At 64.6% G+C, this 54,857-nt stretch carries 56 protein-coding genes (1 of these 56 running past the window's edge); 35 read left to right on the top strand and 21 right to left on the bottom strand.

Translation table 11 applies throughout. The annotated features are described in order from the left end of the window. From ACUY1T_RS17675 to pepN, 4 genes are all read left to right on the top strand, one after another. Positions 1–105, top strand: the 3' end of a protein-coding gene (locus tag ACUY1T_RS17675) for a YajQ family cyclic di-GMP-binding protein (RefSeq protein ID WP_446024894.1). The gene continues 381 nt to the left of window position 1, outside the view; 105 of the gene's 486 nt are visible here — the last part of the coding sequence; its start codon lies off the left edge, out of view; it ends in the stop codon at positions 103–105. Between the two features lie 177 nt (positions 106–282). Further along, entirely contained in the window at positions 283–813 is a 531-nt protein-coding gene (locus ACUY1T_RS17670; protein ID WP_446024893.1) for an Hsp20/alpha crystallin family protein, read from the top strand. A gap of 138 nt (positions 814–951) precedes the next feature. Then, positions 952–1,359 carry a YbaN family protein gene (locus ACUY1T_RS17665; RefSeq protein ID WP_446024892.1) on the top strand — a complete coding sequence of 136 codons (408 nt, stop codon included), beginning with the start codon at positions 952–954 and terminating at the stop codon, positions 1,357–1,359. Positions 1,360–1,431: 72 nt separating this feature from the next. Beyond that, positions 1,432–4,065 (top strand): aminopeptidase N, encoded by a 2,634-nt coding sequence (gene pepN / locus ACUY1T_RS17660; protein ID WP_446024891.1) that lies wholly within the window; start codon positions 1,432–1,434, stop codon positions 4,063–4,065. Positions 4,066–4,117: 52 nt separating this feature from the next. On the opposite strand, the gene ACUY1T_RS17655 is transcribed toward pepN, so the two are convergent. The 4 genes from ACUY1T_RS17655 to ACUY1T_RS17640 are packed head-to-tail and all read right to left on the bottom strand — an operon-like array spanning position 4,118 to position 6,679. After that, positions 4,118–4,405 carry a hypothetical protein gene (locus tag ACUY1T_RS17655; protein WP_446024890.1) on the bottom strand — a complete coding sequence of 96 codons (288 nt, stop codon included), beginning with the start codon at positions 4,403–4,405 and terminating at the stop codon, positions 4,118–4,120. A gap of 17 nt (positions 4,406–4,422) precedes the next feature. Next, the gene (locus ACUY1T_RS17650) at positions 4,423–4,809 is read right to left on the bottom strand and encodes a CBS domain-containing protein (RefSeq protein ID WP_010627336.1); all 387 of its coding nucleotides are present in this window, start codon (positions 4,807–4,809) and stop codon (positions 4,423–4,425) included. A 26-nt stretch (positions 4,810–4,835) separates the two neighbouring features. Continuing rightward, a complete protein-coding gene (locus ACUY1T_RS17645) occupies positions 4,836–5,186 on the bottom strand; it encodes a P-II family nitrogen regulator (protein WP_411794618.1) in 351 nt (116 codons plus the stop codon). Continuing rightward, entirely contained in the window at positions 5,183–6,679 is a 1,497-nt protein-coding gene (locus ACUY1T_RS17640) for a DUF1538 domain-containing protein (protein WP_446024889.1), read from the bottom strand. The genes ACUY1T_RS17645 and ACUY1T_RS17640 overlap by 4 nt, the downstream gene beginning before the upstream one ends. Before the next feature lie 185 nt (positions 6,680–6,864). Between ACUY1T_RS17640 and ACUY1T_RS17635 the strand changes: the two genes are divergently transcribed. The 3 genes from ACUY1T_RS17635 (at position 6,865) to ACUY1T_RS17625 (ending at position 10,196) form a co-directional block, all read left to right on the top strand. Beyond that, complete coding sequence (locus ACUY1T_RS17635) at positions 6,865–7,461, top strand: LemA family protein (RefSeq protein WP_446024888.1); 597 nt, start codon at positions 6,865–6,867, stop codon at positions 7,459–7,461. A 12-nt stretch (positions 7,462–7,473) separates the two neighbouring features. Beyond that, positions 7,474–9,363: a M48 family metallopeptidase gene (locus tag ACUY1T_RS17630; RefSeq protein ID WP_446024887.1), complete on the top strand. Its 1,890-nt coding sequence runs from the start codon at positions 7,474–7,476 to the stop codon at positions 9,361–9,363. Between the two features lie 134 nt (positions 9,364–9,497). After that, on the top strand, positions 9,498–10,196 hold the full coding sequence (locus tag ACUY1T_RS17625; RefSeq protein WP_446024886.1) for a hypothetical protein: 699 nt from the start codon (positions 9,498–9,500) through the stop codon (positions 10,194–10,196). Positions 10,197–10,298: 102 nt separating this feature from the next. Here the strand turns inward: ACUY1T_RS17625 and ACUY1T_RS17620 are convergent, their stop codons facing one another. Then, on the bottom strand, positions 10,299–10,505 hold the full coding sequence (locus tag ACUY1T_RS17620; RefSeq protein ID WP_411794613.1) for a cold-shock protein: 207 nt from the start codon (positions 10,503–10,505) through the stop codon (positions 10,299–10,301). 370 nt (positions 10,506–10,875) lie between these two features. Between ACUY1T_RS17620 and ACUY1T_RS17615 the strand changes: the two genes are divergently transcribed. Then, entirely contained in the window at positions 10,876–11,517 is a 642-nt protein-coding gene (locus tag ACUY1T_RS17615) for a LysE family translocator (protein ID WP_446024885.1), read from the top strand. Positions 11,518–11,530: 13 nt separating this feature from the next. On the opposite strand, the gene ACUY1T_RS17610 is transcribed toward ACUY1T_RS17615, so the two are convergent. Further along, the gene (locus ACUY1T_RS17610) at positions 11,531–13,483 is read right to left on the bottom strand and encodes a transglycosylase SLT domain-containing protein (RefSeq protein WP_446024884.1); all 1,953 of its coding nucleotides are present in this window, start codon (positions 13,481–13,483) and stop codon (positions 11,531–11,533) included. A gap of 198 nt (positions 13,484–13,681) precedes the next feature. Here ACUY1T_RS17610 and ACUY1T_RS17605 point away from each other — a divergent pair, with 198 nt between their 5' ends. The 7 genes from ACUY1T_RS17605 to sixA all read left to right on the top strand — a co-directional run bounded on the left by ACUY1T_RS17605 (position 13,682) and on the right by sixA (position 21,627). Further along, positions 13,682–14,203, top strand: a complete 522-nt coding sequence (locus ACUY1T_RS17605) for a PaaI family thioesterase (RefSeq protein ID WP_446024883.1) — start codon at positions 13,682–13,684, stop codon at positions 14,201–14,203. Then, positions 14,196–14,666, top strand: coding sequence for a PaaI family thioesterase (locus ACUY1T_RS17600; protein ID WP_446024882.1), 471 nt, complete (start codon positions 14,196–14,198; stop codon positions 14,664–14,666). Before ACUY1T_RS17605 ends, ACUY1T_RS17600 begins: the two co-directional genes overlap by 8 nt. A 92-nt stretch (positions 14,667–14,758) precedes the next feature. Next, positions 14,759–16,663: a molecular chaperone HtpG gene (gene htpG / locus ACUY1T_RS17595; protein ID WP_446024881.1), complete on the top strand. Its 1,905-nt coding sequence runs from the start codon at positions 14,759–14,761 to the stop codon at positions 16,661–16,663. A 255-nt stretch (positions 16,664–16,918) separates the two neighbouring features. After that, positions 16,919–18,490: a Re/Si-specific NAD(P)(+) transhydrogenase subunit alpha gene (locus ACUY1T_RS17590; RefSeq protein ID WP_446024880.1), complete on the top strand. Its 1,572-nt coding sequence runs from the start codon at positions 16,919–16,921 to the stop codon at positions 18,488–18,490. A gap of 16 nt (positions 18,491–18,506) precedes the next feature. Then, positions 18,507–19,949 (top strand): NAD(P)(+) transhydrogenase (Re/Si-specific) subunit beta, encoded by a 1,443-nt coding sequence (locus ACUY1T_RS17585; protein ID WP_446024879.1) that lies wholly within the window; start codon positions 18,507–18,509, stop codon positions 19,947–19,949. Between the two features lie 128 nt (positions 19,950–20,077). Further along, positions 20,078–21,157, top strand: coding sequence for an NAD(P)H-dependent glycerol-3-phosphate dehydrogenase (locus ACUY1T_RS17580; RefSeq protein WP_446024878.1), 1,080 nt, complete (start codon positions 20,078–20,080; stop codon positions 21,155–21,157). Then, positions 21,154–21,627 (top strand): phosphohistidine phosphatase SixA, encoded by a 474-nt coding sequence (gene sixA, locus ACUY1T_RS17575; protein WP_446024877.1) that lies wholly within the window; start codon positions 21,154–21,156, stop codon positions 21,625–21,627. Before ACUY1T_RS17580 ends, sixA begins: the two co-directional genes overlap by 4 nt. 21 nt (positions 21,628–21,648) lie before the next feature. Here the strand turns inward: sixA and ACUY1T_RS17570 are convergent, their stop codons facing one another. Beyond that, complete coding sequence (locus tag ACUY1T_RS17570; protein WP_446024876.1) at positions 21,649–22,596, bottom strand: AEC family transporter; 948 nt, start codon at positions 22,594–22,596, stop codon at positions 21,649–21,651. Between the two features lie 218 nt (positions 22,597–22,814). Between ACUY1T_RS17570 and ACUY1T_RS17565 the strand changes: the two genes are divergently transcribed. Genes ACUY1T_RS17565 through ACUY1T_RS17555 form a run of 3 tightly spaced genes read left to right on the top strand, consistent with a single transcriptional unit; the run spans position 22,815 to position 25,571 of the window. Next, a complete protein-coding gene (locus tag ACUY1T_RS17565; protein ID WP_446024875.1) occupies positions 22,815–23,630 on the top strand; it encodes an alpha/beta fold hydrolase in 816 nt (271 codons plus the stop codon). Next, complete coding sequence (locus tag ACUY1T_RS17560) at positions 23,627–24,496, top strand: alpha/beta fold hydrolase (protein ID WP_446024874.1); 870 nt, start codon at positions 23,627–23,629, stop codon at positions 24,494–24,496. The genes ACUY1T_RS17565 and ACUY1T_RS17560 overlap by 4 nt, the downstream gene beginning before the upstream one ends. Positions 24,497–24,509: 13 nt before the next feature. Next, positions 24,510–25,571 carry a patatin-like phospholipase family protein gene (locus ACUY1T_RS17555; RefSeq protein WP_446024873.1) on the top strand — a complete coding sequence of 354 codons (1,062 nt, stop codon included), beginning with the start codon at positions 24,510–24,512 and terminating at the stop codon, positions 25,569–25,571. On the opposite strand, the gene ACUY1T_RS17550 is transcribed toward ACUY1T_RS17555, so the two are convergent. Next, a complete protein-coding gene (locus ACUY1T_RS17550) occupies positions 25,568–26,146 on the bottom strand; it encodes a Smr/MutS family protein (RefSeq protein ID WP_446024872.1) in 579 nt (192 codons plus the stop codon). The two genes, ACUY1T_RS17555 and ACUY1T_RS17550, sit on opposite strands and share 4 nt — an antisense overlap. A gap of 117 nt (positions 26,147–26,263) precedes the next feature. Here ACUY1T_RS17550 and prmB point away from each other — a divergent pair, with 117 nt between their 5' ends. The 5 genes from prmB to phaC all read left to right on the top strand — a co-directional run bounded on the left by prmB (position 26,264) and on the right by phaC (position 31,451). Further along, positions 26,264–27,214 carry a 50S ribosomal protein L3 N(5)-glutamine methyltransferase gene (prmB, locus tag ACUY1T_RS17545; protein ID WP_446024871.1) on the top strand — a complete coding sequence of 317 codons (951 nt, stop codon included), beginning with the start codon at positions 26,264–26,266 and terminating at the stop codon, positions 27,212–27,214. Between the two features lie 31 nt (positions 27,215–27,245). Beyond that, on the top strand, positions 27,246–28,331 hold the full coding sequence (aroC, locus tag ACUY1T_RS17540) for a chorismate synthase (protein WP_446024870.1): 1,086 nt from the start codon (positions 27,246–27,248) through the stop codon (positions 28,329–28,331). 70 nt (positions 28,332–28,401) lie between these two features. Beyond that, entirely contained in the window at positions 28,402–28,821 is a 420-nt protein-coding gene (locus ACUY1T_RS17535) for a DUF6489 family protein (RefSeq protein ID WP_446024869.1), read from the top strand. Positions 28,822–29,036: 215 nt separating this feature from the next. Next, entirely contained in the window at positions 29,037–29,483 is a 447-nt protein-coding gene (locus tag ACUY1T_RS17530; RefSeq protein ID WP_446024868.1) for a phasin family protein, read from the top strand. Positions 29,484–29,612: 129 nt separating this feature from the next. Beyond that, complete coding sequence (gene phaC, locus ACUY1T_RS17525) at positions 29,613–31,451, top strand: class I poly(R)-hydroxyalkanoic acid synthase (RefSeq protein ID WP_446024867.1); 1,839 nt, start codon at positions 29,613–29,615, stop codon at positions 31,449–31,451. An 84-nt stretch (positions 31,452–31,535) separates the two neighbouring features. Here the strand turns inward: phaC and lnt are convergent, their stop codons facing one another. The 5 genes from lnt to miaB form a co-directional block, all read right to left on the bottom strand. Continuing rightward, a complete protein-coding gene (lnt, locus tag ACUY1T_RS17520; protein ID WP_446024866.1) occupies positions 31,536–33,011 on the bottom strand; it encodes an apolipoprotein N-acyltransferase in 1,476 nt (491 codons plus the stop codon). 27 nt (positions 33,012–33,038) lie between these two features. Continuing rightward, the gene (locus tag ACUY1T_RS17515; RefSeq protein WP_446024865.1) at positions 33,039–33,914 is read right to left on the bottom strand and encodes an HlyC/CorC family transporter; all 876 of its coding nucleotides are present in this window, start codon (positions 33,912–33,914) and stop codon (positions 33,039–33,041) included. Continuing rightward, complete coding sequence (ybeY, locus tag ACUY1T_RS17510; protein WP_446024864.1) at positions 33,911–34,429, bottom strand: rRNA maturation RNase YbeY; 519 nt, start codon at positions 34,427–34,429, stop codon at positions 33,911–33,913. The genes ACUY1T_RS17515 and ybeY overlap by 4 nt, the downstream gene beginning before the upstream one ends. Further along, positions 34,426–35,502 (bottom strand): PhoH family protein, encoded by a 1,077-nt coding sequence (locus tag ACUY1T_RS17505; RefSeq protein WP_446024863.1) that lies wholly within the window; start codon positions 35,500–35,502, stop codon positions 34,426–34,428. Before ACUY1T_RS17505 ends, ybeY begins: the two co-directional genes overlap by 4 nt. 128 nt (positions 35,503–35,630) lie before the next feature. Continuing rightward, positions 35,631–36,974 carry a tRNA (N6-isopentenyl adenosine(37)-C2)-methylthiotransferase MiaB gene (miaB, locus tag ACUY1T_RS17500; protein ID WP_446024862.1) on the bottom strand — a complete coding sequence of 448 codons (1,344 nt, stop codon included), beginning with the start codon at positions 36,972–36,974 and terminating at the stop codon, positions 35,631–35,633. Between the two features lie 223 nt (positions 36,975–37,197). On the opposite strand from miaB, the gene ACUY1T_RS17495 reads away from it, so the two are divergent. The 3 genes from ACUY1T_RS17495 to ACUY1T_RS17485 all read left to right on the top strand — a co-directional run bounded on the left by ACUY1T_RS17495 (position 37,198) and on the right by ACUY1T_RS17485 (position 38,985). Next, positions 37,198–37,527, top strand: a complete 330-nt coding sequence (locus ACUY1T_RS17495; RefSeq protein ID WP_446024861.1) for a DUF1820 family protein — start codon at positions 37,198–37,200, stop codon at positions 37,525–37,527. 167 nt (positions 37,528–37,694) lie between these two features. Continuing rightward, complete coding sequence (locus ACUY1T_RS17490; protein WP_446024860.1) at positions 37,695–38,321, top strand: TIGR04211 family SH3 domain-containing protein; 627 nt, start codon at positions 37,695–37,697, stop codon at positions 38,319–38,321. A gap of 22 nt (positions 38,322–38,343) precedes the next feature. After that, entirely contained in the window at positions 38,344–38,985 is a 642-nt protein-coding gene (locus ACUY1T_RS17485; RefSeq protein ID WP_446024859.1) for a thiopurine S-methyltransferase, read from the top strand. Positions 38,986–39,044: 59 nt separating this feature from the next. Here the strand turns inward: ACUY1T_RS17485 and ACUY1T_RS17480 are convergent, their stop codons facing one another. Further along, positions 39,045–39,635 (bottom strand): YajG family lipoprotein, encoded by a 591-nt coding sequence (locus tag ACUY1T_RS17480; RefSeq protein ID WP_446024858.1) that lies wholly within the window; start codon positions 39,633–39,635, stop codon positions 39,045–39,047. Positions 39,636–39,836: 201 nt separating this feature from the next. Between ACUY1T_RS17480 and ACUY1T_RS17475 the strand changes: the two genes are divergently transcribed. Next, positions 39,837–40,280 carry a GNAT family N-acetyltransferase gene (locus ACUY1T_RS17475; RefSeq protein WP_446024857.1) on the top strand — a complete coding sequence of 148 codons (444 nt, stop codon included), beginning with the start codon at positions 39,837–39,839 and terminating at the stop codon, positions 40,278–40,280. 18 nt (positions 40,281–40,298) lie between these two features. Here ACUY1T_RS17475 and ACUY1T_RS17470 read toward each other — a convergent pair whose 3' ends face one another. The 4 genes from ACUY1T_RS17470 to cysP are packed head-to-tail and all read right to left on the bottom strand — an operon-like array spanning position 40,299 to position 44,134. Further along, on the bottom strand, positions 40,299–41,396 hold the full coding sequence (locus ACUY1T_RS17470) for a sulfate/molybdate ABC transporter ATP-binding protein (protein WP_446024856.1): 1,098 nt from the start codon (positions 41,394–41,396) through the stop codon (positions 40,299–40,301). Beyond that, positions 41,393–42,220, bottom strand: coding sequence for a sulfate ABC transporter permease subunit CysW (cysW, locus tag ACUY1T_RS17465; RefSeq protein WP_446024855.1), 828 nt, complete (start codon positions 42,218–42,220; stop codon positions 41,393–41,395). The genes ACUY1T_RS17470 and cysW overlap by 4 nt, the downstream gene beginning before the upstream one ends. Beyond that, the gene (cysT, locus tag ACUY1T_RS17460; protein WP_446024854.1) at positions 42,220–43,083 is read right to left on the bottom strand and encodes a sulfate ABC transporter permease subunit CysT; all 864 of its coding nucleotides are present in this window, start codon (positions 43,081–43,083) and stop codon (positions 42,220–42,222) included. The genes cysW and cysT overlap by 1 nt, the downstream gene beginning before the upstream one ends. A gap of 40 nt (positions 43,084–43,123) precedes the next feature. Beyond that, positions 43,124–44,134 (bottom strand): thiosulfate ABC transporter substrate-binding protein CysP, encoded by a 1,011-nt coding sequence (gene cysP / locus ACUY1T_RS17455; RefSeq protein ID WP_446024853.1) that lies wholly within the window; start codon positions 44,132–44,134, stop codon positions 43,124–43,126. Between the two features lie 180 nt (positions 44,135–44,314). Between cysP and rpe the strand changes: the two genes are divergently transcribed. The 4 genes from rpe to trpE all read left to right on the top strand — a co-directional run bounded on the left by rpe (position 44,315) and on the right by trpE (position 47,697). Further along, positions 44,315–45,013: a ribulose-phosphate 3-epimerase gene (gene rpe, locus ACUY1T_RS17450; protein WP_446024852.1), complete on the top strand. Its 699-nt coding sequence runs from the start codon at positions 44,315–44,317 to the stop codon at positions 45,011–45,013. A gap of 39 nt (positions 45,014–45,052) precedes the next feature. Continuing rightward, a complete protein-coding gene (locus ACUY1T_RS17445; RefSeq protein WP_446024851.1) occupies positions 45,053–45,313 on the top strand; it encodes a GIY-YIG nuclease family protein in 261 nt (86 codons plus the stop codon). Continuing rightward, on the top strand, positions 45,298–45,963 hold the full coding sequence (locus ACUY1T_RS17440; protein WP_446024850.1) for a phosphoglycolate phosphatase: 666 nt from the start codon (positions 45,298–45,300) through the stop codon (positions 45,961–45,963). Before ACUY1T_RS17445 ends, ACUY1T_RS17440 begins: the two co-directional genes overlap by 16 nt. 249 nt (positions 45,964–46,212) lie before the next feature. Next, positions 46,213–47,697 (top strand): anthranilate synthase component I, encoded by a 1,485-nt coding sequence (gene trpE, locus ACUY1T_RS17435; protein ID WP_446024977.1) that lies wholly within the window; start codon positions 46,213–46,215, stop codon positions 47,695–47,697. 82 nt (positions 47,698–47,779) lie between these two features. Here the strand turns inward: trpE and ACUY1T_RS17430 are convergent, their stop codons facing one another. Further along, positions 47,780–48,757: a metal ABC transporter solute-binding protein, Zn/Mn family gene (locus ACUY1T_RS17430; protein WP_446024849.1), complete on the bottom strand. Its 978-nt coding sequence runs from the start codon at positions 48,755–48,757 to the stop codon at positions 47,780–47,782. A gap of 349 nt (positions 48,758–49,106) precedes the next feature. Between ACUY1T_RS17430 and ACUY1T_RS17425 the strand changes: the two genes are divergently transcribed. Genes ACUY1T_RS17425 through trpC form a run of 3 tightly spaced genes read left to right on the top strand, consistent with a single transcriptional unit; the run spans position 49,107 to position 51,587 of the window. Next, positions 49,107–49,691, top strand: coding sequence for an anthranilate synthase component II (locus tag ACUY1T_RS17425; protein WP_446024848.1), 585 nt, complete (start codon positions 49,107–49,109; stop codon positions 49,689–49,691). Positions 49,692–49,717: 26 nt separating this feature from the next. After that, the gene (gene trpD, locus ACUY1T_RS17420; RefSeq protein ID WP_446024847.1) at positions 49,718–50,737 is read left to right on the top strand and encodes an anthranilate phosphoribosyltransferase; all 1,020 of its coding nucleotides are present in this window, start codon (positions 49,718–49,720) and stop codon (positions 50,735–50,737) included. A gap of 43 nt (positions 50,738–50,780) precedes the next feature. Continuing rightward, positions 50,781–51,587, top strand: coding sequence for an indole-3-glycerol phosphate synthase TrpC (gene trpC, locus ACUY1T_RS17415; protein WP_446024846.1), 807 nt, complete (start codon positions 50,781–50,783; stop codon positions 51,585–51,587). A gap of 15 nt (positions 51,588–51,602) precedes the next feature. Here trpC and ACUY1T_RS17410 read toward each other — a convergent pair whose 3' ends face one another. Further along, positions 51,603–51,965 carry a c-type cytochrome gene (locus ACUY1T_RS17410; protein ID WP_446024845.1) on the bottom strand — a complete coding sequence of 121 codons (363 nt, stop codon included), beginning with the start codon at positions 51,963–51,965 and terminating at the stop codon, positions 51,603–51,605. A 148-nt stretch (positions 51,966–52,113) separates the two neighbouring features. Here ACUY1T_RS17410 and nosP point away from each other — a divergent pair, with 148 nt between their 5' ends. Then, on the top strand, positions 52,114–54,477 hold the full coding sequence (gene nosP, locus ACUY1T_RS17405) for a nitric oxide-sensing protein NosP (RefSeq protein WP_446024844.1): 2,364 nt from the start codon (positions 52,114–52,116) through the stop codon (positions 54,475–54,477). On the opposite strand, the gene ACUY1T_RS17400 is transcribed toward nosP, so the two are convergent. Then, a complete protein-coding gene (locus ACUY1T_RS17400) occupies positions 54,454–54,654 on the bottom strand; it encodes a DUF2905 domain-containing protein (RefSeq protein WP_446024843.1) in 201 nt (66 codons plus the stop codon). The genes nosP and ACUY1T_RS17400 overlap by 24 nt on opposite strands. Between the last annotated feature and the right edge of the window lie 203 nt (positions 54,655–54,857).

Below are 54,857 nucleotides of genomic sequence, written 5' to 3'. Positions count from 1 at the left end.
CGGGTTACCGGTAAGAAGCGCGACGACCTGCAGGACGTCATCGCCATGTTGCGCGGCGAGGGTGGCCCCGATCTGGCGCTGCAGTTCGATAACTTCCGCGACTGACATGCCTCGCCTGCCATCGACCCGTCAGCGGTCGATGGCCAATCTTGATCCAGCGCAAGGGCGCCTCGAGTTCCACTTGAAAACCGCTTCCCTGCCACCAATTCTATTCGTGCAAGCGCAGTGCCGAAAGGCCTGTCCGATGCGTCACGTGTGTTTGTCACGAACAGGAGGTGGCGTATGAATCTGCAAAAGTTCTCACCCTGGAACTGGTTCAAGAGCGAGCGAGGCGACGCTGGTGCGCCGGCACCCGTGGAACCTCGGCAGGGCGAGCTATCGCCGTTTATCGGCTTGCATCAGGAGCTCGACCGCTGGATGGACGGCGTCATGCGTCAGTTCGGCATGCCGGCGCTCGAGAGCCGCTTCGGCGAGGTATCGAGCCTGCTGAGGCCGCAGCTCGATATCGCCGAGCGCGATGAGGAGTATGTGATCAGCGTCGAGGTGCCTGGAGTAGAGGAGAAGGACATCAAGCTCACCTTGGAGGGCGATCGCCTGATCATCGAGGGCGAGAAGCGCCAGGAGAGCCGCACCGAAGAAGACAGGTACCAGCGTATCGAGCGTTCCTACGGCAGCTTTCGCCGGGTGCTGGATCTGCCCGCCGATGCACGGCCCGAGGAGGTCAGGGCCTCGTTCAGCCACGGCGTTCTCGAAGTGCACGTGCCGCGCAGCGGTGAAGCAAGGTCGAACCGACGCGAGATTCCCATCCAATAAGGGTAACGCAACTGTCAGCTCGCCTTCGGGCGGGCTTTTCTTTTCTCTAAGGGCGCCATAGGCATGGCCGATTGGCCTGAGCAGGCGAGATGGGCTTCAATGGAAGCAGCAGGGAAAGCCAGAATTGGAGCTTCATGCATGCACTCGCTTCGTCGTGCCCTTTACATAGCCTTGGCCTGGGGCAGCTTCGCCCTCGGTGTCATTGGCGTATTCGTGCCGCTGATGCCGACGACCTGCTTCATGCTCCTGGCCGTATGGGCGGCATCGAGGGGCTCGCCGCGTTTTGCCCTGTGGATACGTGAGCATCCCCGTTTCGGCCCGACCGTGGTGGCTTGGGAGGGCGAGCGCGCCATACCGCGCCATGCCAAGTGGATTGCCGGTCTCATGCTGGCTTTCTCTATCCTGGTTCTCATCCTGACCCTGAGTCTGGTGTGGCTGAAGCTCCTGCTGGTGGCGGGGCTCACGCTACTGGGACTATGGATCGCCACGCGGCCTGAGCCCGGCAGAGTGGAAGCGAGGGCGGCCGCACGCCTGGTGCGGCGTTAGCGTCAGACGCCTTTGAGGTTGGGGAGCCGGCAACCGTACAATGGGCATCGATCATGGACAGGAGTCTTCCCGATGTCTGAACCCAAGCCGACCCACCGTCACGATTACCGGCCGCCCGCCTACCGTGTGACCCACGTCGAGCTGACTTTCGAACTGGACCCCGCCGCGACCAAGGTCAAGGCGAGCCTGCAGATGGAGCGCCACCCGCAAAGCGGGGGCGAAGCGCCTCTCGAACTCGATGGTGAGCACTTGATCCTCAAGCGCATTGCCATCGATGGCCAGTCGCTGGCCGACGACGAGTACACGCTCAGCGGCACCGGGTTGACCGTGCACCGCCCGCCCAGGCAGTTTCGTCTGGATACGGAGGTGGAGATCGCCCCCAGCAATAACACGGCGCTGGAAGGCCTTTATCTCTCCAACGGCATGTACTGCACGCAATGCGAGGCCGAGGGCTTCCGCCGCATCACCTACTACCCGGACCGTCCGGACATAATGGCCACTTTCTCCACCACCGTGATTGGTGACGTGGCGAGCCTGCCGGTGCTGCTCTCCAACGGTAACCCGGTGGAGCGTGGCGAGTTGCCCGGTGGCCGTCACTTCGTCACCTGGAACGACCCGTTCCCCAAGCCCAGCTACCTGTTCGCCCTGGTGGCTGGCGACCTGCAGAAGGTGGAGGATCGCTTCACTACAATGAGCGGGCGTGAGGTCACGCTGCAGATCTGGGTCGAGGAGGAGAACCTCGGCAAGACCGACCACGCCATGGCCTCGCTCAAGCGCGCCATGAAATGGGACGAGGAGACCTACGGCCGCGAGTACGATCTCGACCTGTTCATGATCGTGGCGGTCAATGACTTCAATATGGGCGCCATGGAGAACAAGGGGCTCAACATCTTCAACTCGGCGGCGGTGCTGACCCACCCCCATACCGCCACCGATGCCGCCTTCCAGCGGGTCGAGGGCATCGTCGCTCACGAGTATTTCCATAACTGGTCGGGCAACCGCGTGACCTGCCGCGATTGGTTCCAGCTCTCGCTCAAGGAGGGCTTCACCGTCTTTCGCGACCAGTGCTTCTCGGCCGATGTCAATTCGGCGGCGGTCAAGCGCATCGAGGACGTGGCCTTCTTCCGTACCTCCCAGTTCGCCGAGGATGCCGGGCCCACCGCTCATCCGGTGCGTCCCGACCACTACATCGAGATCGGTAATTTCTACACCCTGACCATCTACGAGAAGGGTGCCGAAGTGGTACGCATGCTGTGCAACCTGGTGGGCTGGGAGGCCTTCCGCCGCGGCAGCGACCTCTACTTCGAGCGCTTCGACGGCCAGGCGGTGACCATCGAGGACTTCGTCGACTGCATGGCCGAGGCGTCAGGGCTGGATCTCTCCCAGTTCATGTTGTGGTACTCCCAGGCCGGCACCCCGGAGATCGATGCCCATGGCGAGTATGATTACGCCCACGCCGAGTACCGCCTGACCCTGCGTCAGCGTACGCCTGCGACGCCCGGGCAGCCCGAGAAGGAGCCGCTGCATATACCCATTCGCATGGGGCTGGTGGGTACCAAGACAGGCCGCGACCTGCCGCTGACGCTCGACGGCGAGTCGCTCGGTGGCGATGGTGTGATCCACCTACGGGAGGAAGAGCAGACCTTCGTCTTCACCGATGTCGGTGAGGCGCCGGTGCCTTCGCTGCTGCGTGGCTTTTCGGCACCGGTGCAGCTGCGCTTCCCCTACGGCCGCGAGGACCTGGCCTTCTTGTTGGCCAACGACTCCGATGGCTTCAATCGCTGGGACGCAGGGCAGAGGTTGGCGATGTTGGCATTGGACGACCTGATTGCCGCCCACCGCAATGGCGTGGAGAAGGTCATGGACACGCGCGTGGTCGAGGCCTTCCGCGCCCTGTTGGAACGCGGTAGCGACGACAAGGCGGTGCTGGCCGAAATGCTGACGCTGCCCAGCGAGGCCTACATCGCCGAGCAGCAGCCACTGGTGGACGTTGAGGCGATCCACGCTGCGCGAGACTTCGTCAAGCAATCGCTGGCCGCGACCCTGCGCGACGAATTGCTGCGCGTCTACGAGGAGAATCGTTGGGACGAAGCCTATGCGCCGGAGCCAGAGCAGATCGCGCGGCGTAGTCTGAAGAACGTGGCGCTCTCCTACCTGATGGCGATCGAGGACGAGCAGGCCATCGAACTGTCACGCCAGCAGTTCGAGGCCGAACACAACATGACCGACGTGCGCCATGCGCTGACGCTGCTGGTCCACAGCAGCCGCGACGACCTGGCGGGTCCGGCGCTGCGTGCCTTCGGCGAGAAGTGGGCCCACGACACGCTGGTGATGGACCAGTGGTTTGCCATCCAGGTCACCCGGCCGCAGGCGGACGCCCTGGATCGGGTCAAGCACTTGATGGCACACCCGGCGTTCTCGTTGAAGAACCCCAACAAGGTACGTGCGCTGATCGGTACCTTCGCCAATCAGAACCGTATCAACTTCCACCGCGTCGATGGCGAGGGCTACCGGCTGCTGGCCGATGTGGTGATCGAGCTCAACCGGCTCAATCCGGAGATCGCCGCGCGCCTGATCACGCCGCTGACCCGTTGGCGGCGCTTTGACGAATCGCGCCAGGAACTGATGAAGGGCGAGCTCGAACGCATCCGCGCCGAGAAGCTCTCGCCCAATGTCTTCGAGGTAATCGAGAAAGCCTTGGCCTAACCCATGACAGAGCACCGCCCATCGGGGCGGTGTTCTGTTCGGACGGCTGCGCTCAATAGATCAACCAGCTCAGTACCGTCACGCCCAGCACCGCCCAGATCAGGGTGGCGACGATTCGTCGGCGCAGCAGGGCGCGCAGGGCGAGATAGAGCAGCCACAGCCCGAGCAGTAGTACCGCCAGGCTGACCACGGTGGCGGGGATGCCCAGCGAATTCGCCAGGCCGTCGAAGAACCCGCGGGCGGAAGCCCCCAGATTGTAGAAAAAGAGTATCAGCAGGTCGACCACGAAGCGGATGATCTCGCCCAGGGTCTGCCCCAGCCAGGAGAAGAAATCTTGCATATCAGGGTCCGGTCGGTTTACTCGATCATGTCGAGCACGGTGCCTACGATATCATCCATGGTGACCAGGCCCAGCAACTTGTTGTCGTCCAGTACCAGTACACGCTTGACTACGCTGTCGGTCATCAGGCTGGCGACGTGGCGTACGTCCAGCGACTCGCCGACGCCGATGGCCGGCTTGGCGCAGACGTCGTAGACGTTGATCAGGTCGATGTCACCGTTCTCGGCAACGATGGTCTTGAGGATATTGGTGTAGGTGATCAGCCCCCAGGCATCGTGGGGATCCTGTTGTTCCACCACCAGGCTCTTCAGGTTGTGGCGCTTCATCAGGCTCAGCGCATCGCGCAGGGTGGCAAAGGGCGATACCGTCACCACGTCGCGGTTCATGATGTCCTTGACCAGCATGTCTTCCTCTCCGTCAAACCAATTGCTCAGACATCTTGCCTGAGTCGTTCTTCGAAGCGCTTGACCTGCGCCATGTCGATGCCGCCGAGGTGTTCCACCGGCAGTGTCATGACCAGACCGCGGGAGTCCTCGCCGGTCGGGTTCAGCACCTGGCGTATCGCCTTGAGCACTCTCAGCGAGAGGCTCTTTTCCAGGGTCAGCAGCATGATGCTCTGGCTGCCTTCGTAGGTCAGCCCAAAAAAGGTCTTCTTGCGCTCGCCGCCGATACCTCGGCCGGACATCAGCGTCATGCCGACCGCTCCGGCCTCGGTCGCGGCATCGATGCACTCCTGCTCGAGATCTTCCGGCACGATGGCGACCAACAGCGAAAACTTCATGTCGTCTTGCCTCCCGGCTGCGCCAGTTTTTCCATCAGAATGGCATAGCTCATTACGGTCACGATAGGAAAGATCGAGGCAAAGGCGATCAGCCCGAAGCCGTCGATCAAGACGTTGCGGCCATCGATCTGGCTGGCCAGGCCGATCCCCAGCGCGGTGACCAGCGGTACCGTCACTTCGGAAGTGGTCACGCCCCCCAGGTCGAAGGCCAGCGCCACGATGTAGCGAGGCGCCAGGGCGGTCAACAGGATTACCAGCAGATAGCCGCCGATGATGTAGTAGTGGATCGAGTCGCCGGTGATGATGCGATGCACGCCGATGGTAATGCCGATGGCCACGCCCAGCGCCACCAGCAGGCGGATGACGTTGCCCTGGATCTTGCCGGCAGCAGCCTCCTCGGCCTGCTGGCCCACGGCGATCAGCGCCGGTTCTGCCATGGTGGTGGCAAAGCCGATGCAGAAGGCGAACAGGTAGACCCACAGCCAACTGTCGAAGCCGATCAGCTGTGCGGCCATGCTCTGTCCGATCGGGAACAGGCCGAGCTTGAGTCCCACCACGAAGGCGTAGAGCCCTACGATCACCAGGACGAAACCCACGCCGACCTTGAGCGGGTTGGCCAGCGGGTGGCGCAGCACGGCGTACTGGAAGAATAGGATGACCAGGATGATCGGTAGCACGTCGCGCAGCATACCGAACAGGTCGAGAACCATCGTCATCCAGCCGGTCGGTGGGGCGACCTCACCCGCGGCGAGCAGCAGCTCAGCGCCGCCGGCCAGCGTACCCGGGTCGGCATAGACCAGGATGCCGTAGAGCTGCACGCTGATCATCGGCACCATCACCGCCAATGCCACCAGGCCGAAGCCGTCGATCAGCGGATTGCGTCCACGGATCGAAGAAGCCAGGCCGATGCCCAACGCGGCGATAAGCGGCACCGTCACGATATTGGTGGTTACGCCGCCGGAATCGTAGGCCAGCCCGACGATCTCCTCGGGCGCGAAGAAGGTCACCAGCACCACCACTACGTAGCCGGCGATCATGTACCAGTGCAGCGGGTGACCCAGGATCACGCGAAACACACCGAGTGCCATCACCAGCCCCACGGAGCTTGCCACGATCAGGCGCAGCGCCAGGGCATCGATGCGGCCTTCGCTGATCATCGCGGCCTGCTCGGCTACGGCGATCAGTGCCGGTTCCGCGACCACTGCCGAGAAGCCGATGGCGAAGCCGAACAGCATCAACAGCGGCATGGAGCCGCGCCGAGTGAACTGGTTGGCGAGCCGCTTGCCCACCGGGAAGATACTCAGCTCCAGCCCCTGCAGAAAGAGTGCCACGCCGATGGCCACGATCAGCAGACCCGCGGCCATGCTCAGCCCGCCCTCCGGCCACTCACGCAGCAGCAGCGCCTGGAATGCCACCACCACGATGATGATGGGCAGCAGGTTGCGCAGGGCATGGGCCAATGCGTGTAGAAAATCCTTGAACTGCTCTACCAAGACCGACTCCGTGGCAATGTCCGGTTGGGCAAGAGTGTCGTGCCGGCGCAGGTATTGCGTCGGGTGGCTGGCCCGCGCGGCTGCCACACTATACCATCGGCTAGAATATTGAGCAGGCGCTAATGCAGGCTTCATGCTTGATTGACGTCAAGCCTGCGGTACGGGCGCCCACGGGAGAGTGCGCAATGAACATGACAGTGATCGTCGCGCTGGTGGTGCTGGCGCTGCTGGTGATCTACGGAGCCAGCATCTACAACCGCCTGGTGGCGCTGAAGAACCGCTACCAGAACGCCTTTGCCCAGATCGAGGTGCAGCTCAAGCGGCGCTACGACCTGATCCCCAACCTGGTGGAGACCGCCAAGGCCTACATGGCCCATGAGCGCGACACCCTGACCGCCGTGACCGAAGCGCGCAATGCGGCTCTGGCTGGTTTGCAATCGGCCGCCGCAAGGCCGGGAGAGCCCGGTGCCATGGCCGAGCTGGCCGGTGCCGAGGGGGCGCTGGGAGCCGCCTTGGGTCGGCTCAATGTGGTAATGGAGGCCTACCCGGACCTGAAGGCCTCTGACAACATGCGCCAGCTCTCCGAGAACCTGACCAGTACCGAGAATCGCGTTGCCTTCGCGCGCCAGGCCTTCAACGACGCGGTCATGCAGTACAACACCTACAAGCAAAGCTTCCCGCCGGTACTGCTGGCGGGGCCGCTGGGTCATCGCGATGACGCGGCGCTGCTGGAGTTCGACGACAGCGCCGAAATCCAGGCGGCACCCAGCGTCCGTTTCTAACGGCATACGGAGATGGATTTCTTCGGTGCCCAGGAACGTGCACGACGCCTGACCGTGTGGCTGGTCGTGCTGCTGTTCATGGCCGTGGTCGGCATGATTGGCGCCGCCGTCGTGGTGGTGGCACTGGCCATGGCGCTGCTCGATGGCGGCCAGGCTGGGGCCGATCCGCTGGCCCGGGCGCTCGATCCGCTGCTGCTGGGCGGCGTGGCCCTCGGCGTGCTGCTGGTCGTGGCGGCCGGCAGCCTGGTGCGTCACCTGCAGCTGCGTGCCGGCGGCCCGGCGGTAGCTGAGGCGCTCGGTGGCCGGGCGCTCAATGGCGACACCCGCGACCCTGACGAGCGTCGCTTGCTCAACGTGGTAGAGGAGATGGCCATTGCCGCAGGATTGCCGGTGCCGGCGGTCTATCTCCTCGACGAACCGGGGATCAACGCCTTCGCCGCCGGCCATACGCCCCAGAACGCTGCGATTGGTGTGACACGAGGAGCCATTCGCTGCCTCACCCGGGATGAGCTGCAGGGCGTGATCGCCCACGAATTCAGCCATGTGCTGCATGGCGACATGCGGCTCAACATGCGCTTGATCGCGCTGCTGTACGGCATCCTGGTCATCGGCCTCGTCGGCCGCATGTTGCTGCGAGGCACGGCGGTCCGGCACGTGGCCCGAGGGGCGCGTCAGAACAACGGCCGGGCCGTACTGCTGGGGGCGGGGCTGGCCCTGATGCTGGTGGGCTTCATCGGCACCCTGTGCGGTAACCTGATCAAGGCGGCGGTCAGCCGTCAGCGCGAGTTCCTGGCCGATGCCAGCGCGGTGCAGTACACCCGCAACCCGGCCGGCCTGGCCGATGCCCTGAAGCGTGTGGCGGCGCACGCCCATGGCTCCGAACTGCGTGCCACCCGCGCCGAGGAGTTCAGCCACCTCTATTTCAGCCGTGGTTTGCCTGGCCTGCGCGGGTTGACCGCCACCCACCCGCCACTGACGACCCGCATCCGCCGCCTCGAGCCCGAGTGGGACGGGCGCTTGCCCGAACCGCGCGCCGCGAGCGAGGCCGTTGCCGAAACCGGCTCGCGCGAGAGGGCGGCACCAGTGCGGCCGGCCCAGGCGGCGGCACTGACGGGAGCCTTGGCGCTGCGGGTCGGTGAGCCGCGTGGCGAAGACCTGCAGCAGGCGCGCGGGGCACTGGCCGGTATCGACCCGGTGCTGCTCGAAGCCGCTCATGACCCCTATGCAGCCCGCGCCGTGATCTACGGCATCCTCATGGGGGCCGAGCCGTCCAGCCGTGCTCGCCAGCGCGAAGCCTTGGTCGAGGCGGCCCTGCCGGACGTGCTGGCCGAGCTGGACCGCCTGGAGAAACCGCTTGCCGAAGTGCGGCCAGGCCAGCGGCTGGCGCTGATCGAGCTGTGCCTGCCCCTGCTGCGGCAGCTTTCGGTGGCTCAATATGCGCGCTTTCGTGACTGCCTCGAGCGGATGATGGCGGCCGAGCATGATCCCGGCGCCCTGCAATGGGCTCTGCACCGCCTGGTCGTCGTCGGTAGCGAAGGAGCGGTGCATCATCGCGGACGTCGACAGACTCTGGCACAACTCGAGGCGCCGGTAGCGCGCCTGTTGTCGAGCCTGGCGCTGGCGGGAAGCGACGACGAGACACGGGCAGCGAAAGCGTTCCGTGAAGCGGCCGATACGCTGGGCCTTTCCATGACGTTCCACTCCCAGCCGGCAGCGCCCCATGAACTCGACTGGGCCCTGGAACGTTGCCGTCAACTGGGAGATGACGAACGGGCGAGACTGCTCGACGCCATGGCGCAATGCGTTGCCCATGACGGTCATGTCTCCGCTCGGGAAGCCGAGCTGCTGCGGGCCGTAGCTTGGTCGCTCGGCTGTCCGCTACCGATGACCGCCATGGATTGAGGCGGGAGCGGGATCGTTTTGCTCTTCCGCTGTCCAAGCTGTAGGGTGCCCCACTCCCCCGCGGCTTGCAGCGACCGCCGGGCTCTGCTGGAATGGGGCCCTTTTGCTGGTCTCATATGGATGGGAGAAAGCCGATGGCCAAGACACCCTGGATTCCTGCCGCCGTGGCGTTGACCCTTGCCCTGGGGCTGGCGGGTTGTGGCGACAACGACGAAGAGGCCGCTGCGCCAACCCAGGCCGACGAGCCTGTCGCCGAGACCGAGCCTGAAGGCGAGGCTACCGCTGAGGAGCCCTCGACGCCGCCCCCCACGGCAGAGGAGGAGGTGGGAGTCGAGGACGAATCGCTACCAGCCGTACCGGAAGAGGAAACCGCCCTCGAACCTGGCGAGGAGATCGAGGCCGATACCGAGACCCTGGGTGAATCTCCCGTCGATACCCTGGAAGAGGGAGGGGCACTCCCGGGCGAGCCGACCCGTGACGATATCGACGCCATTCTCGAGGATACCGAGCGCCGTTTCGAGGAGGCGCAGCGCCGGATCGACCAGCAGTTCGAGGAAGTGGAACGCGGTGAGCCTGTGCTCGAGCCGATGGAGGATGGCCTGGAGTCTGGCCGGCGCCTCGAGCCCATGGAGAACGACGAGAGTAGTGCTGCCTCAGCCATCGATCGAGAAGCGGAGCGAACCGGCGAGGTCACTCAATCGGACGTCGACGCTTGGCTCGAAGAGAGCGAGCGCCGCTTCGAGGAGGCGCAGCGTCAGCTCGACGAACAGTTCAGGGAAGCCGAGCGGCGTGAGCCGAGAAGCGAAGCACCGCAGTTCGAAATCGAGGATTGAGTACGGACGATTCACGAAAAAGGCCCATCACGAAGATGGGCCTTTCGTCTGACTGCCTGGCCGCCACCGGTGGCCAGGCGCCGGATCTACCGAGGCGTTACCTCAGTTGGCGAGCCGGATGTTGGAGGCCTGAAGGCCTTTCTTGCCCTGGGTCACGTCGAAGGTAACCTTCTGACCGTCCTGCAGGGTCTTGAAGCCTTCAGCCTGAATCTCGGAGAAATGCGCGAACAGGTCATCACCGCCGTCGTCCGGAGAGATGAAGCCGTAGCCCTTGGTATCGTTGAACCACTTGACAGTGCCAGTTGCCATTGTCGATTTTCCTTACTTACAGATTGATCGTGCTGGGCACTCGGCAATGCCGGGCCCGAAGTGCGTGGGCAAGAGACGAAAAGTGCGCTTCGGGTGCATCGAGAATTCGATAGACGTCGGGACGACTTTCCACTTGCAGACCAACGCAGCGGAAGCAGCCGATGAGGGAGGTTGCGCTCTGTGGCAGAAGCCTCGCTTCACCGATATTATCCGCTCAATCCACTGTAGATAGAAAAATTCCGAGCGTCCAGCGAATCCGTTGCCTTAAATTAGCCATACTTGGTACTACCCGCAGCCAACCTTGATCATCTTCGGCTATCTCTCTCGCCGGGACACTCAACCTCATTTCTCCCCGTATCGGAGCCCAACCATGCTGGATGCACAATTCTGGCCTTTTCTGATCGCCATTACGCTGCTGTCGATGAGCCCGGGGGTCGATACCCTGCTGGTCATTCGCAATACCGCTCGCGGGGGAGTGCGCGATGGCGTGCTCACCAGCCTGGCGATCTGCTGCGGCCTGTTCGTGCATGCCACGATTTCGGCGCTGGGCATTTCGCTGATACTGCTACAGTCGGCCTGGGCCTTCGGTGCGCTCAAGATGGCGGGGGCGGCGTACCTGATATGGCTGGGAATCAATGGCCTGATGGTCGCGCGACGCGGCGGCGGTCTGCCGTTGGGGGCAGTGGGGGGCGAACGGCAAGTCGTGCCGGTCTGGCGGCCGCTGCGTGAAGGGCTGCTCTCCAACGTGCTCAACCCCAAGACGGTGGTCTTCTACATGGCCTTCCTGCCCCAGTTCATCGCGCCGACCGACCCGGCGCTGCTCAAGTCGCTGTGGCTTGCCGGGGTGCACTTCGTCATCGCCAACCTGTGGCAGATCGCCATCGTCTTCATGGTCGGTAGTGCGGGACGCTGGCTCGGCAGTCAGCTATTCGCCCGTGCGTTGAACGGAGCAACCGGGGCGGTGCTGATCCTGTTCGGGGTCAGGCTGGCACTGGAGCGTCAGCCAGCCTGACCCCGAGCGGCCTTCAATTGCGGGCGAGCAGGGAGGCGTCGTAGCGCACCGTCTTCTCCGCCTGGCTGAGCATGGCTACGCCTTCGCTGCTGCCGCCGTTGGCCAGGCTCTCGAAGATTACCCGATAGGAGAGTACCGCCTGGACGTAGTCGCGGGTCTCGCGGAAGGGAATCGACTCGACGAACAGGTCGAACTCTTCCGGCGCGTCGCGCAGCCAGCGGTCCACCCGGCCGGGTCCGGCATTATAGGCCGCGGCGGCGGCCAGTCGGTTGCCCCGGTAGCGGTTGGTCATGTCGCGAATGTAGGTGCTGCCCAGGCGGATGTTGAGTTCGGGGTCGAGCACGCCGTAGGGGCCGGGGTCGCTGATGCCGAGCTGGCGGCTGAGCAGCGTGGCGGTGCCCGGCATGATCTGCATCAGGCCACGGGCACCGGCCGGCGAAAGCGCCTTCGGGTTGTAGGCACTCTCGCGGCGCGCGATACCCATCAACAGGTAAGGATCCACCCCGGTCTGCTGGCCCCAGTACAGGAAGTGTTCGCGGTAGGCTTCGGGGAAGCGCCAGTCCAGCGCGTCCCAGAGTTGGGCGGTGATGGTGGTCTGGACCAGGCGAGCATGCCAGCCGCGGCGTGCCGCATAATCGGCCAGCGCCCTGACTTCACGCGGCGAAGCGGTGGCTGCCGCGTGCAGCCATTCGCTGTTGGCCAGGCCCTCCTCGCCGATGCGCAGCAGCGCTTCGGTGCGCTGTACCGTCGGCCACTGGGCCACCTCATCGCGGAAGCTATCGTTGAGCGTGCTGCGCTCCAGGTTCAGGGAGTAGGGCCGGCCGATGCGGTCGGCGGCAGCAAAGCCGAAGAAGTTGCGGCCCCGGGCGGCTCGTGCGTAGGCCACCTCGGCACGCTCCTGGTCGCCCAACTGCTCGTGGGCGCGGGCCTTCCAGTATTGCCAGCGGCTGTCGTCGCGGGTGTCTTCGGGCAACAGCTCGACCCAGCGAAGCACATCGTTCCAGTCGCGGTTGGCCAGTGCGTGGCGAATGCGCAGTTCGAGCACACGAGTGGTGCCGATTCGCGGCAGGGCCTCATCGACCCAGTCCATGTTGTGCGTGATGTCACGCACTAGCGAATAGAAGGCGAGTTCTTCCTCGATGGCGTGGCGATGACGCTCCTCGATCGGCAGGTGCGCGGCGATCTTGCGCCATGCCTCCATGGCGGCTTCGGTATCGGCACGAATGAAGCCGTGCATGGCGGCAGCGAAGAGTGGCCCGCTGCCGCGGCACTCGGGGCCGATACAAGTGGGAACGCGGGTGATGTCGGCATAGCTGCGTTGCAGCCGCTCCACGGCGTCGCGCCCCTCCTGCCAGCGGCTGCCGAGCAGCCTGCCCAGGTAGCTGACCAAGCCGGTCTCGCCCTGCTCCCAGGCCAGCATCATGCGCTCCCAGATATCCAGCTCGCCGATCTCGCCGTTGGCGCGCAAATGGTCGAAGAGCGTGTCGCAGGCATCTGGCTGCGAGCGGCCCACGCGCCACAGGGCGCGACCGCCTTCCGCTGCCGCCTGGGGGGCGCTGCCGAGCAGTGCCGTGTAGTAGTGGCATTGACGCTCGGTGCCGCTGGGCTCGCCGTCGGCCACGGCCAGCAGGCTGCCATAGCGTCCGGCGGCGCCATAACGGGCGATCGCCTGGCCGCGCATCCAGTCGGCGACGGGCGCCCCCCGATGGCGCTCGATGAACTCCAGGATCTGGCCCGGCTCGGCCTGAGGCAGGCGGCTGCGCAGGCGGTGATACTCCACGTAGCCTTCCAGCACGTGGCCGTCGATGGCGGCCTGGTCGATTCGGTGCCACTCGTGATTGCGCGCGGCTTCCAGCGCCGTGCGCATGGCGCTGTCGCTGGGCTGGGCATGCGCGGTAACGGAAAGGCTGAAAGCGGCCGCGGCGAGCCAACCGGACGCGCGGCGGAACGATAAGGTATGGCGCATGTGGAACGGTCTCCGGAAGGCGGTGACGAACCACCCTATCCTCGCCTATCGAGGCCCCTTTGAGTAGACCGTCGCGCCGTTTTCTCTGCGCTTCAGTGGAAATTTTTTCTCGGGGCCGCGCACGGGTCATGGCACTTGTGCCAGTCACGCCCGCCCACTAGTCTAGCAAGATTGATCAAACGCTTGTTGGAGGGTGGGGTGAGCGAACGTGACGAACCGCAGAGCGGGCCTGCCGTGGCAGGTCGAAGTCCCGACGTCTGGCGAGCCGGCCTGAGCCGCTTCGTCAATGTCATTCCGCATACGCGTGAACTCGGCCTCGAAGTGGAAGAGGTCAATCCGCCCTGGGTGCGCATGCGCTTGCCGTGGCGCGACGAGCTGCTGGGCGATGCCGACCGCGGCCTGGTACACGGCGGCGTGTTGACCATGCTGCTGGATACCGTCTGTGGCTCGGCGGTGCTGTGCGGGTTACCGGCGCCGGAGGTTTGCCCGACGCTCGATCTGCGCGTCGACCACTACCGACCGGCGGTGGCGGGCCAGCCGATCATGGCCGAAGCCCATGTGCTGCGGGTGACCAACGCCATGGTCTTCACCGAGGGCACGCTATGGCAGGAGCCGGGACGACCCATCGCCCGCGGTATCGGCAACTTCGTGCGTCTCGGGCAGCGCAATACGCCACCGGGATTCGCCGAAGCGCTGTTCGGGGAGGCCGCTCATGCCTGAAGGTTTCCATGACGTGGCCTGGCTGGCCCGGACCCGTGCCGAGGGGGATGTCGCCGCCTGGCTCGAGCGGCTTCCCTATGCCCGCTTCATCGGCGTTTCGGCAACGCCGGATGTCACCGGCGACGGCCTGGTATTCCATCTCGACCCATGTGAGCACAACGTGGGCAACATCCTGCTGCCGGCGCTGCATGGGGGAGTGGTGGCGGCCTTCATGGAAACCGCAGGCACCCTCGACCTGATGCTCTCGGCGCGCGAGCCTCGACTACCTCGCATCGTCGACTTCTCCATCGACTACCTGCGTACGGCCCGGGTCGTGCCTACCCATGCGAAATGTCGTCTGCTGCGAGAGGGGAAGCGACTGGCCAACGTCCAGGTCACGGCCTGGCAGGAAGCGGAGGATCAGCCGGTGGCTACGGCCCGTCTGCACTTGGTGCTGGGCGCGCTGGAGCCGAGCGACGCTTGAAAACCTGAAGTCGGACCCCATATCGCTGAACAGTTCTGAAACGGCGGGGCGCCACGCGCCGCCGTGGGTTCAAGCCATGAGGTAACCGATCCATGTCCACGACCGCTCACGAGGAAACCCTCGGCTTCCAGACCGAGGTGAAGCAACTGCTGCACCTGATGATCCACTCCCTGTACTCCAATCGGGAGATATTCCTGCGCGAGTTAATTTCCAATGCCGCCGACGCCTGCGACAAGCTGCGCTACGCCGCGCTCGACAACGATGCGCTCTACGAAGGCGACAGCGAGCTGCGCATCGAGATCGAGCACGACGAGAATGCCCGCACCGTCACCGTGCGTGACAACGGCATCGGCATGAGTCGCGACGAGGTGATCCAGAACCTCGGCACCATCGCCCGCAGCGGCACCGCGGAATTCCTCAAGCAGCTCTCCGGCGAGCAGCAGAAGGATGCACGCCTGATCGGCCAGTTCGGCGTGGGCTTCTACTCCAGTTTCATCGTTGCCGACGAAGTCACGGTGCGTACGCGCAAGGCGGGTACCGACAAGGCCGAAGGCGTCGAGTGGCGTTCGAAAGGGGAGGGTGAATTCACCGTTGCCGACCTCGAACGTGAACTGCACGGCACCGAGATCGTCCTGCACCTGAAGAAGGACGCCAAGGAGTTCGCCGACGACTTCCGCCTGAGAAGCCTGGTGCGTAAGTACTCCGACCATATCGAGGTGCCGGTGCGCATGTCCAAGGTCGAGACCGCCAAGGACGACGACGGCAACGAGATCGAGGGCAGCGAGGTCACTACCTGGGAGACCGTCAACGAGGCCACGGCGCTGTGGGTGCGGCCCAAGGGCGAGATCTCGGATGACGAGTACAAGGCCTTCTACAAGCACGTGGCTCATGACTTTTCAGACCCGTTGACCTGGAGCCACAACAAGGTCGAGGGCAAGCTCGAATACACCAGCTTGCTCTACGTGCCCGGTCGTGCGCCCTTCGACCTCTTTGATCGTGACGGCTCCCGCGGCGTCAAGCTGTACGTGCAGCGCGTCTTCATCATGGACGACGCCGAGCAGTTCCTGCCGCTCTACCTGCGCTTCATCAAGGGCGTGCTGGATACCCGCGAGCTGTCGCTCAACGTCTCCCGCGAACTGCTGCAGCAGGACCCCAAGGTCGAGAAGATCAAGAGCGCGCTGACCAAACGGGCACTGGACATGCTCAAGAAGCTGGCCAAGGACAAGGAGGCCTACCAGACCTTCTGGAATACCTTTGGCAGCGTATTGAAGGAGGGGCCGGCCGAGGACTTCGCCAACCGCGACAAGATCGCGGGATTGCTACGCCTCTCCACGACCCACACCGATAGCGCCACCCAGGACCAGTCGCTGGCCGACTACGTCTCGCGCATGAAGGAAGGGCAGGAGAAGATCTACTACATCGTCGCCGACGGCTTCAACGCGGCCAAGTCGAGCCCGCACCTGGAGATCTTCCGCAAGAAGGGCATCGAAGTGCTGCTGCTTTCCGATCGCATCGACGAGTGGCTGATGAGCCACCTGCACGAGTTCGAGGGCAAGGGCTTCGTCGACGTTGCCAAGGGTGAGCTTGACCTCGGTGAGATCGAGGGCGAGGAGGAGAAGAAGGTCCAGGAGGAGACCGCCAAGGCCAAGGAGGCGCTGGTCAAGCGAGTCAAGGAGGCGTTGGGCGATGCGGTGCAGGAGGTCAAGGTGACCCACCGGCTGACCGACTCGCCGGCCTGCGTGGTCCTTCCCGAGCACGAGATGGGCTTCCAGATGCGCCGCATCATGGAAGCCGCGGGGCAGAAGATGCCGGAAGTCAAACCGATTCTCGAGCTCAATCCGACGCATGCCCTGGTAGAGCGGCTCGAGGCCGCCGAAGGCGAGCGCTTCGACGACCTGGCCCGGGTACTGCTCGACCAGGCGGTCATTGCCGAGGGCGGCCATCTCGACGACCCGGCTGCCTACGTGCGTCGACTCAATGCCCTGCTGACGGCCTGAGTCCCGCAGCGGTCGTCCTGCGACGTCCAACCTTGCAAAGGCCGCCTACGGGCGGCCTTTGCATATCCATTCGCGCCCATTCATACCACCCTTGACGTAAACGTCACTATCCGGTTTTTTCCTTGTTTTCAGCCGGATAGTGCTACATTCAGGTGTCATCGATCGGTTGCGTTGCGGTTGTGCATTGCGGCATGGTCAGGTAAGAATAGCCGGTTGACCCATCTGAAGTTTCAATAACCACAAGGGAGATCCAACGTGAAGATTGGTGCACCCAAGGAGCTCGCCAAGGGAGAGGCGCGTGTCGCGCTGACCCCTGACAGTGCGCAGTTCATCCAGAAGCTTGGACACGAATGCCTGATCGAAGCCGGGGCCGGCATCGCTGCCGGCTTCGACGACGATGCCTATCGAGCCGCTGGCGTAGGCGTGGTCGAAAGTGCCGAGGCGCTGTGGCGCGAGGCCGAGGTAGTGATCAAGGTGCGCGAGCCCAGCGAGACGGAAGTCGAGCACCTGCGCGAGGGCCAGACCCTGATCGCCTTCTTCTGGCCAGCCCAGAACGAGGCGCTGCTGGAAAAGTGTCGGGCCAAGGGGGCAACCGTCATCGCCATGGACATGGTGCCGCGGATCTCCCGAGCCCAGAAGATGGATGCGCTCTCGTCCATGGCCAACATCGCCGGTTACCGCGCGGTGATCGAGGCGGGCAACAACTTCGGCCGCTTCTTCACCGGCCAGGTCACGGCCGCCGGCAAGGTGCCGCCGGCCAAGGTGCTGGTCATCGGCGCCGGCGTGGCGGGTCTTGCCGCCATCGGTACCGCGACCAGCCTCGGTGCCGTGGTGCGGGCCTTCGACGTACGCCCCGAGGTGGCCGAGCAGATCGAGTCGATGGGTGCCGAATTCCTGTTCCTCGATTTCGAGGAGACCCAGGACGGTTCCGGTACCGGCGGCTACGCGGCGCCCTCCAGCCCCGAGTTCCGCGAGAAGCAGCTGGCCCTGTTCCGCGAGCAGGCCCCAGAGGTCGATATCGTCATCACCACCGCCCTGATCCCGGGTCGACCGGCGCCCAAGCTGTGGCTAGAGGACATGGTCAAGGCGATGAAGCCCGGTTCGGTGATCGTCGACCTGGCCGCCGAGAAGGGAGGCAACTGCGACCTGACCGTGCCGGATCAGCGTGTGGTGACCGACAATGGGGTGGTGGTGGTCGGCTATACCGACTTCCCGTCGCGCATGGCGACCCAGTCCTCGCTGCTCTATGCCACCAACATCCGCCACATGCTCACCGATCTGACGCCTGAGAAGGACGGCACGATCGTGCATGACATGGAAGACGACGTGATTCGTGGCGCTACCGTCACCCATCAGGGCGAGATCACCTTCCCGCCGCCGCCGCCCAAGGTCAAGGCGATTGCCGCCGCCAAGCCCAAGGAGAAGGTCAAGGAGCCGACTCTCGAGGAGAAGCGCGCCGCCGAACTCGCCACGTTCAAGGCGCAGACCAAGCGTCAGGCCACGCTGCTCGGCATCGGAGGTGCGTTGATGTTGCTGCTCGGCCAGATCGCGCCGGCCTCGTTCATGCAGCACTTCATCGTCTTCGTGCTGGCTTGCTTCGTCGGCTTCCAGGTGATCTGGAACGTCAGCCATTCGCTGCATACGCCGCTGATGGCGGTCACCAATGCGATTTCCGGCATCATCATTCTCGGCGCCGTGCTGCAGATCGGCTCGGGTAACTGGATCGTGGTGATCCTGGCAGCGATATCGGTGCTGATCGCCACCATCAACATCGTAGGCGGCTTCCTGGTGACACGCCGGATGCTAGCCATGTTCCAGAAATCCTGAGCGGCGGAGACAATTCATGTTGGCACAAGGTTTTGTATCGGCCGCGTCGATCGCGGCGAGTGTGCTGTTCATCCTTTCGCTGGGAGGACTGAGCGGCCAGGAGAAGGCCAAGCGGGCGGTGTGGTATGGCATCGTCGGCATGGCGGTGGCGGTGCTCTTCACCGCCTTCGGCCCGGGGATCGGCAACTACTGGCTGATGATCCCGATGATCGCGATCGGCTCGGTGATCGGCTGGAAGGTGGCCACGCGAGTGGCCATGACCGAGATGCCGCAGCTGGTGGCGGCACTGCACAGTTTCGTCGGCCTCGCCGCGGTGTTCGTGGCCTGGAACGCCGATCTCGAGCGGCGCCGGGTGCTGGCTGCCCAGATGGCTGACGCCGCCACTGAGCAGTTTTCTGCCTTTGCTGCCCTGGTGGCCACCAAGGCCCCCGATGAACTCACCTTCCTGCAGCTGGAAGTGGTGTTCGCCATCTTCATCGGTGCGGTGACCTTTACCGGTTCGGTGGTCGCCTTTGGCAAGCTGGCGGGTAAGGTGGACGGCAAGCCGCACAAGCTGCCCGGTGGTCATCTGCTCAACGCCGGCGCGGCTGTGCTCTGCCTGCTGTTGGCGATCCTCTACCTCAACGGTGCTGGGTTCTGGACGCTGCTGATTCTCGCGGCGCTGTCGCTCTTCATCGGCTGGCACCTGATCATGGGGATCGGCGGGGCCGACATGCCGGTGGTGGTGTCGATGCTCAACAGCTATTCCGGCTGGGCCGCGGCGGCGATCGGCTTCACCCTCTCCAACGACCTGCTCATCGTCACCGGGGCACTGGTGGGCTCCTCCGGTGCGATCCTCTCCTACATCATGTGCAAGGCGATGAACCGCAACTTCGTCAGCGTGATCCTGGGGGGCTTCGGTGGTACCCAGGGGCCTGCCGCCGAGATCGAGGGCGAGCAGGTGGCGATCGATGCGGGCGGCGTGGCCAGCGCGCTCAACAATGCCGACAGCGTGGTCATCGTGCCAGGCTACGGCATGGCGGTGGCCCAGGCCCAGAATGCCGTGAGCGAACTGGTGCGCAAGCTGCGTTCCGCAGGCAAGGAAGTGCGCTTTGCCATCCACCCGGTGGCAGGCCGCCTGCCGGGGCACATGAACGTGCTGCTGGCCGAGGCCAGGGTGCCTTACGACATCGTGCTGGAGATGGACGAGATCAACGACGACTTCCCCAAGACCGACGTGGCGATCGTCATCGGCTCCAACGATATCGTCAATCCGGCTGCCCAGGACGATCCCAACAGCCCCATCGCCGGCATGCCGGTGCTGGAGGTGTGGAAGTCCTCGGTGGTGTTCGTCTGCAAGCGCGGTCAGGGCACGGGCTACTCGGGTATCGAGAACCCGCTGTTCTACAAAGAGAATACGCGGATGTTCTACGGCGACGCGCGGGAGAGCATCGACTCCCTGCTGTCACTGATCGACTGATGCGGCTGGGTGCCTGTGTGGGGGCCCGCTGCAGTGCGTAACGGCAAGACATGCCCCCGAAAGGGGGCATTTTTCGTTACACTCTGAGCGACTTTTCCGTTTTTCATCGACCGATTCGCGGGGCAGACATGTCAGACGATCCCATGCGGGTAGCAGTCCTGGGTGGCGGCAGCTTCGGCACTGCGCTTGCCAGCATCGCCGCCGACAACGGGGCCAGGGTGTGCCAGTGGCTGCGTGACCCCGAGCTGGCAGCGCAGATCGACCGGGAACATCGCAACCCGCGCTATCTGCCAGATTACGCCATCAACCCGGCGGTGCGCGCTTCCAGCGACATGCAGACGGTGCTCGCGGGGGCGGAGTTGGTGCTGGTGGCGATTCCCTCCCAGGCCTTTCGTGACGTGGTGCGTCAGGCCAGGCCCTGGCTCAATCCGGAGCAGATCCTGGTCAGTACCACCAAGGGGATCCAGGAAGAAGGCTTCAAGCTGATGAGCCAGATCCTCGAGGAGGAGACCGGCTTCACCCACATCGGCGTGATCTCGGGGCCCAACCTGGCTACCGAGATCGCTCAGAAGCAGCTCACCGCCACCGTGGTGGCCAGCGACGATGCGCTGACGCGTACTCGGGTACAGCAGGCGTTGGGCTGTGACTACTTCCGCGTCTATGCCAGCAACGACCGCTACGGCGTCGAGCTGGGGGGGGCGCTCAAGAACATTTACGCCATCGCCGCTGGCATGGCCGCGGCGCTCGGCATGGGCGAGAACACCCGCAGCATGCTGATGACCCGGGCACTGGCCGAGATGGGGCGCTTCGCCGTGAGCCAGGGTGCCAATCCGATGACCTTCCTGGGGCTGGCCGGGGTGGGCGATCTGATCGTGACCTGCTCGTCGCAGCTGTCGCGCAACTACCGCGTAGGCTTCGCCCTGGGCCAGGGCAAGGGGCTGGACGAGGCGGTCGAGGCGCTGGGCCAGGTCGCCGAAGGGGTGAACACGGTGCGCCTGGTACGCGACAAGGCGCGTGCGGAAGGCGTCTACATGCCGCTTGCCGAGGGCCTTCATCAGGTGCTCTTCGAGGGCGTGCCTGCTCGTGAGATGGCGCGCATGCTGATGCGCAGCGAGCAGAGCAGCGACGTGGAGTTCGTCCTACCACGCGAGGATGTGCAGCAGGCGCATCGCCGCGTCGAGGCGGGTGAGGGCGGGGGCGGGACATGAGCCGCCGGCTGTTCATCATGCGCCATGGCGAGGCTGGCCCGGGTCGGCCCGATAGTGAGCGCGAGCTGACCCCGCGTGGCCAGGCCGAGGCCGAGCGCATGGCCAACTGGCTAGGCCAGCAGCTTTTGCAAGGGGCTCGACTCTATACCAGTCCCTTTCGGCGGGCGTGTCAGACGGCCTTGCCGGTAGCCGGGGCGTTGGGCGTCGAGCCCGAGGTGCTACCCATCATCACGCCTGACGACTCGCCGGCCGTGGTCTGCGATTGGTTGCTCTCCCATGCGGGCGATACCCCCATCGTGCTGGTCAGCCATATGCCGCTGGTGGGGTTGCTCACCGAGCTGTTGACGGAAGGGCGGGCCGCTCGCGGGATGGGCTATCCCACCGCCGCCGTGGCCGAGCTCGAGAGCGAGATCTGGGCGGCGGGCTGCGCCAGGCTGCTACGCTTTACCGCACCTCACGATATCCGCTGAGGACATCCGCTGAGAGAGCGGCTAGATCCAACCCATCACCTTCAGCGCAAACACACCGACGGTAATGGTCAGGCTGGCCATCAACGTGGTCAGGGCGATAATGTTCGCGGAGAGCGCGGCATTGCCGCCCATCGCCTTGACCATCACGAAGCTGGCCGCCGCGGTAGGGCTGGCGAAGAACAGGAACAGCACGCCCAGTTCACGCCCCTCGAAGCCGATCAGCCAGGCGGCCAGGGTGGCCCCAAGCGGCAGTGTGACCATCTTCATCAGGCTGGCGCCCATTGCCAGTCTCCCCGATGCCCTGATCGAGCCCAGCGACAGGGTGGCGCCGATACAGATCAGTGCCAGGGGCAAGGTCAGCGAGGCGAAGTACTGCCCTGAGGTCATCAGCCAGCCGGGCAGGCGCAGCTCCAGTGCCGCCACTGGAATGGCGGCTACCACCGAGAGGATCAGCGGGTTGCGCACGATGTGGCTGGCGATGCTGCGCCAGTCGGTACGCCTGCCCTCCTGGTAGGTGGCCAGGACGATGACCGAAAAGGCGTTGTAGGTGAGGATGACCACGCCCAGCAGCAGCCCACCGGCGGAGAGCCCGTAGTCGCCATACATGCCGGCGGCCAGCGCCAGGCCGACGATGCCGCAGTTGCCGCGAAAGGCACCCTGCACGTAAACGCCACGCTCGGCGTGGGGCACGCGCAGGATGGCCCAGCTCCAGGCGAGCAGAAAGCTGGCCAGGGTGGCCAGGGCAAAATAAGCGAGTAGTCTTGGGTTCAGCGTGGCGTCCAGGTCGGCCTTGATGATGCTGAGGAAGATCAGCGTCGGCATGGTCCCCTTGAACACCAGGCTCGAGGCGGTGGCGATGAAGGCCTGGTCGATCCAGCCCAGGCGCTTGAGCCCCAGGCCGATGAAGACCATGGCGAATACCGGCAGGGTGATTTCCAGGGTGGCAAAGAAAAGCTCGTACAGGCCCATCAGCGCACCAGCCACAGGCCGACGGCAACGGCGACGATCACGGTGATCCAGAACAGGCAGTTGCGAACGCGCGTATCGCGCTGGGGCCGGGAGGGACGAGGCATGGCTGACTCCAGAAGAAAACGGCATGGGCCGGAGGTCGACTTGGCGAGATAGAGTAAACCCGTTAGCCTGCTATCGCCACTGGCGGCCTGCCTGACCTGACACTGGACCCTGTCATGACCGAACGTGCCACTCTTTCGCGACCACGACTGCTCTTTGCCCATGCCAACGGCTTCCCCGGCATGAGCTATCGCAGCCTGCTGGCTCCGCTGCATGAACGCTTCGACATTCATCCGGTCGATCGCCTCGGGCACCACCCTGACTACCCTGTGGGTGCCAACTGGCTGGCGCTGCGCGATGAACTTCTCGAGCAGGTTGTCGACGATGATGGCCCGGTCATCGGCGTGGGACACTCCATGGGCGGGGTCCTGATGGCCATGGCCGCGGAGCATGCGCCGCAGCGCTTTCGCTGCGTGGTGATGCTCGACCCGCCGCTGATGCTGGGCCTCGATGCCTGGAGCATGAAGGTCGCCAAGCGCTTTGGCTTCGTCGACCGGGTCACGCCGGCGGGGAAGAGCAAGGGACGTCGTGCGTCCTGGCCCGATCGCGATGCGATGGCCAACCACCTGCGCCGCCGCGGGCTGTTCCGGCGCTTCACGCCGGATGCGCTGCACGATTATGTCGAGGGAGGTACGCGACTGCGTGACGACGGGGTCGCCGAGCTGATCTACGACCCGGCGATCGAGACCGAGATCTTCCGCAACCTGCCCGATCACCTGACCCGGTTGCCGCGGCGGCTACGGATCCCCTTTGGCGTGCTGGCGGGCAGCGATTCCGACCTGATCACACCCAAGCGTCGGCAGCGCTTGGCCGGTCACGGCATCCCGCTGGCCCTGGTGCCGGGCACCCACATGTTCCCGATGGAGCACCCCGAGGAGACCCGTCAGGCGCTGCTGACCATGCTCGACGAGCTGCTGGAGGGCGAGGCATGAGCGAAGCGCAAGCTTTGACGCTGGCCGGGGGGCGCCTGGCCGCCCTGAGTTGGGGAGACGCTTCCGCTCCCATCTGGCTGGCCCTGCACGGCTGGCTGGACAATGCTGCCAGCTTCTCCCGGTTGGCGCCCGTGCTGTGCGAGCAACTCGGCGTGCGAATCGTGGCGCTGGATTTCGCCGGGCATGGTCACTCCTTGCACCGTGAGGGCGACTACGCCCTGTGGGACTACTGTCATGATCTGCTGGATGCTGCCGACGAGCTGGGTCTAGTGCGGATGTCGCTGTTGGCTCACTCCATGGGGGCGGGTGTGGCCTGCCTGACGGCAGCGGCACTGCCGGAGCGCATCGAGCGGCTGGTGCTGATCGACGGCCTGGGTGCCGTGACCACGCCGGCCGAGGAGAGTGCCGCCCAACTGCGCAAGGGGCTGCGCGCAGCCAGGCGCCCGTGCTCGGCATCGCCGCGCTATCCTGATAGCAGGACCGCAGTGGCGGCGCGTGTGGCCGGCGGCGTGACGCCGATCGACGCCGATACGGCCGCCCCGCTGGTCGAACGTAATCTGAAGCGAGAGGACGATGGCCATGTGCGGTTGCGCACCGATGGCCGGCTGCTGTGGCCCTCCCCGGTGCGGCTGAGCCCCGAGCAGGCGCTGGCACTGCTCGGCGCGATCCAGGCGCCGGCATTGTTGATCGAGGGCGAGACGGGCATCCTGGGCGAGCGCGACGCGGCCAGGGCGGCGCGGGCGGCGTTGCCACAGCTGACACGCCAGGTGCTGCCGGGCGGCCACCACCTGCACCTGGAGCCTGGTAGCGTATCTTGCGTGGCAGCGGCCATCGTGGAGTGGTTGGCGCAGTCGAGCAAGACCTGACGAGGGGGGCGCGATGAGCAGCAGGCAGGCAGCGGAGTTGGGCAAGCGCGTGGCGCTGACCCTGGGCAGCGGTGGGGCGCGCGGCTATGCCCACATCGGCGTGATCGAGGTGCTGGAGGCGCGGGGCTACGAGATCGTTGCCATTTCCGGCTGCTCGATGGGATCGGTCATTGCGGGAGTTCATGCCGCCGGGCAGCTCGAGGCCTACCGCGACTGGGTCTGTCAGCTCGACTACTTCGACGTGCTGAAGCTGGTCGATGTCACTTTCAGCCCGATGGGGGCGATGCGTGCCAGCAAGGTGATGAGCAAGCTCGAGGAGCTGATCGGCGATATCCAGATCGAGGACCTGCCGATTCCTTTGACCACCGTGGCTACCGACCTGGTACGACAGCGCGAGGTGTGGTTCCAGTCCGGGCCGCTACTGCGCGCGATTCGCGCCTCCATTGCCATACCAGGCGTCATCACCCCGGTACACATCGGCGACAGCACCCTGGTCGATGGTGGCTTACTCAATCCCTTGCCGATCACGCCTACCGTTTCTTCTCACGCCGACATGATGCTGGCCGTCAACGTGACCGCCCACAGCGCGCGACCGGTGTCGCTGGACGACCTGCTGCCCGTCGAGGAGCGGGAGCAAGCCGAAGTCGAAATGGAGACCGCGGCCCGCAAGTGGATGGATGTGCGCGGGGCTACCCGCTGGCTGTTCGAGGGGCTCGGTGGGCCCGACAGTGAAGAGGAGGGGGCAAACGGCAAGGCGGCGCGCGTGGCCAGCGGCAGGAGGGCGTGGGGCCGGCTGGACATGATCCTGGCCTCGTTCGACATCACGCAGGCGTCGCTGGCCAAGTACAAGATTGCCGGCTACCCCCCCGACGTGCTGATCGAGGTGCCCAAGACGGTATGCGGCGCCTTTGAATTTCACCGAGCCGAGGCGTTGGTCCGCCTGGGACGGCACTTGGCCATGGAGGCACTGGACCGCTATGAAGGGCGCTCGCAAACGGGCCATGGCGGTTCAGCTGGCATCATCGTCGAGCCGCCGCAGATGCCGGTCGACCGCGAATCGGGGGGTGGGGGTTAGAAGGCTTGGCCGCGTCGGCGCAGCAGCACATAGACCGCGCCGGTGCCACCGTCGTTCTCACGAGCCGAGCAGAAGGCCAGCACCGACGGCCATTCCCGCAGCCAGGCGTTGACGTGGCTCTTGATCACCGGATAGTCCGCCGTGCTGCCCCAGGCCTTGCCATGCACCACCAGCACGCAGCGCATGCGGTTGCCAACGGCCTCTTTCAGGAAGTTTTCGAGCTCCAGGCGTGCCTCGTCGACGCTGTAGCCATGCAGGTCGAGGCCTGCTTCCCAGGCAATCTGGCCGCGCTTGAGCTGGCTGCAGGTGCGGTAGGGCAGGTCGGGCAGGGCAAAATCGAGGAATTCAGAAGGCCGTACCGGCTCCACGCGGCCGTCGCTGGTGCGGCTGGAGACGTCGCTGCTGTCGGTGGCGACGGCAGCGGCACGCCGCTCGGCCGCTGCCGGGTCGCGGCGCTTGGGCCGTCCTGGGTCGGCGCGGTTGACGACAATGCGGCGCACGCCTGCCGTTCGCAGTGCCTGGCGGAAGGCATTGGTGTCGTCGTCATCGTCGTCGGGTGGGCGGCGTTGGCTCATGGGGGCTCGCGTAGTGTCATCGAGCGGCCAGTATAGCGGCCTGAGCGTGGCTGTGAACCGCCTGCCACCGCGGGTACAATCGAACCATCGATCACAACCGACTGCCCAGGACCTTTCGTGGCCAATTCCACCGATTCCCGCTCTACCCTGTCACTGGACGACGAGGCGCTGTGTCGCGACCTCGTCACGCTACGCGACTACCTGCGCTGGGCGGCCAGCGAGTTCCACCTGGCCGGGCTGTTCCACGGTCACGGCACCGATTCCCCCTGGGACGAAGCCGTCGCTCTGACGCTGGGCGCCCTGCATCTGCCCTGGAACGTCGACCCGGCGGTGCTCGAGGCAAGGCTGCTGCCCATGGAACGGATGCGCATCGTCGGCCTGGTGCGTGAACGCATCACTTCCCGCCGGCCGCTGCCCTATCTGCTGGGCGAGGCGTTCTTCGCCGGCTTCCCGTTCGATGTCGACGAGCGTGTGCTGATTCCTCGCTCGCCCATCGCCGAGCTGATCGAAACCGGTTTTGCCGCCTGGTTTCCCGAGGAGCCGCCGGCACGGGTTCTGGATCTGTGCACCGGCTCGGGCTGCATCGGCATCGCCACGGCACTCTGCCTGCCCACCTGCCAGGTGGATCTGTCCGACGTCAGCGCCGATGCCTTGGCCGTGGCCAAGCAGAACATTAAGCGCCACGACGTGGGCGTGCGGGCTCGAGCCGTGCTCTCCGACCTGTTCGAGGGGCTGGCTGGGCAACGCTACGACCTGATCGTCTCCAATCCGCCCTACGTGGACGCCCGCGATCTCGCCACCATGCCTGCGGAATACCGCCACGAGCCGGCGCTGGCGTTGGGTGCCGGTGCTGATGGGCTCGACATCGTGCGGCGCATCCTGCGCGAGGCGCGGCAATACCTGACCGGTCGCGGCGTGCTGATCGTCGAGGTCGGCAATTCCGATCGGCACCTGGAGGCGGCCTTCCCCGAGGTTCCCTTCCTGTGGCTCGACTTCGAGCGCGGCGGGCAGGGCGTATTCGCCCTCACCGCCGAGGAACTCGACGCCCATGCGGCGTCCTTCGCCTGATCCAATAATCAAGATATCGGGAGGCACGTCCATGTCCGGCAACACCTTCGGCAAGCTGTTCACCGTCACTACCTTTGGCGAGAGCCATGGCCCGGCCCTTGGTGCCATCGTCGACGGCTGCCCGCCGGGGCTGCCGCTCAGCGAGGTGGATCTGCAGCGCGACCTCGATCGCCGCCGCCCCGGCACCTCGCGGCATACCACCCAGCGTCGCGAGCCCGACCAGGTGCGCATTCTCTCCGGCGTGTTCGAGGGCGTGACCACCGGCACCCCGATCGGTCTTCTGATCGAGAACACCGACCAGCGCTCCAAGGACTACTCCAACATCAAGGACCAGTTTCGCCCGGCTCACGCCGATTACACCTACCATCACAAGTACGGCATTCGCGACTACCGCGGCGGCGGCCGCTCCAGCGCCCGGGAAACCGCCATGCGGGTGGCCGCCGGTGCCATCGCCAAGAAATTCCTGGCCAGCCAGGGCATCACAGTGCGCGGCTACATGAGTCAGCTCGGCCCGCTCGAGATCGCCTTCAAGAGTTGGGAGGCGGTCGGCGACAATCCTTTCTTCTGCCCCGATCCCGAGCGCGTACCCGAACTCGAGGCGTTCATGGACCAGTTGCGCCGTGATCAGGATTCGGTGGGTGCTAAGATCACCGTGATAGCCGAAGGGTTGCCGCCGGGGCTGGGCGAGCCCGTATTCGACCGTCTGGATGCCGAACTGGCGCACGGCCTGATGAGTATCAACGCGGTCAAGGGCGTGGAGATCGGCGACGGCTTTGCCGCGGTGGCAAGCCGAGGCAGCGAGCATCGCGACGAGATGACGCCCGAGGGCTTCCTCTCCAACCACGCCGGCGGCGTGCTCGGCGGTATCTCCTCCGGACAGCCGTTGATTGCTCACCTGGCGCTCAAGCCCACCTCCAGCATCACCATTCCGGGGCGTAGTATCGACGCCCATGGCAACCCGGTCGAGGTGGTGACCAAGGGTCGTCACGACCCCTGCGTAGGCATTCGCGCCACGCCGATCGCCGAGGCAATGATGGCGCTGACGCTGATGGATCACCTACTGCGTCACCGGGCGCAGAATGCCGAGGTGAGGGTGGAGACGCCGGTATTGCGCTGAGCCTGACGCCGGTGCCTTGAGTCTGGTGCCGAGTTGCTACACTGAAAGCACACTGAAGCAGGGAAATGCCATGAAGATAAACGTCGAGTTCGATCTGACGCCAGAGGAGTTCCGCCGTGCCCTTGGCCTGCCCGATGTCGAAGCCTTTCAGCAGGAACTGCTGAACCGGATCTACAAGCAGATGGAGTCCGGCGTCGAGGGCTACGATCCCATGAGCCTGATGAAGCCCTTCCTGCAGCAGGGGCTTCCCCAGGACATGAGCCAGGGGCTCTCCCAGGGGCTGGCCAGCTTCGGCACCTATCAGCAGATGATGCTCGACATGCTGCGCCAGGCCGGCAGTTCCATGGGCAAGGGGCGCGAACCCGCCAAGGCCAGCGAGGCGGAAGCCCCGACGAAGACGGCAAGCAAGACCAAGACGGCGAGCAAGGCCCAGACGGCGAGTAAGGCCCAGACGGCCAGTGCACGCTCACGTTCTCGACGTTCGGAGTAGCTGACGCTGGGCGAACGACTTGCCCTGCCGAAGTGTAAGGGTATTGCAGCGGGAGCCCTGTCAAGCTACGCTTTGTGCGGTGCAGCATGAGTGCCGTGTCTCTCACCTCGCGCTTATGTGTCTTGCACTGAATAGGCGCAGGGAAGTCGCCAGGAAAGTCGACGAGAGGCACTGGCGCTGCCCCGCATGTTTCCGGTCCACAGGAGGTCAACCCCATGCAGGACAAGATGCTCGATGAATTCAACCAGCAGACGCGGCGTTTCTTCGAACCCATGCGCAAGCTGAACTCGCTGATGCTCGGCAATATGGAGAAGATGACCGAGTACCAGCTCGAGGCGATGAAGCGCTACAGCCAGATGGGCACCGAGCGCATGCGCAGCGCTTCCGAGATCAGCGATGCCCAGGACCTGCAGGCCTTCGGGGCACAGCAGGCCGAGATGATGAATGAACTCTCGCGTCAGATGATGGAAGACGCCCAGGCCCTCGGCGAGATGAGCCAGCAGTTCCGCACCGAGCTGGAGCAGCTGTTCGGTGAAGTCAGCCAGGAGTTGAGCGATCAGGCCAAGCAAGCCCAGCCGGGCGAAGCGAGTGCCAAGCCGGCCGCGTCGAGCAAGTCCGATGCCCCGGCCAAGGCCAGCAGCCAGGCCTCACGCAAGAGCTGAAAGCCATACGGTCGCCTGAGAGTTGGGTGACGCAACCGCCTGCCTGGACTGATCGTGCTGTCCAGGGAGGCGGTTGCATTGGTGTCGTGCATTGATTCGAAGAACAGGGTCCGAGGACAGGAGAGGGCGATGCAGTCAGGGGATGCGGTTTTCTCCCAGGTCGAACTGGAAGAGTGGAACGAACAGCTACAGGAGATGGGCCAGCACTACCAGGCCCTGTTACAGGAGCTGCTCGAGCGCATGGCGCCCGATGCGGCTGCCGATTCCATCCAGGCCGACATGCGGGAAGCCTTCAAGGCCGGAGCCGAGTCGCTGATGCGCAATCCGCAGCTGCTGTGGCAAACCCAGGCTCGCCTCGTGCAGGACCAGTACCAGCTCTGGCAGCAGGGGCTGCAGGCCTTGACCGGCAACCTGGGCGAGCCGCTGGTGTCGCCGCTCAAGGGCGACCGGCGCTTCAAGGACGAAGCCTGGCAGCAGGAACCCTACTACCGCGCCATCATGCAGCAGTACCTGCTATTCTCCGGGGCGGTCGAGGAGCTGGTCGAGCAGCTCGATGGCCTGCCCGAGCGACAGAAGCGCAACCTGGCGTTCTATGCCCGTCAGCTGGTCAACGCCATGGCGCCGACCAACTTCGTCACTACCAACCCCGAGGTGATGCGCCGGACCCTGGAAACCAAGGGTCAGAACCTCGTCGAGGGGCTTGCCCAACTGCGCCGCGACCTGTCCAACTCCTCCGATGGTCTCAACGTGGCCATGACCGACCGCGATGCCTTCGAGATCGGGCACAACATCGCCGTGACGCCCGGCTACGTGGTCTACGAGAACGAGCTGATCCAGCTGATCCAGTACACGCCGACTACCGATACGGTGTTCAAGACCCCGCTGCTGATCGTGCCGCCCTGGATCAACAAGTACTACATTCTCGACCTCCGCCAGGACAACTCCTTCGTCAAATGGCTGGTGGATCAGGGGCACACCGTCTTCCTGATCTCCTGGCGCAACCCCGGGCCGGAGCAGCGCGACCTGACCTGGGCCGACTACATGCAGATGGGGCCGATCGCCGCCATGGAGGCGATCGAGCAGGCCTGCGGCGAGAAGTCGGTCAACCTGGTCAGCTACTGCATCGGCGGTACGCTGGCGGCCTCCACTGTGGCGTATCTCACCAGCACCCGGCGCGGGCGCAAGGTAAAGTCCGTGACCTACATGGCCACGCTGCAGGATTTCCGCGACCCCGGCGAACTCGGCGTACTGCTCAGCGAGCCGATCCTGCAGGGTCTCGAGGCCAGGATGGCGCAGGACGGCTACCTGGACGGTCGTTCCATGGCCTACACCTTCAACCTGCTGCGCGAGAATGATCTGTTCTGGTCGTTCTACGTCAGCAACTACCTGAAGGGCGAGAATCCGGCGCCGTTCGACCTGCTCTACTGGAACACCGACGGCACCAACCTGCCGGCGGGCACCCATGGCTGGTATTTGCGTCACATGTACCTGGAGAATCGCCTGGTGGAGCCGGGCGGCATCGAGCTGGATGGGGTCAAGATAGATCTGCGCAAGATTTCCACGCCAAGCTACTTCGTCTCCACCCGCGAGGATCACATTGCCAAGTGGAACAGCACCTACTACGGTGCGCTGCTGCCCAAGGGGCCGGTGACCTTCGTGCTGGGCGGCTCCGGCCACATCGCCGGCATCGTCAACCCGCCACAGCGCAACAAGTACGGCTACTGGACCAACGACGCGCTGCCGGACGACCACGAAGCGTGGCTGGAGGGGGCCGAGTCCCACGAAGGCTCCTGGTGGCCACACTGGCAGCGCTGGATGACCGAGGGTGGCTATGCCGACAGCGACAAGATGGTGCCTGCCCGCCAGCCGGGAGAAGGCGAACTCAAGCTGCTGGAGGAAGCGCCAGGCCGCTACGTGCGCATGACCATACCCGAGGTGCTGGGCGAAGTGCCGGCCAAGGCCGATTGACCGAGTCCCTGCTCAACGCAACGAGGCCCGCAGAAGCGGGCCTCGTTGCGTTGAGCCAGACGCCGATGGTCTGGAAGTGGGAAACTAGAACCTTCGCTGACGCCGCGGCAGCTGCAGTCCCGGCAGTATCAGCAGCGCGCTGAACAGCCAGATCGGCCAGCTGCCGGTGCGGGTGAAGGGCGTCAGGCCCTGCATCGGCACGGCCTCGGCGAGCAGCGCCACGGTCTCGAATTGGGGGGCGCTGGCGACCGTGCGACCCTGGTGGTCGATCACCGCGGTGACGCCGTTGCTGGTGGCTCGTACCACGTAGCGGCCGTTCTCCAGCGCGCGCAGGCGCGCCATCTGCAGGTGCTGAAGCGGGCCGATCGACTCGCCAAACCAGGTGTCGTTGGATACCGTCAGCAACAGCTCGGCATTCCGGGCACGCTCAGCCACCAGGTCGGCGTAGATGATCTCGTAGCAGATGGCATTGCCGATCACGGTGCCGGCGGCATGGATCGGTGGCTGGCCCGAGGGCCCTGGTGTCATGGCCGGCATGGGCAGGTCGAAGAAGGCGATGGTGCCGCGCAGCCAGCGCTCCAGTGGCAGGTATTCACCGAAGGGGACCAGGTGCTCCTTGCGGTACTCGCCCTCGGCGTTGCCCACGCCGATCACGCTGTTGTAGTAGAGCCCACGCCCCTCGCGCTGGAGGATGCCGGTGAGCAGGGCGCTGCCCGGTACCAGGTGGGCCTGGGCCCTGGCCAGCAGTGGCTCGGCCTCGTCCTCGAACATCGGCAGCGCCGCCTCGGGCCAGACGATGAGGTCGGCTCCATCGGCATGCTCGCGGGTCATCTCCAGGTAGGTGTTGGCGGCGACGCGCCGTCCCTCGGGTGTCCACTTGATCAACTGTGGCAGGTTGCCCTGCAGAAGCGCTACTCGCAGCGGATTGCCGGCGGGCTCGGTCCACTGCACGGGCAGGGCCAGGGGCGTGAGCCATATGGCCGCAACCGGGATGGCCGCCCACCAGCGGCGGCGCAGGAACTCCGCTCCCAGGGTGCCGGAGAGGGCGGTAATCAGCGATAGTAGGTAGACCCCACCAATGGGGGCCCAGGGCGCCAGGGGGGAGTCGACATGCGAGCTGCCCAGCAGCAGCCAGGGGAAGCCGGTGAACAGCCAGGTCCGCAGCCACTCGCCGAGCACCCAGGCGCCGGCGAAGGTGAGGAAGGCCAGCCGCGGCCCGCACAGCAGGCGGTAGAGCCATAGCGTCACGGCGATGAACAGTGCCATGGCGCAGACGAACAGGGAGGTCAGGAATAGCGCCAGCGGTATCCCGGTATAGCCGTAGTCGTGGATTGAGACGTAGACCCAGGAGGCGCCGGAGCCGAACAGGCCAACACCGTAGCACCAGCCCAGCAGGGCTGCCTGGCGCGGGCGTAGCGGCTGGATCGCCCAGTAGACGAGGCCTGCCGCCAGCGGGCCCAGCCACCAGAGTTCGTAGGGCGAGGCGGTCAAGGTGGTCAATACCCCGGCGACGAGCGCAGCGAGATAGCCGGGTGCCGGAGACAGACGAGTGTGGGTCATGGTGTGTCGGTTCCTGAGACGACCGGATCAGTCCTGGGAGAGTGCCGATTCATCCTGCAGTACGGCCTCGAGCAAGCGGATACGACGGTTGTCGGCATTGAGCACGGTAAAGCGCCAGCCTCCCAGCTCGGCATGCTCGCCGCGGCCAGGAAGATGGCCGAAACGCTGCATCACCAGCCCGCCCACGGTATCGAACTCGTCGTCGGAGAAACGCGTGCCGAAGCGCTCGTTGAAGTCCTCGATGGGCGTCAGGGCGCGGATGGCGTAACGCCCCTCGCCCAGTTCGCGGATATCGTCATCCTCGTCGGTATCGTGCTCGTCCTCGATGTCGCCGACGATCTGCTCGAGGATGTCCTCGATGGTGACGATGCCGGCGGTGCCGCCATACTCGTCGACCACCACTGCCATATGGTTGTGCGTGTCGCGGAACTCCTTGAGCAAGCTGTTGAGGCGCTTGGATTCCGGTACGAACATGGCGGGGCGCAGCACGTCCTCGAGACGGAAACGCTCGCGCTCTTCCGCGGGAGTGTTGAGCAGCTTCAGCAGATCCTTGACCAGCAGCAGGCCCTTGACTTCGTCGAGGTTCTCGCCGATCACCGGATAGCGTGAGTGGCCGGTCTCGTGAATCAGGGAGAGGTACTCCTCGGCGGGCTGGTCGACGGCAATGGCGGCCACCTGGGAGCGCGGGATCAGCACCTCGCGAACCTGTTGGTCGCTGATCTGCAGGGCGCCCTCAATGATCATCATGGCATCCTGATCCAGCTTGAGGCGCGTGGCTGTCTCACGCAGGAATTCCATCAGCTCTTCCCGGGAGCTGGGGCCATCACTATCACCCGAGAGGGCACCGAGCAGCTTGTCGAGCCAGGACCTGCTGCCCTGGCCGGTCGTTCGGTCGTCACTCATCGATTGCGTCTCTCGTCCTTGCTGTCGTCTTGTTGTTCGTGTTCGCCCGGGGGCGGTGCGTAGGGATCGGCAATGGTGAAGTCGGCCAGGATCTCACGCTCCAGCCCTTCCATCACCTCCGCCTCGGCCTCCTCGAGGTGATCGTGACCGAGCAGGTGCAGCATACCGTGTATCACCAGGTGGGCGTAGTGATCTCCGAGGCTCTTGGCCTGTTCGTGGGCCTCGCGGACCACCACCGGATGGCACAGCACCAGGTCGCCGAGCAGGGGCAGGGCGAGCCCAGGCGGACCCTCGAAGGGGAAGGAGAGCACGTTGGTGGGCTTGTCGCGACCGCGATAGTCGCGATTCAGTGCCTGGCCCTCCTCGGCATCGACGATGCGCACGGTGACCTCGTGGCGCGCTTCCTGCGGAAAGCGCGCCAGCACGGCGCTGACCCAGGCCTCCAGCCCGGCCTGTTCCGGCAGCTCCTCGCCTGCGGTGGCAAGCTGGAGGTCGACGATCGGCGCTGGGCTCATCTCCTGTCATCTTCCCGGTTGCGCTCGCGTTCCTGGCGCAGCGCCTCGCGCTCGCGCTCGCGGGCTTCGCGACGGGCGCGCTCCTGGACTTCCTGATCGGCCTCGAAGCTCTCGTAGGCTTCGATGATGCGCTGTACCAGCGGATGGCGTACCACGTCCTTGGCGGCGAAGTGGGTAACGCCGATGCCGGCGGTACCCCTCAGCACCTCGAGCACCTGAATCAGGCCGGAACTCTGGCCGCGGGGCAGGTCGACCTGGGTCACGTCGCCGGTGATCACGGCGGTGGAGCCGAAGCCGATCCGGGTCAGGAACATCTTCATCTGCTCGCGGGTGGTGTTCTGGCTCTCGTCGAGGATGATGAAGGCATTGTTGAGCGTGCGCCCACGCATGTAGGCCAGCGGGGCGATCTCGATCACCTGGCGTTCGATCAGCTTGCCCACCTGCTCGAAGCCGAGCATCTCGTAGAGGGCGTCATAGAGCGGGCGCAGATAGGGGTCGATCTTCTGTGCCAGGTCGCCAGGCAGGAAGCCGAGCTTCTCGCCGGCCTCCACGGCCGGACGCACCAACAGGATACGGCGCACCTCCTGCTGGTTGAGCGCTTCCACCGCCGCGGCCACCGCCAGGTAGGTCTTGCCGGTGCCGGCCGGGCCAATGCCGAAGTTGATGTCGTGCTGGCGAATGCTGGCGACGTAGTTCTGCTGGTTCAGGCCACGCGGCTTGATCAGCACCTTGGGCGTGCGCAGCAGCACCTCGTCGTCGGCGGGGCCTTCCTCCTCATCAAGCGCCTCGCGTCCTGACTCCTGCAGGAACAGGTGTACGGTATCCGGGGACAGGTCGCTGGCCTCGGCCTCGCGGTAAAGGTGCTCCAGCACGTTGGCGGCAGCCTTCACCCGGTGGCCGGGGCCCGCCAGCTGAAAGACGTTGCCGCGATTGCGCAGGGTGACGCCGAGGCGCGATTCGACCAGCTTCAAATGCTCGTCCCGCTGACCGCAGAGATTGGCGAGACGCTGTGGATCATTGGGCTCGAGGCTCAATGTAATGATGCGGTTGGCCTGTGCGGCGTGTTGACTCAAGGTGGTGAAGTTCCTGCGTTGCGTGTATTGGCCCCAGCTTACTGCCCCGCCTCTCGGCAGGGCAATCCTTGTGGAAAACGATGTCCCTTGGCACGACGCCATGAGGCAACATGGCAGGCTCCCTGTGGTCAGTGTAGCGCCGGGGAGGCCAGCTCGCCGCGTAGAGAGTTGGGCAGTGCCTCGGTGATCGTCACGTCGACGAAGTAGCCGATCAGCTCGGTGGGGTTGGCGGCGCGGAAGTTGACCACCCGGTTGTTCTCGGTGCGGCCCGACAGCTGGCCCGGGTCCCTGGGCGAGAAGCCGCTGACCAGGATGCGCTGGGTGGTGCCGACCATGCGCCGGCTGATCTGCATCGCCTGTTGGTTGATGCGCTCCTGGAGGATCGCCAGGCGCTGCTTCTTGACGTTCTCCGGGGTGTCGTCGGGCAGCGCCGCGGCCGGCGTGCCGGGGCGGGCCGAGTAGACGAAGCTGAAGGAGTGGTCGAAGCCGATACGATGGATCAGGTCCATGGTGGCTTCGAAGTCCTCCGCGGTCTCGCCGGGGAAGCCGACGATGAAGTCCGAGGAGAAGCTGATATCGGGGCGCAGAGCGCGGATCCGCTCCATCTTGGCGACGTATTCCTCGGCGGTATGGCCGCGCTTCATGGCTGCCAGGATACGGTCGGAACCGGCTTGTACCGGCAGGTGCAGATGGCTGACCAACTCCGGAATCTCGCCATAGGCCTCGATCAGGCTGTCGCTGAACTCCACCGGGTGCGAGGTGGTGAAGCGAATGCGATCGATACCGTCTACCGCCGCCACGCAGGCGATCAGTTCGGCCAGGTCGATCTCGTCGCCGAGCCGGTTCTCGCCGCGGTAGGCGTTGACGTTCTGGCCCAGCAGATTGATTTCGCGCACGCCCTGGTCGGCCAGGTGGATCACCTCGTCCATCACCGCCTCGAAGGGGCGCGAGACCTCCTCGCCGCGGGTGTAGGGCACGACGCAGAAAGTGCAGTACTTGGAGCAACCCTCCATCACCGAGACGAAGGCGGTCGCCCCGTCGGAGCTCGGCTTCGGCAGGTGGTCGAACTTCTCGATCTCGGGGAAGGTGACGTCGACCATGGCAATCTGGTTCTGGCGACGGGCGTCGAGCATCGACGGCACCCGGTGCAGGGTCTGGGGGCCGAACACCATGTCAACATGGGGGGCACGCTTGCGCAGAGCCTCGCCTTCCTGGCTGGCCACGCAGCCGCCGACACCGATCACCAGGTCGGGATTGGCCTCCTTGAGTTTCTTCCAGCGGCCGAGCTGGTGGAAGACCTTCTCCTGGGCCTTTTCACGAATCGAGCAGGTATTGAGCAGAATGACGTCGGCTTCGCCTTCGTCGTCGGTCAATTCGAGCTGGTGCGATTCGCCGAGCAGATCCGCCATGCGGGCGGAGTCGTACTCGTTCATCTGGCAGCCGTGGGTCTTGATGAAGAGTTTCTTCGCCATAAGAATTGAGGGTCGGTTATCCGACGCGTGCGTCACCGGTGAGTGGAGTGTCGCGGGAATGGGCTTCGCAAAGCCGTTCTCGAAGGTGGCAGCATTATACGTAAGCATGGCCAATGGAGCCAGTGGGGGCACCTCGGTGGCGCTCGACTATGGTACGCTTGCGCCTTGGCAGGCCCCGTAGTGGGGCTCGGAGCGTAACCGAACGTTGAGGACAGACGGCCATATGGCGGCCAAACCGATCTACCGGGTAGTTTTTCATCAACAGGGTGAAATCTGGGAGCTCTACGCCAGGGAGATCTACCAGAGCGAACTTTGGGGCTTCATCGAGGTCGAGGAATTCGTCTTCGAGGATGGCTCGAAGCTGGTGGTGGATCCCTCGGCCGACCGTCTGCGACACACCTTTGATGGTGTCAAGCGCAGCTATCTACCTTTGAACGCCATCGTGCGTATCGACGAGGTGGAGCGTGAGGGGCCGGCCAGGGCAGTCAAGAGCGAAGGGCGCGTGGCCGAATTCCCACGAGGCCCGATGCCGCCTCCGAGGCGCGAGAGCTGAGCGGCTTCGTCGCTCATGGGGGCGTGGGGACAGGTTGCTCAAGAAACGACCAGCCTGGGACGAGCCCACGCCCAGACGCCATTACGCTGCCTTTCCAGCGGTTTTCCCGGGGCTTATCCACAGAATCTGTGAATAGGTTGCTGAACGACACAAGCCAGGACAACGGCATGAAGCATCGATTCAAGTTTTTGCTTGCGGGTATGGCGCTGGGCCTCATGGTTCCGCCGCTGCATGCCCAGCAGTCAGATGACGCCACCCACTGGGTTTCCGATGAGCTGACGACCTACGTGCGCAGTGGGCCGACCGACGGCTACCGCATCGTGGGCAGCCTGACGGCAGGTGAACCGGTCACCTTGCTCGAGACCAGCGGCGACTACAGTCGGGTCGAGAGCCGTGAGGGCGAACGGGTCTGGGTGCTCAGCAACGAACTGCAGGAAACGCCCAGCGCCCGTGAGCGGCTGCCGCACATGGAAGATCGGGTCGCGCTGCTCGAAGCGGAACTCGGCAGCATCAACGAGACCTGGGAAGGGCGGGTCTCGGCCATGACCGAGACGCTCGAGGTGCGTGAGCAGCGCATAGCTGAGCTGGAGACGCGCAACAGGGAACTCGATAACGAGGCCGACCGTGCGCGCCAGACCATTCGTCAGCTACAGGCGCGCCTGGATACCCAGGAAGAGGACCTGCTGATGCGCTACTTCATGTACGGCGGCGGCGTGGCCGGTGCCGGCCTGCTGGTGGGGTTGGTCGTTCCGCACCTGCCGCGCAAGCGGCGCAAGCGCGACCGCTGGTTCTGAGTGCAAGGGAGGAGCCTCGCTCATGACCCGTGAATGGCTCGATCGCTGGCGCGAGGGGCGTATCGGCTTCCATCGCCATGCCACGCATCCCGCGCTGATGCGTCACTGGCCTCTGCTCGGTGTGCGTCCTGGCACCAAGGTGCTGGTCCCGCTCTGCGGCAAGAGCCTCGACATGCGCTGGCTGGCCCAGCATGACCATCCGGTGCTGGGCATCGAACTCGCCGAGGAGGCCATCGCGCAATTTGTCGCCGAGGGCGAGGGTGACGTCTCGCGCTACCAGCAGGGGCCGTTCGCGATCTGTCGTCAAGGCAGCGTCGAGCTATGGCGCGGAGACTTCTTCCACTTCCATATCGATCAGGCCGCCGAGATCGGCGCCTTCTACGATCGTGCGGCGTTGATCGCACTGTCGAGCGCCACCCGCCAGCGCTACGCCTTCCATCTTGCGCAGCTGCTTCTCCCCGGCACGCGCGGTCTGCTGATCTCGCTGTCGCGGGCGCCTGGGGACGAAGCGGACGGGCCACCCTACCACGTGCCGGCCGAGGAGGTTCGCGAACTCTTCGAGCCCAACTTCCAGGTTACCCACCTGGAGGATGGCGAGCCCGAAGCGGAAAGCGGCTTTCGCGAAAGCATCTGGGCCTTGGTTCGGCGTGGCCCCTCGGTCTAGCCAGGGCAGCATTCAAGGGCCGCCTGCGGGCGGCCCTTCGTCTATGCGACCTGTCGTATTCAGCGCGCCAGCAACTGGGCCAGCTCCGGGTCGCTGAAGGCGCGATCCAGGGCATCGCCGATCAGGTCGTTGAGCATGCGGCGGTTGGCGTCGCGACCCGGGCGCACGGCATAGCTCTGTGAGCGGCGCGAGGTATAGGTGCCGGTATAGGTGGTACCCTGGTTGGTCACCTTGACCTCGAGCACGGCTTCCAGGCGGGCTTCATCGATGACCGGGCGGCTATCGCCGCGCTCGTAGCCGAGGTGGCGCAGCGTAACCGTCAGGCTTGGCCGCCCGCTACCGGGCTGGGTCGTCGGTGAAAAGCCCATGTCGCGTACGGCACGCTCGGCTTCGCGCTGCAGGTGTGGCACCAGTTCGTGGGCGCTGACGGTGATCACGGCGGTGGACATGGCGCTGCCGGTACGGGTACCGATCACGTCGTCGTCGCGCTCGTCCACGGCGGCCACTGTCACGGCCTGTCCGCTGCCGGTCTGCGGCACCGAGACGCTGCGCTGGGGATTCAACTGCAGGTAATGGGGGCTGGCGCAGCCGGCCAGCAGAGCAGTCGCCAACAGGGCAGCTGTGGCACGCAGGACATGACGTCGGTTCATTCTCCCTCCCGGAAATCGTCGTACGGGGTCATGGGCATGGCCCGGGAATAACGGCGCGAGAAACCGCTAAGGGACGCTGGCTTCAGGCACGGGCGCAGTATATCGCCAGGTGCTCGAAGGCAACAGCGTTGCGCCATTGCAGGATGAAGCGGTTACACTGGTTTTTTCCGCATTACGCCTCTCAAGTGAGGGAGACGCTGGATGATACGCCCCGCCATTCCTGAAGACATACCGCAGCTCGTCGACATCTGGCTACGTGCCTCGCTGCTGGCCCACGATTTCATACCGGCGAGGTTCTGGCACGAGCGTGCCGACGATATGGCGAGAATTTATCTGCCCGGAGCGGAAACCTACGTGCTCGAGGCGGCCGGTCGCGCCATCGGCTTTGCCGCGCTCAACGGCGATCACCTGGAAGCGCTGTTCATCGATCCCGAGGTGCAGAGCTTCGGCCACGGCACCCACCTGATGGCCCATGCCATGGGGCAGCGGGAGCGTATCACCCTCTGCGTCTACTCGCGCAACGTGCGCGCCGTTTCCTTCTATCGCCGGCTGGGCTTCCAGGTCGTCGAGGAGCGCCGTGAACCGCTCAGTGGCGAGAACGAGACGCTTATGGCCTGGGTTCGCCGGAGCAACGAAACTACTTGAGTGTGTCCGCCTGATCGCTCAGCTCACCGCTGCCGGAGTTCTCGCCGGCTGTTCACTGCGCTCTTGCGGAAATCGATGCCAGCGCCGGGGCAGGGCATGAAGGCGCACGCCACGGGTGAGGCCGAGCCTTTCGTAATCGGCATGGCTGATCGTAGCCAGCCACGGCTCACCGAGCCAGTCGGCCTCCAGCTCGACCCGTACCTCGGCCCCTACCGGGGAGATGGCCGTCACGCTAACCGGCATATGAGCGTTGGGCGTGGGGGACTCCCTCAGCTCGAGCTCATGAGGGCGCAACAGCAACTCTTCCGGGCCGTCGGCCAGGTCCACCGCCAGGTGGGCGTCACCGCAGGTCAGTATGCCGTTGCGCACTGTACCTTCCAGGTGGTTGACGTCACCCAGGAACTCGAAAACGAAGCGGTTGGCCGGGTGGCGGTAGAGTTGATCGGGGGTGTCGATCTGCTCGATGCGGCCGTTGCTCATCACCACCACCCGATCGGAAAGCTCGAGCGCTTCCTCCTGGTCATGGGTGACGAACAGGCTGGTGAAGTTCAGTTCGTCGTGCAGATGCCGCAGCCAGCGGCGCAGCTCCTGGCGCACCTTGGCGTCCAGCGCGCCGAAGGGTTCGTCGAGCAGCAGCACGTCGGGACGCAGGGCGAGCGCACGGGCCAGCGAGACCCGCTGCTGCTGGCCGCCGGAGAGCTGCGCGGGATAGCGATGGGCCATGTGCTCGAGCTTGACCATCTCCAGCAGGCGATGCACCCGGCTGCGGATCTCGCCGCTCGAGGGGCGGTTCTTGCGCGGCATCACGCTGAGGCCGAAGGCCACGTTGTCGAACACCGTCATGTGCCGGAACAGGGCGTAGTGCTGGAACACGAAGCCGATGCGGCGGTCGCGCACGTGCAGGTGGGTCACGTCGCGCTTGCCGAACAGGATGCGGGCACCGGCCACGTCGTCTGCCGTCTCCAGCCCGGCAATGATGCGCAGCAGCGTGGTCTTGCCGGAGCCGGAGGGGCCGAGCAGACCGACCAGCTCGCCTTCGGCGATGTCCAGGCTGATCGGCTCCAGCGCTCGGGTCTTGCCGAAGTGCTTGCCGATATCGTGAAGGCGGATGCTCATGCGTGAACCTCCCGGCGCGCAGCGCGCCATTCCAGGCTGGCCTTGGCGACCAGCGTGAGCAGGGCGATGAGGGCCAGCAGCGACGCGCTGGCGAAAGCGCCCACGGTGTTGTAGTCCTGGTAGAGCTGCTCCAGGTGCAGCGGCAGGGTGTTGGTCTGGCCGCGAATGGCGCCGGACACTACCGAGACGGCGCCGAATTCCCCTACTGCCCGGGCATTGGTCAGGATCACGCCGTAGAGTAGCGCCCAGCGAATGTTGGGCAGCGTGACCCGGCGAAATATCGTCCAGCCCGGTGCCCCGAGGGTGACTGCAGCCTCCTCTTCGCGGGAGCCCTGGGCCTGCATCAGCGGGATCAGTTCACGGGCGACGAAGGGGCAGGTGACGAAGATGGTAACCATCAGAATGCCGGGCCAGGCGAACATCAGCTGGATATCATGGCCGTCGAGCCAGCTGCCGAGCCAGCCGGTGCGGCCGTAGAGCAGCAGGTAGACCAGCCCCGCCACCACTGGCGAGACGGCAAAGGGGATGTCGATCAGGGTCTGCAGGATGCGCCGCCCTGGGAAGCGGAAGCGAGTGACCAGCCAGGCCAGCGCCACGCCGAATACCAGGCACACCGGGATCGTCAGCACGGCAATGACCAGGGTCAGTTGGATCGCCGCCAGGGTGTAGTGGTTGGTGACGTTGGCCCAGAACACGTCGAAGCCCCGCACGAAGGCCTGGGCGAAGATCGCCACCAGCGGCAGCAGCAGGAACAGCGCTGCCAGGACTACGGCGGCGCCGATCAGCAGGCGCCGAACGGCAGGACCATCACCGATTCGTTGCATCAGCCGTGTCCTCCGTGCAGACGCTTGATGAAGCGGCCCTGCCAGATGTTGATGGCGAGCAGCAGGGCGAGCGAGACGAACAGCACCACCGAGGCGATGGCCGAGGCGCCGGCGTAGTCGTACTCCTGCAAGCGCACGAAGATCATCAGCGCGGTGATCTCGGTCTCGTAGGGCATGTTGCCGGCGATGAAGATGATCGCGCCGAACTCACCCAGTGAGCGCACGAAGGCAAGCCCGGTGCCGGTCACCAGGGCCGGCCACAGATGCGGCAGGATCACGCGGCGAAAGCCGGTGAGGTCGGATGCGCCCAGCGTCAGCGCGGCCTCGTCCATTTCATGGGGCATGTCCTCGAGTACCGGCTGCACCGTGCGCACTACGAAGGGAATGCTGGTGAAGGCCATAGCCAGGGCGATACCGACCCAGGTATAGGCCACCTGCAAGCCGAGCGGCTCCAGTAGCCTGCCCATCCAGCCGTTGCTGGAGTAGAGAGTGGCAAGAGTGATACCGGCTACCGCGGTAGGCAGCGCAAAGGGCAGGTCCATCAGTGCGTCGAGCAGGCGTTTACCGGGGAATTCGTAGCGTACCAGCACCCAGGCCAGCAGCAGGCCGAAGGCGCCATTGACGATAGCTGCTACGGCGGCGGCACCGATGGTCACCACATAACTCGCCACCACCCGGTCGTTGGTGATGATCGCCCAGTATTCGGCCAGGCTGAGCCCCGCCAACTGGCCGAACAGCCCGGTCATGGGCAGTAGCAACATCAGTGAGACGAAGGTCAGGCTGATGCCGAGCGACAGGCCGAAACCCGGCAGCACCCGCTTGGGGGTGCTGCCGAGGCCGATGGCAAAGGATCGGGTATTCATGCTGTCTCGTTCACGCCGTGGACGTCATAAAGTGCCGCCATCAGCGACGGCGTTGCAGCTGATCGAGCATGCCGCCGCCACCGAAATGGGTCTCCATGGCTTCCTCCCAGCTGCCGACGATCTCCTCGACGGTCAGCAGCTCGGTCTCGGGGAATTGCTCGGCGAACTCTTCGACCACCGCCTCGTGGTGCACCCGGTAGTTGAAGCCGGCCAGCATGCGCTGGGCTTCCTCGCCATAGAGGTATTCCAGGTAGGCCTGGGCCAGGTCCAGGTTGCCGTTGCGCTCGGCGTTGGTTTCGACCACGGCCACCGGGAACTCGGCCAGGATGCTGACCGGCGGTACGATGACCTCGTAGTCGTCTTCGCCATATTCCTTACGAATGTTGTTGACTTCGGATTCGAAGCTTATCAGCACGTCGCCGATGCCGCGTTCGATGAAGCTGGTGGTAGCGCCACGACCGCCGGTGTCGAACACCGCCACGTTGCGCAGGAAGGTGCGCATGAAATCGTGAACCTGGTCCTCGTCGCCATCGAACTCCTGCTGGGCAAAGCCCCACGCGGCCAGGTAGGTGTAGCGGCCGTTACCCGAGGTCTTGGGGTTGGGAAAGACCATCTTGACGTCTTCACGCACCAGGTCATCCCAGCTCTCGATGCCCTTGGGATTGTCCTTGCGTACCAGGAAGGCAGTGGTGGAGTAGTAGGGCGAGGCGTTGTTGGGCAACTGCTGCTGCCAGTCCTCGGCGACCAGGCCGGCATCGGCCAGCACCTGCACGTCGGTAACCTGGTTGTAGGTGACCACGTCGGCGCGCAGACCCTGGAGGATGGCACGGGCCTGGGCCGATGATCCGCCGTGGGACTGCTGGATGTCGACTTCTTCGCCATTCTCCGCCTGCCAGTGGCTGCGGAACTCAGGATTGACCGCTGCGAACAGCTCGCGGGCGATGTCGTAAGAGGAGTTGAGCAGCTCGCGCTCTGCGGCCAGCGCCGGCGTCGCCAGGCCGACGCCCAGGGCGGCGGCGAGAAGGGCATGGCGAAGGGTGGTGAGTCGCATTCAATGTCTCCGACAAAGGGAACTTAGTGGCTAGAGTAGGATTGCAAATGTGGAATTACAATCCTTGTTTTTATTCTTTTTCTCTATAAGCTTCATTGGCCGGACGGCCATCGGCTGTCCCCGACATTCGGGCAGTCTGGTAACATGACGTCTCTTTTCCGTGCGATGGTTGACATACCGATGAGCGACGCGAACCGCGACTTCCTGATAGCCCCCTCCATTCTTTCCGCCGACTTCGCCCGCCTGGGTGAGGAAGTGGACAACGTACTGGCTGCCGGGGCCGACATCGTCCACTTCGACGTCATGGACAACCACTACGTGCCTAACCTGACTATCGGGCCCATGGTCTGCGAGGCGCTGCGCAAGCATGGCGTGACGGCCCCCATCGACGCCCACCTGATGGTCAAGCCGGTGGATCGGCTGATCGGCGACTTCATCGACGCCGGCGCCACCTACATCACCTTTCACCCGGAGGCCTCGGACCATATCGACCGCTCGCTGCAGCTGATTCGCGATGGCGGCTGCATGGCGGGACTGGTGTTCAACCCGGCCACGCCGCTCTCCTATCTCGACTACGTGATGGACAAGCTCGACATGATCCTGCTGATGAGCGTCAACCCCGGCTTCGGTGGCCAGGCCTTCATTCCGGGCACGCTCGACAAGCTGCGTGAAGCGCGGCGGCGCATCGATGCGTCGGGCCTGGATATCCGTCTCGAGATCGATGGCGGTGTGAAGGTCGACAACATTGCCGAGATCGCGCGTGCCGGGGCCGATACCTTCGTGGCCGGCTCGGCTGTGTTCAAGGCCGGCAACGACAGCGACCCGAACCGTTACGATAGCGTCGTACGCGCTTTCCGCGAGCAGCTGGCGTCGGTGTAGGCCGCAATGACCAAACCGCCGACATTGTGGTACCTGTATATGGTCGAAACGCCTCGGGGCACGCTCTATACGGGGATCACCACCGACGTGGCCAGGCGCGTGGCGCAGCATGAGGCGGGGCAGGGTGCCAAGGCGCTGCGGGGACGCGGGCCGCTGGCGCTGGTGCATCAGGAGCCGGTGGGCAGCCACGGCGATGCGCTGCGGCTCGAGGCCGAGATCAAGCGTCTTTCGGCAGCGCGCAAGCGGAGCTGGTTACAGGGCCGTCAAGGCCTCGAGGAAACGTCATGCATCCCATCCTGAACGACATACGCCTGATCAGCTTCGACCTGGACGGCACTCTGGTGGATTCCGTGCCCGACCTGGCGGTGGCGGTAGATGCCAGCCTGAGGGAGCTCGGTCTGCCAGCAGCAGGCGAGGCGCGGGTGCGTGACTGGGTGGGCAACGGCTCGCTCAAGCTGATGGAAAGGGCGCTGGCCTTCGCTCAGGGTGAGCCCCCCGACGGGGAGTCACTGGCCCGTGCCCATGAGGCCTTTCTCGAACACTACGGGCGTGATCCCGGCTCGCGCACGTGCCTTTATCCCGGGGTGCGCGAGTGCCTGGACGCCCTGCGAGCCAGGGGGCTGACACTGACGCTCGTGACCAACAAGCCATTCGCCTTCATTCGACCTATTCTGGCCCAGTTCGGCCTCGAGGAGCATTTCGCGCTCTGTTTGGGCGGCGACAGCCTGGCGCAGAAGAAGCCCGACCCGGCACCGCTGCTGCATATGGCGGCGCATTTCGGTCAGCCCTCTTCGGCTTGCCTGATGGTGGGCGATTCGCGTCACGACGTGGCTGCCGGCCGAGCCGCCGGGTTCCGTACCCTGGCGGTTCCCTATGGTTACAACCACGGCGAGCCGATCCGCGATAGCCGGCCGGATGCGCTGGTTGATTCACTGGCGGAACTCGTTTAGGGTCGATTTTCGAACCCTATCAATGACCTCGGAATCCTTCCGTTTGCCTATCCCGCGGGACACGCTTCGATGGACAGCATGATGCTGCATGACCCCTCCTCTGCGTATGGCAGCCTTCGCCAGGCCGCCACTTCGATGGTGTCGTTCTTCGCCGAGTCTGCCGGCTGGCGATGGTGACGCTCACACGAGCTTCACTCCTTTCCGATATTCGCTATCCGACACCGACTTACCTTCGAGGAAATCGTCATGATGACGTCCGAACGTTTCCATGCCCTGGCCGAGGCCGGCTATAACCGCATTCCGGTCACCCGCGAGGTGCTGGCCGATCTCGATACACCGCTGTCGACCTATCTCAAGCTGGCCGACGAGCCCTGGACCTTCCTGCTCGAGTCGGTTCAGGGGGGAGAGAAGTGGGGGCGCTACTCGATCATCGGCCTGCCGAGCCACGAGCGGATCGAGGTGCATGGCTTCAGCGTCAGCCATTTCCAGCAGGGCGAGTGCCGGGAACGGGTCGAGGTAGAAGATCCCCTCGCATGGATCGAACAGTTCCATGGCCGTTTCCGCGTGCCCAAGCTCGACGACCAGCCGCGCTTCGATGGCGGCCTGGTCGGCTACTTCGGGTATGACACCATCCGCTACATCGAGCCGCGCCTGCGGGGCGTCGAGAAGCCCGACCCGCTGGGCGTGCCGGACATCCTGCTGATGGTCTGCGACGATCTGGTGGTGTTCGACAACCTGTCTGGCCGCCTGACGCTGTGGACCCATGTCGACCCCACGGCCGCCGAGGCCTATGCCACGGCGATGGCGCGCCTGGAAGGGCTGGAGCGGCGCCTGCGCACCGCCGTCGTCAACGCCGCGAGCCCGGGCACCGGGCGCAGTGCGGTGGAAGAGGGCCACTTCACCTCGGGCTTCACCGAAACCGGGTTCAAGGCGGCGGTGGAAAGCATCAAGGAGTACGTGCTGGCCGGCGACGTGATGCAGTGCGTGCCCTCGCAGCGCATGTCGATCCCCTACCAGGCGCCGCCGCTCGATCTCTATCGCGCGCTGCGCAGCCTCAACCCCTCGCCCTACATGTTCTTCTTCAACTTGGGCGATCACCACGTGGTGGGCTCGTCTCCCGAGATCCTCACCCGACTCGAGGATGGCGAGGTAACGGTGCGGCCGATCGCCGGCACCCGCGTGCGCGGTCGCACCGAGGAGGAGGACCGTGCGCTCGAGGCCGAGCTGCTGGCCGACCCCAAGGAGATCGCCGAACACCTCATGCTGATCGACCTGGGACGCAATGACGTGGGCCGTATCTGCGAGACGGGCTCGGTGCAGGTCACCGATCAGATGGCCGTGGAGCGCTACTCCCATGTGATGCATATCGTCTCCAACGTCACCGGGAGGCTGAAGCCGGGTCTTTCCGCCATGGACGTGCTGCGCGCCACCTTCCCGGCGGGCACCCTGTCGGGCGCCCCCAAGATCCGGGCGCTGGAGATCATCGACGAACTCGAGCCGGTCAAGCGTGGCATCTATTCCGGTGCGGTGGGCTACCTGTCGTGGCATGGCAACATGGATACCGCGATTGCCATCCGCACGGCGGTGATCAAGGACGGCAAGCTTCACGTGCAGGCCGGGGCCGGCGTGGTCGCCGACTCCGTGCCTGAACTCGAGTGGCAGGAGACCCTCAACAAGGGGCGCGCCATCTTCCGTGCGGTGGCCATGGCCGAGAAGGGCCTGGACAACCTCTAGGCGTCCTCGATGGGCCGCGGCCCTGTCTCCAGACCGTCAGGAGGCAGGGCCGCTTGCGTTCAGGCAGGCGCATGGCTGGCGCTCACTCGCCCTCGCCGGTGTCCTGTTGCTCTTTGTCTTGTTCTTCTTCGCCTTGCGCTTCTTCCCCCTGCTCATCCTCAAGCAGGGCGCGACGGATCAGCCTGGCGTTGTGGCGCATCATGGCCACATAGTTCGAGGCGTCGCCATCGGGCTCGCTGAGGGAGTCGACATAGAGCGGGCCGGCAATGGGTATGTCAATGTCGGCGGCAATGCTGCGGATGTAGCGGTCCGACAGGGTGCTCTCCCAGAACAGGGCGGCTGGTCGGGTCTCCTCGATGAGGTCGACGATGCGCATGACCTGCTGGGGCGAGCCTTCGGTTTCGGCATTGTTGCCCCAGACCCCGTCATGGCGAAAGCCATAGGCGTCGGCGAAGTAGACGAACGCTGCCTCGGTGGTGATCAGGACTCGCTGTTCCTCGGGAATTGCCTCCAGCAGTTCGTTGATCTCATCATGCAGGGCGGCGAGTTTCTCCTTGGCGGCGCTGGCCCGGGCCTGGAAATTGTCGGCGGCCTGCGGGTACAGCTCGGCCAGTTGGTCGGCAATTACCTGCATATAGGCGACGACCGCATGCGGGTCCATCCACAGGTGGGGATCGGGTTCGCCGGTATATTCGCCGGTGATGATTGGCTGGGTGGGGTATTCCGTCGCTTCGGCGAGTGCCACCAGCGGCGCTCGGTTGCCCACCGTGGCATGGACTTGACGCATCCACTGCTCGAGTTGATAGCCGTTGTAGAAGACGAGATCGGCATCTTCCAGCGCGATGAAGTTATCTGGCGTCAGTTCCCACTCATGCACTTCGGCGCCGGCAGGCGCCAACACCACCAGTTCGATATCGTTCCCGCCGACCTGGTTGACCAGATCACCAAGGATCGAAAAACTTGCGACCACCTTGGGATTGGCTGCTGCTGCTGAAACGCCACCGACCATGGCGGCGAGAGGTAGAGCCAGCCAGAAACGGGCACGGCGGGTAAAGCGCATCGTCAATCTCCTTTTTGCGGTTGCGCATGTGCCCCGATGATAGAGATTGGGGAGTACGCTTGCCAGCAGCGCCGGAGATCCTCGCGCTTCGGCTAGCCCGGTGTCGCGGCAAGCCGCCATCATGCGTTGACAGCCCGGCAGCCACGACGGCACTATTGCGTCATGAACGCAAACGCCTATATGCCAAATTCGATCCAGTGGTGGCGCTCCTGAGCGAGGGGCGGCACGCTGACGACTGAAAAAAATGCCGCCGTCGGGGCGGCTTTTTTGTGTCCGAAGCAGGCCCTGCACGGCTGGCCGAGCAACACGAAACACCGGAAAAGATTCGCTTGAACAGGACCTTATCGCCATGTCCGTGCTGATGATCGACAACTATGACAGCTTCACCTTCAACGTGGTGCAGTATCTGGGTGAGCTGGGGGCCGAGGTGGCCACCTATCGCAACGATGCCATCACGCTGGAGCAGATCGAGGCGCTGGCGCCGAGCCACCTTGTGATCTCGCCGGGACCCTGCACACCCAACGAGGCCGGTATTTCCCTTGCCGCCATCGAACATTTTGCCGGCCGCTTGCCGATCCTGGGCATCTGCCTGGGGCACCAGGCCATCGGCCAGGTCTATGGCGGCAAGGTGGTGCGTGCGCCTCAGGTGATGCACGGCAAGACTTCGCAGATCCGCCATAATGGTCAGGGCGTGTTCGCCGGCCTCGAGGATCCGCTCGAAGTCACCCGCTATCATTCCCTGGTGGTGGAAGCCGGGACGCTGCCCGGCTGCCTCGAGGTCACGGCCTGGACCGATGACGATGACGTGACCCCCGGTCTGATCATGGGGCTGCGTCATCGCGAGCTGGATATCGAAGGTGTGCAGTTCCACCCGGAGTCGATCCTGACCCGCCAGGGACACGAGCTGCTGGCCAATTTCCTGAAGCGCCGCTGACCCGCACGAAAGAGGAGTTCCTGCCCATGCAGATGCGAGACGCCATCGCCGCGGTGATGCGCCATGAGAACCTGAGCTTCGATGCCACCCATGCGGTGATGCACCAGATCATGACTGGCGAGGCTTCCGATGCCCAGATCGGCGGCCTGCTGGTGGGCCTGGCCATGAAGGGGGAGAGTGCCGAGGAAATCGGCGCCGCGGCTCAGGTGATGCGCGAGTTGATGAAACGGGTGCATGTGGTGGCCGACAATGTGGTAGACATCGTCGGCACCGGCGGCGACGGCGCCAATCTGTTCAATGTCTCGACCGCTTCCAGCTTCGTGGCCGCGGCGGCTGGTGCCCACGTGGCCAAGCACGGCAATCGCAGCGTTTCTTCCTCCTCCGGCAGTGCCGACCTGTTCGACATGGCGGGCATCCATCTGGACCTCAAGCCGGAGCAGGTGGCGCGCTGTATCGAGCAGGTGGGCGTCGGCTTCATGTTCGCGCCCAATCACCATCCTGCCATGCGCTACGCCATCGGGCCGCGCCGTGAAATGGGCGTGCGCACCCTGTTCAATATCCTCGGTCCGTTGACCAACCCCGCCGGCGCACCGAACCAAGTATTAGGTGTCTATTCCGCCGAATTGGTGCCGCTGATGGCGGAGGTACTGAAGAACCTCGGCAGCCGCCACGTCATGGTGGTGCATGCCGAGGACGGGCTGGACGAGATTTCCCTGGCCGCCCCGACCCGGGTTGCCGAACTCAAGGGGGGTGAAATTCGCCATTACACGATCACGCCCGAAGAGTTCGGCATCGAGCGACAGGAGCTGGCTCCGCTGAAGGTGGTTAGCGCCGAGGATAGCCTGCGGCTGGTGCGCGAGGCGCTGGTAGGCGACGGGCCGGCGGCAGACATCGTCTCCCTCAATGCCGGGGCGGCGCTCTACTGCGCGGGTATTGCCGACACGCTGAAGGAGGGCATTCTGATGGCCCAGGACGCTCAGGCATCCAAGCTGCCGCTGGAAAAGATGAAGGAACTGGCCGATTTCACCCGCGTACTGATTTCATGACGTTCATTTGCGGCCGCTGCCGCCCGTACCGAGATCCGACATTATGAGCCCCACTCAGGACGCCCCGACCATTCTCACCCGCATCCTGGCCCGCAAGGACGAAGAAGTGGCCGAGCGAAGCCGCGCCGTGTCCGAAGCCGAGCTACTGGAGCTGGCCCGGCGCCAGAGTGCCCCGCGCGGCTTCATCGCCGCCCTCGACCGGCGTATCGCCGAGGGCGACCCGGCGGTGATCGCCGAGATCAAGAAGGCCTCGCCCTCCAAGGGAGTGATCCGCGAGGACTTCCGTCCCGCCGAGATCGCCGCGAGCTACGCCACTGGCGGGGCTGCCTGCCTCTCGGTGCTGACCGATGCCGACTTCTTCCAGGGTCACGAGGACTTCCTCATCGAGGCGCGCGAGGCGTGCGACCTACCGGTGATCCGCAAGGACTTCATCGTGCATGGTTATCAAGTCAGTGAGGCACGCTCCATAGGCGCCGATTGCATCCTGCTGATCGTCGCCGCGCTGGACGACAGCAAAATGGCCGACCTCCAGCAGCAGGCGGTGGCGCTGGGCATGGACGTGCTGGTCGAGGTGCACGACGCCCTGGAGCTAGAGCGCGCACTCAAGCTCGGCATCGGCCTGGTGGGCATCAACAACCGCAATCTTCATACTTTCGAGACCCGCCTGGAGACCACCCTGGAACTGCTGCCACGCATTCCTGCCGACGTTACCGTGGTGACGGAGTCCGGCATCCACACCCAGGCCGACGTGCTGCGCATGCGCGAGCACGACGTGCATGGCTTCCTGGTCGGCGAGGCGTTCATGCGCGAACAGGAGCCGGGTGAAGCGCTGCGGCGTCTTTTCTACTGAATCGCTCCCTATAGGCTAGCCGTCGTTCGAGGAGAAGTGGGCGAGATAGTGGGCCAGCGCCGCGATCTCGTCGTCGTCGATGCCACGCATGACGTCTAACATGGTCGTGTCCGGCCCGCCACGGTTGCGCTCTCGATAGGCCAGCATGGCCTGAGCGAGATAATCCTCGCGCTGATGGGCCAGGCGAGGCATCTGCTCCTGTCCCGAAAAGTCGGAGCGATGACAGCTGGCGCTGCGGTGCTGACGTGCCAGCTCGCGCCCTCGCTCCATCAGGCCCGTCTCTGGCTCGATATCAGGTGCATTCACGGGTTGCTCGGCATAGTAAGCCGCCAGCGCCTGGATCTCTGCGTCCGACAGACCCCGGGCCTGGGGCGTCATGACCTCGTCTCGGCGGAGCCGTTCCCGAAAGTAGATCAACTGTATTGGTGACGGAGCCCATCCTCATCGTGTTCTCAGTTGACATCAGGTCTCAATCTTCAACGGCCGCGGCCGATAACAATAGGAACGATCCACGAGGGAAGCAGCCATGAGCCGGATTCGCAGCATGCAGACCCGCGCTGACGATGCCCGCACTGCCGTGCGCGAGTTTCACCAGGAGGTGATGCAGCCCGACACCGAGCTGGTGCTGTTCTTCTGTTCCAGCCACTATGACCTGACGGCACTGGCTGACGAGATGAATTGCCTGTTCGGTGACTTGCCGGTGGTGGGCTGCACTACTGCTGGCGAAATTGGTCCCCTGGGCTATCTCGACCACACGCTCACCGGTGTCAGTTTCCCGGCCGGCAGCTGTACGGCGGTAACCGGGCGGCTGGACGCCCTTCAGGAATTCAGTATCGCTCGTGGTCAGACCTTTACCGACTCTCTCCTGCAAGGCCTCGATGCGCGCGCGACAAGACCGAGCGGCGTCAACAGCTTTGGTTTCCTTCTCATCGATGGCCTTTCCGTGCGCGAAGAGCAGGTGGCACGATCGCTACAGACGGCGCTGGGAGATATTGTGCTGGTGGGCGGCTCGGCTGGCGATGATCTGAGCTTTACCCAAACCTGGGTCTTCCATGACGGTGCCTTCCATCACGACAGTGCCGTGTTGATCCTGCTGAGTACCGATTTCCCGTTCCGCCTGTTCAAGACGCAGCACTTCCTCTCGCTGGAAAATCGCCTGGTCGTCACCCGGGCCGATGCGGAGCAGCGAGTGGTACACGAGATCAACGGCATACCTGCCGCCCAAGCCTATGCCGAGCTGATAGGCGTCACGGTGGAGGCGCTCGAGCCACACCATTTTGCTGCTGCGCCGGTGGTCGTACTGATCGACGGCACCGATTACGTACGCTCGATACAGAAGGCTGGGCCAGACGGCAGCTTGACCTTCTATAGTGCCATCGACGAGGGGCTGGTCCTGCGCGTGGCCCGGGGTATGGATCTGGTCTCCGACCTGGAGGCAACGATGACGCAGCTGTGCGAGGAACTCGGCACACCCCAGTTGGTTCTCTCCTGTGATTGCATACTGCGCAATCTGGAGGCCACGCAGAAGAATACCAAGGCCGCGGTGGAGGCGGTTTTCGACCGCCACAACGCGGTCGGATTCAGTACCTATGGCGAGCAATACGGTGGTGTGCATATGAACCAGACGCTGACCGGCATCGCCATTGGTGGTCACGCCCGCACAGAAATGAGCGGACCGGTAAGCAACTGGAGCCTGCCTGACCGTCACAGACAGCAGGTGCCGCGATCCGGCGATGCCCAGCCGATGCCGATGCCGAGGCGACAGCTCGGGACCGAACAGCTGCACAAGATGGTACAGGCCTTGATGGATCGCGCCGAGCGCAGCACTAGCGTGAGGGGCTCTGGTTTCAGCCTCTTCCAGACTGCGGTGATGCTGGAGGATCAGGTGCGGGCCAGGACCAGGGAGCTGGAAGCGGCGCTGCGCGAGAACGAGCAGATCAATCGTGCCCTGCAGCAGGCACAGGAAGGGATGGCGAGGGAGATCCGCGAGCGGCGTGAGGCCCTCGTGGCCCTGGAACGGGAGAAGGAGGAGCAACGAGTCCTCATCGGCAAGCTGGAAGAGGCCCACAATCAACTGCTTCAATCGGAGAAGCTCGCCTCGATCGGTCAACTTGCTGCTGGTGTTGCTCACGAGATCAACAATCCCATTGGCTTCGTCAATTCCAACCTCAACACGCTGCGCCAGTACATCGACGACCTGCTGCGCCTGATCGACGTCTACGAGTCGGTCGAGCCGTCATTGACGGCCGAGGCTGCTGGGGAGATCGCGCAGCTCAAGACGGAGCTCGAACTGGACTATTTGCGCGAAGATGTCGGTGCGCTGATCGCTGAATCGATCGACGGCACGGCCCGAGTACGGCGCATCGTTCAGGACCTGCGCGACTTCTCCCGTACCGGGGCCACCGATTGGCAGTTTGCCGATCTCCATCAGGGGCTTGAGAGTACGCTCAACGTGGTGGCGAATGAGATCAAGTACAAAGCCACGGTAGTGCGCGAATATGGCCAACTGCCTGCGGTCGAGTGCGTGCCGGCCCAACTCAACCAGGTCTTCCTCAACCTGTTGATCAATGCGGCCCAGGCGATCGAAGAACATGGCACCATTACCCTTCGCACCGGCAGTGAAGGCGATCAGGTCTGGCTCGCCTTTGCCGATGACGGCGCAGGGATTCCAGCCGAGCTGCAGTCGCGGATATTCGACCCCTTCTTCACCACCAAGCCGGTCGGCCAGGGGACTGGCCTTGGTTTGTCGCTTTCCTATGGCATTGTCCAGAAGCACGGGGGGCGCATCGAAGTCGACAGTCAGCCCGGCGAGGGCACGACCTTTACCCTTTGGCTGCCTGTCCGGCGTGCCCCGGGCGAAAGCTCCTCAGCGATTGAGCAACCACAGTAATCCGCTGATGAGCAAGCTCAGCAGGATCATGGTGGTGATCGGGAAGTAGAGCGAGAAATTCTCGCGGCGAATGGCGATGTCTCCCGGCAACTGGCCGAGAGGCAGCTTGGAGAGCCATGGCCAGAACAGGCCAATGGCGACGATACACAGGCCGATGACGATCAGGGTGCGGGACATCCTGCCTCCTGTTCTTCCTGCTTGTGCGATCCGAAAGGCCGGTGGCATCCTCGCCGGCCTTTCTCTTTTACCAGCTCAACTGACGCAGATGGGCCAGTAGCCCCTGCAGCGGGTGCGGCAAGGCGTGGCCGGAGAGCCGCTTGGCCTGGCTGCGACAGGAGTAGCCGGTGGCCAGCAGGCGGCCGCGGTTGGCCTCATCCTCG

The organism is Billgrantia sp. Q4P2 (assembly GCF_052806135.1).
This window is presented reverse-complemented; position numbering and strand designations above follow the sequence as displayed.

Excerpts from the sequence above, each read along its gene's own strand:
- ACUY1T_RS17670 (WP_446024893.1), top strand. The coding sequence starts at position 283 with ATGAATCTGCAAAAGTTCTCACCCTGGAACTGGTTCAAGAGCGAGCGA.
- ACUY1T_RS17665 (WP_446024892.1), top strand. The coding sequence starts at position 952 with ATGCACTCGCTTCGTCGTGCCCTTTACATAGCCTTGGCCTGGGGCAGC.
- pepN (WP_446024891.1), top strand. The coding sequence starts at position 1,432 with ATGTCTGAACCCAAGCCGACCCACCGTCACGATTACCGGCCGCCCGCC.
- ACUY1T_RS17655 (WP_446024890.1), bottom strand. The coding sequence starts at position 4,405 with ATGCAAGATTTCTTCTCCTGGCTGGGGCAGACCCTGGGCGAGATCATC.
- ACUY1T_RS17650 (WP_010627336.1), bottom strand. The coding sequence starts at position 4,809 with ATGCTGGTCAAGGACATCATGAACCGCGACGTGGTGACGGTATCGCCC.
- ACUY1T_RS17645 (WP_411794618.1), bottom strand. The coding sequence starts at position 5,186 with ATGAAGTTTTCGCTGTTGGTCGCCATCGTGCCGGAAGATCTCGAGCAG.
- ACUY1T_RS17635 (WP_446024888.1), top strand. The coding sequence starts at position 6,865 with ATGAACATGACAGTGATCGTCGCGCTGGTGGTGCTGGCGCTGCTGGTG.
- ACUY1T_RS17630 (WP_446024887.1), top strand. The coding sequence starts at position 7,474 with ATGGATTTCTTCGGTGCCCAGGAACGTGCACGACGCCTGACCGTGTGG.
- ACUY1T_RS17625 (WP_446024886.1), top strand. The coding sequence starts at position 9,498 with ATGGCCAAGACACCCTGGATTCCTGCCGCCGTGGCGTTGACCCTTGCC.
- ACUY1T_RS17620 (WP_411794613.1), bottom strand. The coding sequence starts at position 10,505 with ATGGCAACTGGCACTGTCAAGTGGTTCAACGATACCAAGGGCTACGGC.
- ACUY1T_RS17615 (WP_446024885.1), top strand. The coding sequence starts at position 10,876 with ATGCTGGATGCACAATTCTGGCCTTTTCTGATCGCCATTACGCTGCTG.
- ACUY1T_RS17610 (WP_446024884.1), bottom strand. The coding sequence starts at position 13,483 with ATGCGCCATACCTTATCGTTCCGCCGCGCGTCCGGTTGGCTCGCCGCG.
- ACUY1T_RS17600 (WP_446024882.1), top strand. The coding sequence starts at position 14,196 with ATGCCTGAAGGTTTCCATGACGTGGCCTGGCTGGCCCGGACCCGTGCC.
- htpG (WP_446024881.1), top strand. The coding sequence starts at position 14,759 with ATGTCCACGACCGCTCACGAGGAAACCCTCGGCTTCCAGACCGAGGTG.
- ACUY1T_RS17585 (WP_446024879.1), top strand. The coding sequence starts at position 18,507 with ATGTTGGCACAAGGTTTTGTATCGGCCGCGTCGATCGCGGCGAGTGTG.
- ACUY1T_RS17580 (WP_446024878.1), top strand. The coding sequence starts at position 20,078 with ATGTCAGACGATCCCATGCGGGTAGCAGTCCTGGGTGGCGGCAGCTTC.
- sixA (WP_446024877.1), top strand. The coding sequence starts at position 21,154 with ATGAGCCGCCGGCTGTTCATCATGCGCCATGGCGAGGCTGGCCCGGGT.
- ACUY1T_RS17570 (WP_446024876.1), bottom strand. The coding sequence starts at position 22,596 with ATGGGCCTGTACGAGCTTTTCTTTGCCACCCTGGAAATCACCCTGCCG.
- ACUY1T_RS17565 (WP_446024875.1), top strand. The coding sequence starts at position 22,815 with ATGACCGAACGTGCCACTCTTTCGCGACCACGACTGCTCTTTGCCCAT.
- ACUY1T_RS17560 (WP_446024874.1), top strand. The coding sequence starts at position 23,627 with ATGAGCGAAGCGCAAGCTTTGACGCTGGCCGGGGGGCGCCTGGCCGCC.
- ACUY1T_RS17555 (WP_446024873.1), top strand. The coding sequence starts at position 24,510 with ATGAGCAGCAGGCAGGCAGCGGAGTTGGGCAAGCGCGTGGCGCTGACC.
- ACUY1T_RS17550 (WP_446024872.1), bottom strand. The coding sequence starts at position 26,146 with ATGAGCCAACGCCGCCCACCCGACGACGATGACGACGACACCAATGCC.
- aroC (WP_446024870.1), top strand. The coding sequence starts at position 27,246 with ATGTCCGGCAACACCTTCGGCAAGCTGTTCACCGTCACTACCTTTGGC.
- ACUY1T_RS17535 (WP_446024869.1), top strand. The coding sequence starts at position 28,402 with ATGAAGATAAACGTCGAGTTCGATCTGACGCCAGAGGAGTTCCGCCGT.
- ACUY1T_RS17530 (WP_446024868.1), top strand. The coding sequence starts at position 29,037 with ATGCAGGACAAGATGCTCGATGAATTCAACCAGCAGACGCGGCGTTTC.
- phaC (WP_446024867.1), top strand. The coding sequence starts at position 29,613 with ATGCAGTCAGGGGATGCGGTTTTCTCCCAGGTCGAACTGGAAGAGTGG.
- lnt (WP_446024866.1), bottom strand. The coding sequence starts at position 33,011 with ATGACCCACACTCGTCTGTCTCCGGCACCCGGCTATCTCGCTGCGCTC.
- ACUY1T_RS17515 (WP_446024865.1), bottom strand. The coding sequence starts at position 33,914 with ATGAGTGACGACCGAACGACCGGCCAGGGCAGCAGGTCCTGGCTCGAC.
- ybeY (WP_446024864.1), bottom strand. The coding sequence starts at position 34,429 with ATGAGCCCAGCGCCGATCGTCGACCTCCAGCTTGCCACCGCAGGCGAG.
- miaB (WP_446024862.1), bottom strand. The coding sequence starts at position 36,974 with ATGGCGAAGAAACTCTTCATCAAGACCCACGGCTGCCAGATGAACGAG.
- ACUY1T_RS17495 (WP_446024861.1), top strand. The coding sequence starts at position 37,198 with ATGGCGGCCAAACCGATCTACCGGGTAGTTTTTCATCAACAGGGTGAA.
- ACUY1T_RS17490 (WP_446024860.1), top strand. The coding sequence starts at position 37,695 with ATGAAGCATCGATTCAAGTTTTTGCTTGCGGGTATGGCGCTGGGCCTC.
- ACUY1T_RS17485 (WP_446024859.1), top strand. The coding sequence starts at position 38,344 with ATGACCCGTGAATGGCTCGATCGCTGGCGCGAGGGGCGTATCGGCTTC.
- ACUY1T_RS17480 (WP_446024858.1), bottom strand. The coding sequence starts at position 39,635 with ATGAACCGACGTCATGTCCTGCGTGCCACAGCTGCCCTGTTGGCGACT.
- ACUY1T_RS17475 (WP_446024857.1), top strand. The coding sequence starts at position 39,837 with ATGATACGCCCCGCCATTCCTGAAGACATACCGCAGCTCGTCGACATC.
- ACUY1T_RS17470 (WP_446024856.1), bottom strand. The coding sequence starts at position 41,396 with ATGAGCATCCGCCTTCACGATATCGGCAAGCACTTCGGCAAGACCCGA.
- cysW (WP_446024855.1), bottom strand. The coding sequence starts at position 42,220 with ATGCAACGAATCGGTGATGGTCCTGCCGTTCGGCGCCTGCTGATCGGC.
- cysT (WP_446024854.1), bottom strand. The coding sequence starts at position 43,083 with ATGAATACCCGATCCTTTGCCATCGGCCTCGGCAGCACCCCCAAGCGG.
- cysP (WP_446024853.1), bottom strand. The coding sequence starts at position 44,134 with ATGCGACTCACCACCCTTCGCCATGCCCTTCTCGCCGCCGCCCTGGGC.
- rpe (WP_446024852.1), top strand. The coding sequence starts at position 44,315 with ATGAGCGACGCGAACCGCGACTTCCTGATAGCCCCCTCCATTCTTTCC.
- ACUY1T_RS17445 (WP_446024851.1), top strand. The coding sequence starts at position 45,053 with ATGGTCGAAACGCCTCGGGGCACGCTCTATACGGGGATCACCACCGAC.
- ACUY1T_RS17440 (WP_446024850.1), top strand. The coding sequence starts at position 45,298 with ATGCATCCCATCCTGAACGACATACGCCTGATCAGCTTCGACCTGGAC.
- trpE (WP_446024977.1), top strand. The coding sequence starts at position 46,213 with ATGACGTCCGAACGTTTCCATGCCCTGGCCGAGGCCGGCTATAACCGC.
- ACUY1T_RS17430 (WP_446024849.1), bottom strand. The coding sequence starts at position 48,757 with ATGCGCTTTACCCGCCGTGCCCGTTTCTGGCTGGCTCTACCTCTCGCC.
- ACUY1T_RS17425 (WP_446024848.1), top strand. The coding sequence starts at position 49,107 with ATGTCCGTGCTGATGATCGACAACTATGACAGCTTCACCTTCAACGTG.
- trpD (WP_446024847.1), top strand. The coding sequence starts at position 49,718 with ATGCAGATGCGAGACGCCATCGCCGCGGTGATGCGCCATGAGAACCTG.
- trpC (WP_446024846.1), top strand. The coding sequence starts at position 50,781 with ATGAGCCCCACTCAGGACGCCCCGACCATTCTCACCCGCATCCTGGCC.
- ACUY1T_RS17410 (WP_446024845.1), bottom strand. The coding sequence starts at position 51,965 with ATGACGCCCCAGGCCCGGGGTCTGTCGGACGCAGAGATCCAGGCGCTG.
- nosP (WP_446024844.1), top strand. The coding sequence starts at position 52,114 with ATGAGCCGGATTCGCAGCATGCAGACCCGCGCTGACGATGCCCGCACT.
- ACUY1T_RS17400 (WP_446024843.1), bottom strand. The coding sequence starts at position 54,654 with ATGTCCCGCACCCTGATCGTCATCGGCCTGTGTATCGTCGCCATTGGC.